Genomic DNA, 57,671 nt, shown 5'->3' on the forward strand with positions numbered 1-57,671 from the left:
TCCGGAGAACAATGACGCTTGTAACCCGGTAGAGAAGCCGACGCCTACACCGGAGTCGGAACCGTCTGATACTCCGTCGGTTCCCGGTGACAATGGCTCGAGCACCGCTCCGCTGCCTCGCACCGGTGTCGAGATCGCTGGTGCACTGGCTGCAGCAGCTGGTCTGCTGGCCGCAGGTGTTCTGGTGGTTACTCGTTCGCGCCGCAAGAACAACTGACGCTGATCTGCTGACGCACCCGGTTGGTGAGCACCGGGCGCGCAGGCGGACAGACGGTTAGGCTACTGTGGGCGGTTCCGCTTGAGCGGAACCGCCCACAGTCGTTTCCCCACCATTCCGCTGCCGGAAAATGTGGGAATTCCCACCGGGCGTAATGCAGGTGTGCCGCTGGTCGAGGACGAGTTCCTGTTCTTCTCGACGACGATGCTTGGCTGCCGGATGAGGGCACGCTGTGGCGGATGACACAGGAAATGCGTGAAAATTCTAATGTGAGCCTTGTCCAACCCCGGGTGGTCGCCCCCCCCGAGAGTCTCAATGCCCCAAGCGGTGGATTCCTCGCCTGCGTAAAAAGTCGGCAAGCCATTCATCAAACGTGTAGTGATCGTGGCGTTATCGATATTGGTTTGCCCGGTGATGTGTATGCGTTTGCCGTCAATCAAGATGGTTTCGGGTGAGATGTTGATCTGGGAGATGATCTCGCCTGGGCGCACACGCAGGTTCAGGTCGCTGGCCATCATTGAAAGTGACGAAGCAAGGCTGCTATCCGCATCCGTCAGCTCAGTGAACCAGGCTTCACTACTGGTTTGAACCTGCCGTGCAGTCTCGTATGCAGTATCGGCACGGTATTGCGCTTGGGAAACTGAGCTCTCGAGCCCGGCAACCTTCACACCGGTCTCTCCGGCTACCGCCTCAGCTTCCCGTGCATTGGCTTCGGCTTGGCTGGCCGCCTCGCGTGCCTGACTGATCTCGGCTTCGGCTTCGGTGAGACGAGCACCGACAGCGGCAGCGGCAACGCGGGCATTTTCAGCAGTGGTTTCGCGGCCTCCACCTCAGCACGAGCCTCAGCGAGCCAGCACTGACCTGGGCATGGTTGAGGTCCGTGGCGAGGACGACTCAGCCGGGCTCGCCGGTGTCGGTGAGCTGGTAGATCCAGATCTCAATATTCTCGCCATTGTCCTTAAACCACGTGTCCCCCACGCGGGCCGCAGCGGGCTGTTTCGGCCCGTAATGGTTGGTAGATTTCCCGTCCGCTGATGCCAGCGCCACGCCAGCGAGATCAGCGGCCATCTGGGCTGCCGTCTGCGCGGTGGTGATGGTGCGGGTGATCGAGGTGAACTTCCCTGCAACCGACCCCAACTCCACCGACACGTACGCACCTCGGAGCGGGTCGTACTCGTAGCCGACAACCCGCGCTGACAGGGACACGCCCAGGTCGGCATGCTGCACCGTCACCGTGTCTCCCAGCAGGACGGTCTCCAACTCGGCGAGATCGGCGTACTCGGTTGTGGAGGCAAGATCAGCGAACGAGACGGTGTAGCTCGCGGCAGGCGTATCTACGTGGTTGGTGGTGAACTCGGTCTTGGCGGCTTGACGAAGTAGGGCGTGTGCCTGCGGCAGGGGTACTTCGTCATCGCGGGGGTTCTCCGCGTCGGCAATCGCTTTGATGTCCGGGTAGCGTATCACCTTGATGTGCGGGATCGCGTAGTGATCCACGCGTGGTGAGTCGACGTAGAGCTCGGGCAGGGTGATCCCATCAAACCCTACCGGCACGATCTGGCTGACCACGCTCGTCAGATCAATGGTCGAGGTGTAGCCGGTGAGGTTCTTGCGATCCCGGATCACGACTCCACGATCCTGTCCACGTGTGGCGGCGTGGTGGATGTGCCAGTTATCGCGCGTGAGCTCTCCGGCCCACCTGGAGGCGAAGGTGTTGTCCGAGCCCTGGTCCATGATCGCTGCGGCCAGGTTCATCCGCACCACACGCGCAGACGCCCGGGTGGCCGCATCGGAGCTGGTCGCGGTGAACCGGTGCTTCGTGGTCGCGGCACCAAGGAGCTGATCGAGGGCTGCCTTGGGGTCTTGTTGACCACGAACGTGTCGGCGATGAAGTTGCCTGCCAGGTCGTAGAACAGGTGGAAGGCCGTGACCTCCAACAGCCCGTCCAGGCTCGTGGTGACCTCGTGGATACGAAACCCCTGTCGGATGGTGGTGCCGGGCACCGGTGCGGCGCTGATCGCCTCGACTGCGAGCTGTAATGCCGGTGGCCCGTCGGCTGGGTAGGTGAAGGTCAGCTGGTAGGCCCCGCCGAGCTCCTTAACGACGCCGGCGTCGATGAGTTCAGGGTCGAGGACACCCTCGCCGATGGCGGTGAACGTAGTGGCCGTCGGGGCATGCACGGTGAGCATTGGTGGGGTTCCTTTCACAGACGTGCGCCCGCAGCCGAGAGCAAAACGGCGACGGGCGCATTCGGGGCGAAGAAGTCGGCCGGGTTAGGGGTTTCGCCAGTTCCCGGTGATCTCGACTCTGGAGATGCCGCTACCGAGACTGACCCGGTTGACCCCTGGGGTGAGGATCGGGAACGTACCGGTCACCGCGTCGGTTTGCACCCGGACCGCGACGTGTGCGACAAGCCGTGCGGAGTCCAGGGTGATCTGCCCGGAGGCGGTGAGCGTGTAGGTGGTCAGCCCCGAGTCGAGGTAGCTAAACGGCTCGCACACCAGGTGTGCCTCGAAGAATTCCCACGACGACATGTCCGTGCGCAGCGGGCTGATGGAGGCGTGTTTGACCTTGTGGAACGCTCCGGGCTGGTGGGACAGGTGAATGGTCGTCGCCTGCCCCAGCGCCAGTGTGGCTTTGTGGTAGGCGGCCAGGCCGCCTGTGATCGCGAGCGGCAAGGTGATCGACGTGTCGTGCCAGCCGCCGAGGCGGGTCAGCGTCCCGGCCCTGCCCGCCACCTCAATATCGTCGGCGGCCCGCTCGGCGACAGTTAGGTCGACCGGGCCGGTGAGCCGCAGGCCCAGCGACGTTGAGGACACAGTCTTGTCGAGAGTGAAACCGCGCATCAGGCACCTCCTGTGGTGAGCACCGTGTGGTGGGAGTTGATACGGGCCAGCTGGCGGTTGATGCCGGGGGCGAGTTTGCCCACCAGCGTGCCGTCGTTGAGCACGACCTTGATGTCCATGGCCTCCAGCAGCGTCCGGGCGGTCTGATCGACGATGCCCGCCACCTCTCCTGCATGCCCTGCCTCCTGGCCGACAACGCTGCTCGTGGTGGTTGCTGGCGGTTTTTGCAGGTGGGTTGGGGTCAGATCGACCGGGTCCAGGCTGGTGGTGATGGGAACGTCGATACCGCTGGTGAGCTCACTCATGGCCGCCAGGGTTCGGCGGCGACATCTTGAGCTGCGTCGATGGCGCGGTCGCCGGTGTCTTCGATACCTCCGGCCAGGCCTCGGGTGAGCATGTCACCGACGCACGCCATTTCCTTGGACGGCGAGTTGATGCCGAAGAAGCCGGTGATGCCGTCCCAAATGTCGGAGCACCAGCTTGTGACCCGGTCCCAGAGCCAGTCTGCCAGCGACTGGATGCCGTTCCACAAGCCCCGCACCAGGTCGCTGCCTGCAGGGGCCATCTGGCCGACCCCTTGACCGACCGCGCCCACGATCCCGATGATGATCTGCGGCAGCGTCTCAATGAGCACCGGGATCGCTTCCAGCAGGCCCTGTGCGAGCCCGAGGATGAGCTGCAACGCCGCCTCAAGGGTCATCGGCAACGCATTTACCAGCCCCCTGGACCAGCGCAACGATCATCTCCACGGCCGCCGGGATGAGCTCCGGGAGTGCCTCACCGATCCCGGTGACCAAGGTTGTGATGATCTGAAGGGCAGCTTCCAACAGCGACGGCAACACCTCGATGATGCCTTCCAGCAGCGCGGTCAGGATCGACATGCCGGTCTCGACGACCATCGGCAGCTGCTCGGCGATGAACGCGAGTGCTTCTTGCAGGATCTCGCCGAGCTTGCCGATCAACGCCGGGGCTCCGCCATCTTCGAAGGCTGCCGTGAGCTCATCGATCCACCCGTTGACCATCGGCATGACCGTGCCAGCCAGCGCGTCGGTCAAACCTTGGGCGAGCAGGCCCTTGAGGTTGTCGATGCCGTCGCGCATGGTCGATAGCTGGCCGGTGAAGGTTTTCGACTGGGCTTCCATCGCCCCCGTGGAAACGGCCGCCTTCCTCGGTTGCCGAAGCGAACGCGTCAGCGACCATGTCCGCACTGATCGCGCCCTTGGCCATCTCCTCTTTCAGCTCGCCGATGGACTTGCCCGTCGTGCGGGAAATCTCCTCCAGCGGGTTGAAACCGGCGTTGATCATCTGGTTGAGGTCCTGGCCAGTCAGCTTGCCCGTCGAGGACATCTGGGCAAACGCCAACGTCAGTGACTCCATCTTCTGCGCGTCACCTTGGGAGATGTCACCGATTTGCATCAGGTGCTTCTTCGCATCCTCCAGGCTGATGCCGAAGGCTAGTAGGGTTTGCATACTGCCCGCGAGATCACCCATGCCGAACGGGGTCTTCGCAGCCTGGGTTTTCAGGTCGTTGACCAGCTGCTGGGCTTTGGCCTGGTCGCCGAGCATCGTGGTGAAGCTGGTGGTGTACTGCTCCATGCGGGCGTTGTACTCCACCCCGTCCTTCAACGCGTCGGCCATACCCCGGCCGATACTTGCGATCGCCTTGCCGATGCCCTTGACACCGGCGATGATCGCCTCGGCGGCCAAGTTCGCTTTGAGCACGTCCCCAAAGACGCGGGTCTTATCCCCGGTGTCGTCCATCTCGTCGCCGAGATCATCGACCGCGTCCTCTAAGCGTCCGGCGTCCTTGGCGGCATCTTTGGCGTCATCGCCTGCCCCGTCGGCCTCGTCACCGAACTCGCCCAGCGCATCGTTGTTGGCCTTGAGTTCTTTTTCTAGCTCGTTGAGCTCAGCTCCGGCGTTGTTGAGCTGGATCTGCCAGTTCTTCGTGCGCGAATCGTTCTCCCCGAACGACGCAGCCGAGTTCTCCAGCGCTGCCTTGAGTGTTTCGATCTTGGACTTTTGTGTCTCGATCTCTTTAGCCAGCACCTGGTTACGAGCCGTGAGCGCATCCGCACTGGTGGCGTTCTTCCCGAACTGGGAAACCACCAGTTTCATCTCCGAGCCCAGCACCCGCATTTCACGGTTGATGTCGGTGATGGCCCGCTTGAACTCGCGTTCACCTTCCAAGCCGATCTTGAGACCAAACGAGCTATCAGCCACGGTGAAGGTCACCTCCTCGAACTAGAATTAGGTAGTGGGAATCGTCCGCGATGCGAGGAAGCACAACGTGAGTGACACCGATATTGATGTGCGCCGGTTCGCGAAACTGCTCGCAAAGCTGGATGCGCATCTGCCGATTTCAGATGCTATGGAACAAGCCGATCCACAAAAGAATGGGCGCTGGTGGTCCTCGCAGCGTGAACACATGGCGGAGTGGTTCGCAACGCAAGCGACGACCGGCAGCGTAGCGTTCATGCGGCAAGAACCGAATGTGTCGGCGAAAACGACCTACAACCGGCTTCAACACCCCGAAGGGCTAGTCTGGATTGCTGAGGCGCTCGGAGCAGATACCGATCTGGTCCAGCGTGTGGCCGACGAAGCGTTGGCTATTCCCAGACGCTCCCGCAGTGCATTCGTCCGATCACACCTACCGTGGGAACTGATCGCGCAGCTGGCTAAATCCCGGCTGGGATGGTGTCGTCGATGAACCACACCCGTGCTGGTTTCGCTCGTCCTGTCTCGATCCGCCAGCAGTCAACAAGGTCGAGCAACTCACCAAAGACCATCAGGCCCACCTCGTCCTGTCTCAGGCCGAGGTGGGCTAAACCGATGTAGGTCAGGCGGGTGAACACTGCCTGGTCGGGTTCGACTATCCATCCGCTGCCGGGCTCACTTTTGGGGCTGGCTCGGTGAGGATGTCGCGGCGGGTGCCGCGCTGCAGTGCCTCAGCGATCGCACCCCGGGAGTCGGCGATATCGGCAGGAACCGTCAGCAGCTCCACCTCGCCCTCCGTCGACTGCGGGCGCAGGTGGCCGCGGTGGGGGAGGTTGTGGATCTGTACAGACTGGTTGGCCAGCAGCGTGATCAGCCAGATCACCTCGGTCAGCGTCTGGTCGAGATCCTCGGAGGTCTCCAACGCGGCTCCGAGGTTATCCAGCCCGCCGTAGCGCTGGGCGATCAGCCGGATGGCCTTGGTGGTGAGCACCAGCTCGTACTCACTCCCACCGATGGTCACGGTCGCACTGCGAGCGGCAATGTCACGCGATGTTGTGTCAGTCATGGGTGTGCTCCTTTACTTGCCGAGGCTGGTGGCAGCGGGCTCGTACACGGACTGGTACCAGCCGGTGATGATCTCGTCCTTGACCTTGGGGGCGCCTTCGGTGGCTTCGGCAGGCCAGGGGTCGCGTGCGATCCGCAGGGATGCCACGATGAGGACCCGGCGGGCCTGGAAGGAGTCCAGCAGCAGATTCCAGATCGCCGTCAAGGTGACCACCGTCTTGCCCAGGCCCATCCCGAGCAGGATCGCGGCCTGCGGGTGGTCTTCCACAAACCTGGTGGCATGCCGTTGGTAGTCACGCGGCTCGTTGCGCATCAGCCACCTCCTTTATGCCTTCGATGCTGTCGACGACGACCGCACCAACGCCGTGGTCTTGCAGTTGCCGGATGCGGCGGCGTTGGATGGGGCGTGGGAGGCGTCCGGGGGCTTTGAGTTCGACGAGGATGATGCGTCCGTGATGGATGCAGATGCGGTCTGGAACCCCTGCGGTACCGGGTGAGGTGAATTTCCAGCACAGGCCACCGATCGCCTCAACGGCTTGCTTCAAGTGTTGTTCGATTGCGTGCTCGTTCATGGTTCATTTCCTCTCGTGTGAGAGGCCCATGACGACCTATGACGATGCGATATGGGCTTTTCCTAAGGGCTAGATTTTCTGCCCTATAGCAAACTCACATATGGGTCGTCATACGTCGTCATAAGGCCCGTCTGACTTAGTTGTCGAACTCGTTCTTCAAGGCCAAACCGTGGACGAACATGCCGTGCATCGTCTTTTTTCGTGTGAAGCCGTAGTGTTCGACGGTGGCGTTGAAACCGACCATGGGACGCGCCCACCCAGAGGTCGACATCGCCCACGTCCGATAGGACTGATACAAATCCCCGGCCCGTTCCGACAGCCCCGGGTCGAGGTCGCAGTTGGCGTCAAGGAACTGGGCGAACCAGTTGTTCTCTTCCCGATACGCCGCTGATGCCTCCACCACTCACTCGGGCAGGGGCCTTCAGGTGGTAATCCTCGGCGTGGATGAGGCGCGCGCCCTCCATAATCCAGGTCAAGATCGCCCCGCCTGCCTGCGTGTAGAGGTAGTCGGCGTAGTTCTTGATATCGGAGGTGCCTTCGATCTTCGCTTCGAAGGGGATGACGATGAGCATGCGCCAGATGCCCGCTTCCATCGCACCCACCCTGGGCAGATGGTTCGTGTAGAGGGTGAGCGTGTGTGACGGGGTGAAGGCAAACGGTGCCTTGTACTTCTTCTCCGCGTAGATCTGATCGGTGGAAGCCAGCTGCTTGACCACGGAGGTGGACATGCGCACGCCTTCTTCGGCCTCGGCGGAGATGATGAGACGTTTGCCTTTGGCCTCTGCCAGCTCAGGTTTGACGTTGCGTATCCCACCGATCGTGAGCACATCAGCACTCATGTTGCCCGGGTAGATGCCCACCTTCCTGGCGATCGTGTTCCAGAACGTCGACTTGCCGTTGCGACCATCCCCGTAAGCGATGACGAAGGCTTCGACGAATACTTGCCCGATCGCAGCCAGCCCGACGATGCGTTGCACGTAGGCGATGAGCTCGGCATCGCCCTGGAAGAACACCTCGAGGGCTTCCTGCCACAGGTGCGCGCCGTCGGTGCCAGGGTCGGGGGTGGTCAGCTTGGTCACCAGATCCGTCGGGTCATGATCGCGGCGAGACATCGCTCCGTGGCGCAGGTCGTAGGAGCCTGATGGGGTGTTGAGCAGATACGGGTCGGCATCCAGCTGCTCAGGGGGTCAGCAGCATGGGGCGGGCTTCTTTCAAACAGTTGGTCATCCCGCGCGATTCCCCGCGCTTGAGCGCGTAGGCCGCATAGGTTTTCACGTCCTCAAACGCGGCGAACGCCTCCTGTTGGGCAGTGTTGAACATGGCCTGGTCTTTCGCCTTCGACATCGACGCCAACAACATGGCAGCACCCGTGGCTGCGAGCTGGTCTTTGGCGTCTTCAAGCAGCTCGTGAGCCTCGGCCAGTTGGCGTTCGGTGAGCTCCTGGGCGACGGATTGGGCAGCGGGCGCGGATTCGTACTAGACACCGTCATAATAGACGAGCCAGTCAGTGGCCTCCGAGTAGCGCAGCGAGCCCGGATAGGCCTCAGTCAAGGCGTGGGCTTGCCCGACGTCGCTGTAATCGGCGGGGCGCACACTGTCCAGACCAGCCTCGTAATCCTCTGGTGGTACATACCCGGACTGGTTCTCCACCGTCTTAGCGAGGAACTGGCCGTTCGTTTCCGAGGTCGCGAGCTTGCTGACCGTGTACTCATACAGGTCACCGTTCGCATCATGGAAAAAGGGCCAGGCTCCGAAAAGCCTGGCCCTTTCCTCACGTGAGGAATTAGTTATCCGTCAGCGTGACCTTCAAGCCGCCAAGCAGCGAGGCCACGATGTTGTACAGGAACGCAAACAACGTGCCGAGCGCGGTAATGAGGATGACGTTGAGGACGGCCACGATCACCGAGTACGAGAGCATCTTCGAGAACTCGAGGTACTCCATGAACGGCAGCGGCTTGCCGCTGTTGAGGTCGGAGGCAATCTGGTTGACCTGATCCCACAGGCCAATCGAGTTGACGACCTGCCACAGAAGAGCCACCGCGACCACGAGCGCAATACCGAACGCAATCGCCACGAGGAACGACAGCTTCATGACGCTCCAAGGATCAAGCTGCGAAAGCGTGAGCTTGACGCGGCGGCTGCCCTGGCGGGGGGCGTCCTGCACCGGCGCGGTGTCGTGGGAGCCCGGCATGGGGCGTGCGGCGGGCTGGTGGGTGGTGCGGCTACGCGGTGCCGGCTGGGCGCCCATCGGCGCACCGTTCGGTTGACCGGGGTGCACGCCACGGTTCTGGCCAGCGTATTTTCCGCCATAGCTCTGCCCGCCGCGTGGGCCGGCGGCATGGTCCGACGTTTGCCCGCCACCCACGTTTGCCTCCTGGGCACCGGGTGCCTGAGCATTCTTCTTGGTGCGGGAGGTCGACTTCGGCGCATCGCCTTCGCCGCTCTTGATCGCGCCAATGCGGCTCGTGACGCCCTCCGAGAGCGCAGTCGTGCGCGACTCGGCGCTCTGTTCGGGCCCGCCCTGCTTCGCGATCGGCTGGGTCTTATCGTCGCTAGTGGAACTCACGGTGTTCTCCTCGCTCATTCGATCAGTCCGAGACTACGGCATCGCCGGCATCATCACTGCCAGCTTCGTCGGCCTCGTCGTCATCCGGCTCACTTTCCTTGAACACGTTGACGAGGATGATCGAGTCTTTCTGGTCGGGCTTTGCGAAGACAACGCCCATGGTGTCACGGCCCTTGGAGGGCACGCCCGCGACGGAGGACCGCACGACCTTGCCCTTCTCCATGAGCACGAATACTTCATCGGTTTCTTCAACGATCGCGGCGCCCACGAGGTGACCGCGGTCGTTGGGAAGCTTCGCCACTTTAATACCCAGGCCACCGCGACCCTGCACGCGGTACTCGTCAATCGAGGATCGCTTCGCGAAACCGGAATCGGTCACGGTAAACACGAACGTGTCGGGGTGGGCGACATCCATCGCGAGAAGCTCATCATCGCCACGGAACTTCATGCCGGTCACGCCGCCCGTGACGCGGCCCATCGGGCGCAGAACGTCGTCGGAAGCGGGGAACCGCACACTCTGGCCGTTCTTCGAGACGAGCAACAGATGATCGTCACCGTTGACAGCGCGGGCCGCCACAAGCTCATCGGTGACGAGGGAACCGTCGGGCCCCTCAAACTCACGCAAGTTGATCGCGATCAGGCCGGCGCTGCGGTTCGAATCAAACGCGCTCATCGCGGTCTTCTTCACGATGCCGTGCTTCGTGGCGAGCACGAGATACTCGGCCTCGTCATACCCGCCGATCACGAGCACGGAGCGGATCGTCTCATCGGGCTGGAACTCGAGAAGATTCGCGATGTGCTGGCCCTTCGAGTCGCGCGGCGCCTCGGGAAGCTCGTAGCCCTTGATGCGGTACACGCGGCCGAAGTTCGTGAAGAACAACAACCACTTGTGGGTCGTGGTCGTGAAGAAGTGATCCACGACGTCGTTCTCGCGCAGGCTCGCACCGCGCACGCCCTTGCCGCCACGCTTTTGCGCACGGTATTCGTCGGTCTTGGTCCGCTTGACCCAGCCGCCGCGCGTGATAGTGACGACCATGTCCTCTTCGGGGATGAGATCCTCAACGGACACATCGCCATCGAACGGCACGATCTGGGTGCGGCGCTCATCGCCGTACTTCTCGACGATCGCCTCAAGCTCCTCGCTCACGATTTCGCGCTGGCGCTGCTCGCTGCCAAGGATCTCTTCGTACTCGAGGATGAGCGCGGCGAGACGATCGTGCTCCTCCGTGATCTTCTGACGCTCGAGGGCAGCCAGTCGACGAAGCTGAAGCGCAAGGATCGCATTCGCCTGGATCTCGTCGATGTCCAGAAGCGCGATAAGGGCCGTACGAGCCTCGTCCACGTCAGGCGAGCGGCGAATGGTCGCGATGACCTCGTCGAGGGCATCGAGCGCCTTGAGGTAACCGCGGTAGATGTGGATCTGCTCCTCGGCCTTGCGCAGGCGGAAGCGGGTGCGGCGCACGATGACGTCGATCTGGTGCTTCGTCCACTCGCGCACGAACGAGTCGATCGAGAGCGTGCGCGGCACGTCGTTGACGATCGCGAGCATGTTCGCGGAGAAGTTCTCCTGAAGCTGCGTCTGCTTATACAGGTTGTTGAGTACAACCTTCGCCACAGCATCGCGCTTGAGAGTGAGCACAAGGCGCTGACCGGTCTTACCCGACGTTTCGTCGGTGATGTCGGCGATGCCCTGGAGACGGCCGGCCTTGACGAGCTCGGCGATCTTCCGCGCGAGGTTGTCGGGGTTGACCTGGTAGGGAAGCTCGGTCACGACGAGCGCGAGGCGCCCGTTGATCTCTTCAGTCTTGACGACAGCGCGCTGCGTGATCGAGCCGCGACCCGTGCGGTACGCCTCCTCGATCCCCTTGCGGCCCGTGATGGTCGCACCGTTCGGGAAGTCGGGGCCCTGGATACGCTCGATGCACGCCTCGAGAAGCTCTTCCTTCGTGGCCTCAGGATTCGTGAGCAGCCACTGCACTGCAGAGGCCACCTCGCGCAGGTTGTGCGGCGGGATGTTCGTGGCCATACCCACGGCAATACCGGCCGAGCCATTCACGAGAAGGTTCGGGAAACGCGCCGGCAAAATCACGGGCTCATCGACGGTGTTGTCGTAGTTGCCCGTCATGTCGACGGTGTCTTCGTTAATGTCGCGCACCAGTTCAAGGGCGAGCGGCGACATCTTGCACTCGGTGTACCTCGAGGCGGCGGCACCGTCGTCACCCGCGGAGCCGAAGTTGCCCTGGCCAAGGATGAGCGGATAGCGCATGTTCCACGGCTGCACGAGGCGCACCATCGCGTCATAGATCGCGGAGTCGCCGTGCGGGTGGTAATTACCCATGACCTCACCCACGACCTTCGCGCACTTGCTGAAGGAACGCTCGGGGCGGTAGCCACCGTCGTACATGCCGTACACGATGCGGCGATGCACCGGCTTGAGACCGTCGCGCACATCGGGAAGTGCACGCCCCACGATCACGCTCATCGCGTAATCGAGGTAGCTCTTCTGCATCTCCTTGTTCAGATCAACCTGGAAGATCTGATCGCCCTCGTCCTCGTCGATCGCGTCGACCGTGGTGGTGAGGCCCTGCGGGATCGCGTGTTCGAGATCCTCGGCGCTCTTCGGGCCCTGGTCCTCGATGTTCTCGTCGCTCATGTCCTTCTCCCCTACTCTTCCTCGCGTGAATGCTCTCTCAATAACCGCTGCTTACCCCTCGGGGCACCGGTTTAGATATCGAGGAAGCGCACGTCCTTCGCGTTTTCCTGAATGAACCGGCGACGCGCATCGACGTCGTCGCCCATAAGCACGCTGAACACCGCGTCGGCGTCGGCGGCCTCAGCCATCGTCACCTGCTTGAGGGTGCGAAGGTCGCGGTCCATCGTCGTCGTTTGGAGCTCGCGCCAATCCATCTCGCCGAGACCCTTGTAGCGCTGGATGCCGTTGTCCTTCGGGATGCGCTTACCGGCCGCGCGGCCCTCTTCGAGTTTGCGGTCGCGCTCCGCATCGCTGAACACGTACTCGTGTGGCGCGTTCGTCCACTTGAGGCGGTACAGCGGCGGCATCGCGATGAAGACGTGGCCGAGCTCGATGAGCGGGCGCATGTACCGGAACAGCAGCGTCAGCAGAAGCGTGCAAATGTGCTGGCCGTCGACGTCGGCATCCGCCATGAGGATGATCTTGTGGTAGCGCAGCTTCGTGGGATCGAAATCCTCACCAATGCCCGTGCCGAACGCCGTAATGAGCGAGCGCACCTCCGCGTTGTCGAGCGCGCGATCAAGCCGGGCCTTTTCGACATTGAGGATCTTGCCGCGGATCGGGAGGATCGCCTGGGTCTTCGGGTCGCGGCCCGACACCGCCGAACCGCCTGCCGAGTCACCCTCGACGATAAAGATTTCGCTGATCGCGGGGTTACGGCTCGAGCAGTCGCGAAGCTTGCCGGGCATACCGCCCGTTTCCAGCGGCGACTTGCGGCGGGTCGCATCACGCGCCTTGCGGGCTGCCTCGCGGGCCGCGGCCGCCGACTGCGCCTTCGTGACGATCGTCTTCATCTCATTCGGGTGGGCCGACGCCCAGTCCGCGAGCTTGTCGGTCATCACCTTCGACACGAACGTGCGCGCGATCGTGTTGCCGAGCTTGGTCTTCGTCTGCCCCTCGAATTGAGGCTCGCCGAGCTTGACGGATACAACGGCCGTGAGGCCCTCGCGGATGTCTTCGCCCGTGAGGTTCGCGTCCTTTTCCTTCATGAGGTTGTTCGCTCGCGCGTAGCGGTTGATCACGCCGGTGAGCGCACTGCGGAAGCCCTCTTCGTGCGTGCCACCCTCGTGCGTATTGATCGTGTTCGCGTACGTGTGCACCGATTCCGAATACGCGGAGGTCCACTGCATCGCGATCTCCACGGAGATCATGTGGTCGGTGTCTTCGCTCTCGAAGCTGATGATCTCCGGGTGGATCACCTCGGCACGCTTCTGCTTGTTGATGTACTTGACGAAATCCTCAAGGCCCTGCTCGTACAGGAACGTCACGGACTTCGTCTTGGGCTTCTCCGCGGTGTCGGCGCCAGCCTCGGTGGGGCGCGCCGCATCGTTGATGCCATCGTTTTCGTCGACATCCTGGTCGAGATTGTCGAGATCGGGAAGATCATCGTCAACGGGATCCTCGACCGGGCGGTGATCGGTGAGCGTGATCTTGAGGCCCTTGTTGAGGAAGGCCATCTGCTGGAAACGCTTACGCAGCGTCTCGAACTCGTACTCGGTGGTCTCGAAAATGTCACCGTCGGCCCAGAACGTCACGCTCGTGCCGGTCTCGGTGGTTTCCTCACCCTTTTCGAGCGGGGCGTTCGGCACGCCGTGCGTGTACTGCTGGCGCCACACGTAACCGTCACGCTTAATTTCGACCTCGAGGCGCTTCGAAAGCGCGTTCACGACGGACGAGCCCACGCCGTGCAGACCGCCCGAGACCGCGTAGCCGCCGCCACCGAACTTGCCGCCCGCGTGGAGCACCGTCAGCACGAGCTCAACGGCGGGCTTCTTCTCGGTGGGGTGCATCGCCACGGGAATACCGCGACCATCGTCGATCACGCGCACGCCGCCGTCCTCGAGGACGTCCACGGTGATCTCACTCGCGTAGCCCGCGAGCGCCTCATCAACCGAGTTGTCGACGATTTCGTACACGAGGTGGTGCAGGCCGCGCTCGCCAGTCGAACCGATGTACATGCCTGGGCGTTTACGAACCGCCTCGAGGCCTTCGAGGACGGTGATGTCCGAGGCGTCGTAATGCGGTGCGTTTTCCTGGGCTTCGCTCACGAAGGAATCTCCTTGATGGTCAACGCCGGGTCGGTTGAGCCCGGGTGTGAGGATCGAGGGCCCGTAAACCACGACGACCCCTGTGTAGGGGACCAGGCCCACCGTGGGGGCCCGTGGCCTCTCAGGGCCGTTTGCGGGCCGCTGAGCGAGTCTCGACCACTCTCAACCCTCAAATTTTACCGCACAGCATCGGTGAAAGTGCGTTCATGCGTACAGATCGAGGTGGCGTGTGTCGGGCGGCACAACCCCTCCCCCCTTGAATTGCATAGGGGTTGTGGGGGTTTGGGCGACCGACAACTTCGAATTGCATAGGGCTAACGGGGGTTTGAACCACCCGGCGGTGCGGAGTGGGCCGGGGCGGACCGGAGCAGGACGGGGCGGAGCGGACCGGGCCAGACCGAAATAACCCCCACAACCCCTATGCAATCCAAAGGGGCGGGGCGGAATAACCCCCACAACCCCTATGCAATTCAAAGGGAAAAAGGTGGGGTGCGGAGTCCGACGCTTGCCGGCCTCCAGCACCCCACCATTTCTCGGCCCGTTTCCGAGCCACATCAGGGCCTTACACCATCACAGCCCTGTTCTCCATTCGCTGCTCCCTACTTGCCGCCTCTGCGGCGAGCAACAACGACGGCCACCACGCCACCGAGCACGATGAGCGCCGCAACACCCGCGGTAGCCGCGATCTCCGCACCCGTGCGCGGCATATGCGAACCGCGATGAGAGGAGGCATCCTTCGACGGAATCCTCGACGGACCTTCGGCCGAGGAACCGTCGGGCTTACCCGGGGCCTGAGAACCCTCGCTGCCACCCTTCACGGGCGGCTTACCGGGGTTCCTCCCGCCATCGGTATCCGGGTTCGCGGGGCGCTCGGGAGCGTCATCGCCCGGGTTCGCCGGGTTCTCCGGAGTGCTGGGCTCGGGCGCCTTCTGCTTCTCGGTAATGGTCACCGTCACGACTCGCACAACCGAGCGGCCGTCGGCATCCGTCGCGACGAGCGTGACCTTCTGCTCGCCTGGCACGAGAACCGTGCCGGGAGCGAGCGCGAGAGTCGTGTCGCCGTCCTTGAACGCCGAGCCGTCGTCGGTCACCGTGAAGTGGCTGAGCACCGTCTTCGCGGCGGCTGCCTGGTCAGCGAGCGCACCGTGCTCGACCTCGAAGGCCACCGTGTCGGGTCCTTCGATCACGGCATCGTCGTCGACGATAAACGTCGTGGTGTGCGTCGTGACGTTGCCGGCAAGATCCGTCGCCTTCACGCTTGCCGTGTAGAAACCAACCGGAAGATCGGCCGTCTTGATTCTCGTGCCGAGCCGGGTTTGCGCGGTGCTTGTCTCGGTGCCATCCACGACGGTCGTCGGCTCAGGCACGCTCCTATCGCCTGCATCGGAAGCCGCCTCTTCAGCATTCACGCTGTTCGGGGCGACCTCGCCAGCATTATCGCCGTCGGTCGTCTCGGGCGGCGCGAGCACGCCGTCGATCGTTGCGGCCTTGCTCGTCAGCTCGGTGTCCTCGTTGTAGATCTCCTTCCCGTTGAGGCTCACCGCGACGTTGGCGAGGTTTGGATCCTCGCCCCACGCTTCGAGCTCGCGCTGGTCGCGGATCACCTCCATGTCCTTGACGGTGTCGATGCCAACGGTGGGAGCCTCTTTGTCGACAACGACGGGAATGATCGCAACGAGTTCATTGCCCATCGAGTCGTTCGAGTACACGAGGAGCTTGTCGCCGTCGCGGACGGTGACGAGGTGCTCGAACTCCTGGCGATTAACCTCCTCACCGGGGTGGTTGTGCCGCACGAAGTCGGTCAGGTACTCGTTGTTGATCGCAAGGTAGTGACCCCAACCGTCATCGCTGATCGATCCCTTGAAGGTGACGTCATCGGTGTTCGTGTAGAGCGTGCCGCCCACGAGGCCAGGCTCCGTGAAGTGGAGGCTCGGCGGCTTGATATCCACCCATAGGCGGAACGAGCCACTGAACTGCTCCTCACCCTTGTCGTCCTTCACGATCTGGTGGAAATCGATGATTCCCACGTCGATCGGGAGGTCAACGCTGAACGTGTCGCCCTCGATCGTTGCGGCAATCGGCTCGTTCCTCGTGATCGTGCCGTCCTTCGCACGCGACGTCGGGATGAATTCGATCGAGCTCACGGGATCCTGGATCTTGCCGGTGAGGTGGAGAGTCTTTCCATCCTCACTTACGCCCTCGCTCTTCGAGCTGATATCGCACCAGTTCTCTTCCGCATTGCACGTCTCGATGTCGTAGGTCGGGCGAGCAAAGCCGTTGTCCTCGGGCTTCTCCTCGGGGGCGGGCGCCTCGCGGCCCTCGATCTCGACATCGAGGGTGCCCTCAGTGGCGCCATCGCTCGCCACCACGGTCACGACGGGAACACTCGGATCGACCTTCTCGGTGTACGTGAAGGTGCCATCCGGCTTGACCTCGACAGGTTCGTTGAAGATCCACGCCTTCAGGTTGGCATTCTCGCGCTCATCGGTAATCGTGCCGGAGAGCGTGAAGCTGCCGTCCTCGCCCACAACGAGCTTGCCATTGTCGTTGAGCGCGCTCTTGTCGATCGTGATGGTGGGCGCTTGCGCGTCCTGCTCGACCGTGATCGTGCGCCGTGCGACCTCCTTGCCGGAAGCGTCGTAGGCGATGACCTCGAGCGTGTACGGGTTCGGGCCCTTGTAGGCCTTATCGACGTACTCGAACGTGCCATCGGTAATCTTCGCGTCCTCACCATTCACGGTGACGCGGGAAACCTCGCCCTGGACAACGCCCGACACTTCGAGGGCACCGTCGGAATCCTTACCCACGTACGCGCTCTCCCCCTCGGGGATGCTGTGCCCGTTCACGTTGACGAACAAAGGCGCATCGCTGAACGTGACGATAGTGGAGGCCTCGTTGAAGCCGCGATCGACGGCGCCCACCGTGACGTACGGGGTTGCCGGATCGAACGTGGCGACGAAGCTGCCGTCGGCCTGCTTTTCGACCGTAAGCTGCTCCCCGCTCGCGTCGAGCACGATCGGATCGTCGAGGATGCCCGTGCCGCCCTGATTATCGACGGCCGTGAAATGCACGCGGCCCGGCTCCTTGTCGAGAATGTCGATCGTGGGTGCCGCGGTGTCCACCGTGAACGGCAGGTCCGTGATCTGCGGCTCGTAACCCTCGGCGATGCGTGCCTTGAGGCGGAACGTATAGGAGCCGTCGGCAAAGGGCGTTTGCTTACCCGTCGACTTATCCCACAGCGTGCCGTCGAACGAACGGCCCATGAACGTGAGGTCGCCGTCGAACGCGGTCGGCACCTTCGAGCCGATCATGCGTCGCAGCATCTCATCCTTGCCGAGGCTCGCGATAACCTTGCCGTTCGCGTCGAGAATCTCGTATTCGACCTCATCCGCGTTACGCATGAGCAGCATGCCCGGGGTCACCGTGTCGAGAACGCCGTCGCCGTTCGGGGAGAGCGCGAGCGGCTTCTCATCGGGGTTGTTGAGCTGGGTTGTGGCCTCACCGAGGGAACCCACGAGGTTCGTGTTGTCGGCGGGGCCATCCTCGATCCACGGCTTGCCCGGCTCCTGGATGATGTTCTCCTCATTCCAGTCACCCACGAAACCGAGGTAGGGAACGGCAATGTCAAGCGCGCCATTCTCGCCCTTGAACTGGGCCCAGCCCTCGATGAAGTGATTACCCGCAGCGGTGTGCGGGGTGAGGGTGAACTGCACCGTGGCGGTTCCGCCCGCGGGCACGGTCACGTTCGAGGCCGACGCCGCCAGGCTCTCATTCGAGACCGTGGCAAGAGTGGGCTTTCCCGCCTCATTCGTTTCCCCGAGCACCTTTTGTGCGGGGATGCTGAACGTGCGGTCCTGATCGCCGCGGTTCGTGAGCGTGACCGTGAAGGTCGTCGGCCCGTTGATCTGCTTCAGTGCGACGGCTGCCTCGCCGTCGACGGTAGCGGTGACGTCAGTTGCGAGCGCGCGATCGACCTCCGCGAGACCCGCACCGATCTGGCGAGGGAGGTACGGGGTGCCGTCCTCGTTTTCGAGGATCTTCGCGGTGTTCATGAGTGACGTTTCGATGAGCTCAACGCGTTCCTTGCCCGTGATGTCCGGGAAGCGCTCCTCGAACTTCTGCGTGAGAAGCGCGCTGAGGCCCGCGACATTCGGGGTCGCCATCGACGTGCCGCTCATGTTCTCGTACTCGTTTTCGCCGACGGTCGAGTACACGTTGCCGCCGATACCCGCGAGCTGCGGCTTGAATGACAGGTCGTTCGGGGTTCCCCACGAGGTAAACGAACTCGGCTCGAGACCGTCGGGAGCCGGATCCTGCTTGATCTGGTCCGTGAAGGTGACCGTCGCGTTCGGGTCTGCTTTAAGGGCGTCGATCAGCTGGTGGCCCTGCTCGTTCGTGAGGGCCGCACCGAAGGTCTTGAACTTGTCGATGCCCGCCATGCCGCGGTACCCCTCTTCGCCATCGCTGTTGAACACCATGACGCCTTCCGCGCCGTGGTCAAGGGCGTACTGGAACTTTTCCGCGAACGAAATCTCGCCGCGCGAAATGAGCGCGTACTTGCCCTTGAGGTCGATGCCGTCCTTGTAGTCCTCCGGGCGGCCGAGACCCACGTACTGATACGGGTGAGGCTTCGCGTCAGGCTCACCCACGCCCTCGAGGTAGCCGATATCGGTGCGCTCGCCGTTCGCCTCGAAATAAACAAGCGGAACACTCAGCGTCGAGTTATTCACCGAGGCGATCGAGAACGCGGAATCATTCGTCGAGGGGCTGCCCGCCGTACCGTCATCGAGGCGACCAAGCACGTCGTCCGGCCCACCTTCGAGCGAGAAGTTCTGCCCCTCATTACCGGCGGCCACGAGCGTGATCACACCCTCTTCGCGGGCCTTCTTCATGGCCTCATAGGCGCCGTCGGAAAGATCCGGGACACCGTTCGGGCTGCCAAGAGACATATTGATGACATCGGCCTTGAGCTTCACCGAGTCCTCGATCGCGGCGATGATGTCGCCATCATTCGCCCCCGAGGACTTCTTCGGGTCGTTCGAAAAGACCTTCATCGCAAGCAACTGCGCATTGGGTGCTGCGCCATCGATACGGCCCGTCGAGGCAAAGTCAGGGGTGTCCCCCTCGGAGCCATTCGCCGCGGTAATACCCGCGACGTGCTGGCCGTGCTGCGAATCGGTGAGGTCCATGACCTCGAAGTTGTCGTCCGCGTAGTTGTAGCCCGTCGGCACCTTCTCATTGAACTTGCCGGCCGCTTCGGGGTTGATGCTCGTGATCTTTGCGTTCTTGAAGACACCGTCGTCAAGGCGCATATCCGGGTGCTGGGCGTACACACCCGAGTCGATGATCGAGATCACCGTGCCCTCGCCGTCAACGCCGAAGTCCTTGTACGCCTGGGCAACACCCTGGAGCTCACGCGCCGAGTACTCGCTCTGGTAGTACACGCGCTCGCGGCGCACCGAGGCGACCTGCTTCTCGGTCGCGAGGTTTTGGATCTTGCCCTCGGGCATTTCGGCGCTGAAGCCATTGACGAGATACCCGAACTGTCGATCCACCTTCAGGCCGTACTTCGCCTTCCACGACTCAAGCAACTTTGCCTGGTTCGAAAGGCGGCTCTTCTCGCCGGATTCGCTCGGGGCCGACGGCTGCTCCTTCAGCATGACGACGACGCGCACGCGTTCGTTAGACACGGGGCGGGTGCCCCGCTTCTCACGCTGTTTCTGAATCGCCGCGCGCTGAATCTGCGAGATCGCCGACGCTGATTCGTGGTCATCGGTAGGTGCAGCGAGCGCTGCCGGGACGGCAAAACCCGCGGCGACAGCACTCACCGACAACGCGGCAAGAACTTTGCGCATAAAGCCTGGGGACACAGTGTTCTCCTTTGAATAAAACTGCGAGGAATCAAACCGAGAACACCGGGATCTGCAACGCGCCGGGCCGGGGCCAAGGGAAGAACGAGAAGCGGCTCTGTGACTCAGTTATCACAGAAGCCTAGACACATTGCGGGACTTAAGTGGCCGGTTGCTCAAAAAATGACACGGAAAAAACGAAAGGCCTGGTCATCCGTCGGAACCCTCCGGCCCTGCCAAAACGACTCCATGCCGTGCTCCGCCATTCACCCACCCGTAACTTTCTGCGCTTAAATTCTGAAAAGCCCGTTATTGTCCCCCCACCCTCTCCAGGAGATCCCATGCGCAAAGCAACGGCAGCTGCGCTCACAGGCCTACTCCTTTTGACCGCGGGCGCCCCCGCGTTCGCGGCCGACGGCGACCGAACCGACATCAAAGACATCACGATTCTTGCGACGACCGACACCCACGGCACGGCGCTGAACTACAACTACTTCACGGGCAAGCCTTTCGGCACGCCAGAGGACCCGAAGAACCTTCGCGGCATGGACCACCTCGCAACCGCGATCACGGAGATCCGCAAGGACAAGGGCGAGAGCGCTGTTGCTCTCCTCGACAACGGCGACGCGAACCAGGGGTCCTCCCTCGAGACGGTCTACAAGCGCGACCACGCCAAGGGTGACGTTGACCCGATCGCGACGATCTACAACTACCTCGAGTACGACGCCGGCGTTGTGGGCAACCACGAGTTCAACTACGGCCTCGACGAACTCCAGGACTACAAGGGCGCTCTCGACTTCCCGCTCCTCGGCGCTAACGTCACCGATAAAAAGACCGGCAAGCCCTACCTCGAGCCCTACACCTTCGTGAACAAGAAGACTGCCGATGGCCACGACGTGAAGATCGCCGTGATCGGCGTCGTCACGCCCGGCATCCCCGGCTGGGACGGCAAGAAGGTTGAGTCCCTTAACTTCGGCGACCAGGTCGAGGCCGTCCAGAAGTACGTTCCCGAGGTCAAGGAGAAGGGCGCGGATGTCGTCGTCGTTCTCGCCCACACCGGCCTCGACCCGGAGGGCTACGAGTGGAAGGCCGCTGACCTCCAGGAGAATGCCGCGCGCTCGATCGCCGAGAACACCTCCGGCGTCGACGTCGTGATCGGCGGCCACTCGCACCAGACCGATCAGGTGCAGAACTACTACACCAACAAGGACGGTCACGAGGTTCTCTTCACGCAGCCTGGCTACCACGGGCGTTTCCTTTCGAACGTGACGATCCCACTGAGCCTCGACAATGACAAGGTTGTTGTCGACTGGAACGAGAAGGAGAAGCCGAGCGCCGAAGCCGTCAAGGCCGCGGATTACGCGGCCGATCCGGAGATTGAAAAGCTCATTTCCGATTGGCACGAGAAGACCAAGAAATGGGTCGAGACGGTCGTCGCCAAGGCCACCGAGGACATGCCCGCCGCCACTTCGGCCTGGGAAGACACCGCGATCCTCGACTTCATCAACTACGTGCAGACCGAAGAGATCAAGCGCGCGATGAAGGGCACAAAGAACGAAGGCCTGCCGATCGTTGCTGAAGCCTCGCCGTTCTCACGCGAGGCCGTGTTCAAGAAGGGCGATGTCACGATCGCCGATATGGCTTCGCTCTACATCTACGACAACACCCTCTTGGGCGTGAAGATGAATGGCACTCAGCTCAAGGAATATCTCGAGCACTCGGCTCGCTACTACAAGCAGCAGGAGGAGGGCGCGAAGATCGACGATTGGTCGACCGTCACGAACGCCCAGTACGACGGCATGACCCGCGGCATTCCCGACTACTCCTACGACGTGCTCTCGGGCGTGAGCTACCACATCAACATCTCCAAGCCCGTTGGAGAGCGCATCGAGAACCTCACGTGGCCCGACGGCACCCCCGTGAAAGATAACGACGAGTTCATCCTCGCGCTCAACAACTATCGACAGTCGGGCGGCTCGGGTTACCCGGCCGTCAAGGAGGCCGAGGTTGTCTATGACGAGCAGGTGGCGATCCGCGATCTCATGATCGAATGGGCGACCAAGAACAAGACGATCGACCCGGCGAACTTCTTTGCGAAGAACTGGGACGTGAGCACCTCGGCTGCTCCCGCGGTTGATCTTCCCGCCGACGATGAGGTGGCGCAGCCTTCCGGTGACTCGGGCACTCTCGTGGACGAGCCGAACGACGGGGCTTCCGCTGATGGGGATGCTGACGGAGAAACTGATGATTCCGCTGATGATTCCGATGGCGGCGAGACGATTCCGATCAACGATTCGGACGACGATGCCGATCACTCGAAGCCCTCTGCTCCCTCGCGGGCGCGCGGCCCGCTCCCGCGCACGGGCGCGGAAAGCCTCGCCGTTGCAGGTGTGGCATTCTCGCTCCTTGCGGCGGGTGGCGCGATGATCGCTCGCAGGCGTCGGGCCTGATCTCATAGGTGCCCCGTAAAAAGGAGGGCCGGAGCCGGGTGGCTTCGGCCCTTCTTTGCGCCTCACACACCCCAGCACCGCCAGCACCACCCCTGACTCCTCCCTCCTCACCAGCCTTCACCCCCTCCCTTACCACTCCCCTACACCCCCTAACCCTTCCCTAATTTCCCCCGCTCCGCCTCACTTGCCCCTCACCCACTTCACACATCACCACCCCGATCACGAAAGTGGTGAAAAAGAGCCAAAAAGCGCCATCTACCTACGTGAGGGGGCGATTTTTCACCACTTTCACCGCGGCTGCACTACCCGTAGGTATCGCGCGGACCGCGCCACGTCACCGTGCGGCGCCCCTTTTTCCACGATTGCGTACTCGGTCCAGCAACCTTGATTTCGCTCACGACCTGCGCACCCACCCGTTCGTGGATTCGCGTAATGATCTGCGGGCCGAGCATTCGAAGCTGCGCCGCCCACGCGGAGGAATCCGTGCTCACGACGAGCACGCCCTCCTCGAAACTTTCGATGTGGCAATGCTGCGCGATAGCGGGCCCCACGATGTCGTCCCATTCGGCTAGCACACGCCCCGCACTCAGGCCCCGATCCCACCCGAGGTTCACGAGCATCTTTTCGAGCACGGTGTTCAGGCGCTGAGGATCGCGCGGATCGGGCCGCGCCCCCGAATACCCCGCTCCCTGCGATCTCTCGCCGCGCGGATCGCCCTTGGGGCGCGTCAGCCTACTCGCACGCGGCCGGTATCCGTGCTTTTTGGCGGCGGCGCGAGCCTGGTTGAGGGCGCGCCGGCCGAGCTCTTCGGGGCGCGCGAAGTCTCGGGGCCTCGCATCGGGGTCGGGCGCGAGTTCCTCGCTCAGCTCCGTTCCGACGCTTTCCTCGCCCTCCGGGATCCCACGTTTCTCATGGTGCGGCCGCGCTTCACTGCCGTTGCTCGCCGCGACGCCTAACGGAACTGGGCGACCGGTCTGCTCGTCAGGGTGTCCCGGCTCCGGGCGACCCTGCTCGGGGTAGCCCTGCTCGGGGCGGCGTTGCCACGTCCCGAGCGCGTAGGGGTTGAGGGATGCACGGTTATCGCCGTTCACCACGTGGCCCCCTGACTACTCGCCCCTCGAGGTCCGTCGTCACGCGCGGTGGCGGAACCCTTGACCACGTCAATGACGTGCACGTCGTCGCCGATGGAACGGGGGATGTCGGCGTCGTTGGCGGTTGTGATGAGCACTTGCGCGGCGCCTTTGATGATGCGCCCGAGGCGTTCGCGGCGGTGGGCATCGAGTTCACTGAAGACATCGTCAAGGATGAGGATCGGTTCGCCGTCGCCGAGGTCGCCTTCTTCGATCGTGAGGAGGTCGTAGGAGCCGAGTCGGAGAGCGAGGGCGAGCGACCATGATTCGCCGTGGCTCGCGTACCCCTTGGCGGGGAAGTCACTGAGGCGGATCTCGAGGTCGTCGCGGTGGGGGCCCACGAGGCTTACGCCTCGCTCGATTTCGTCGTCGCGGCGTTCGGCGATGTGGGCGAGGAGGGCGTCGTGGAGCTGCTGGAGGCTCGGCAGCGGAGGTTCGTCGCGCGTCGTTTCGGCGTCGCTCGCGGCGGCGAGGTCACCCTCGAGAATGGTCGAGGTGTAGCGGATGTTCGCGGGGCTCGTGACGGCGCCGCGGCCGTCGGGGCCGAGACCGAGGTTAGGGTCGGCGCCTTCATCGCTTGAAACCCGCAGGTAGGAGTATCCAACGTGGGGTCGCAAGCGATTCACGAGGTGGAGGCGCGCGCGCATGAGTTCAGCTCCGCGACGCGCGAGCTGCTCATCCCAAACGGCGAGGGTCGATTCGGCGGCTTCGCGCGGGTCCATGCCGCCAATGTCGGAGGGCCCGTGTGTGCCGCCTCGCCCCCTGTTCATCGCCCGCATCTGTTTCAGAAGGTGGTTGCGCTGGCGCAGAACCTTGTCGTAATCCGATTTGATGCTCGCAAAGCGCGGGGCGATTTCGAAGAGGATCTCGTCGAGGAAGCGCCGGCGACCTTCGGGCTCGCCCTTGACGAGGGCGAGATCTTCGGGAGAGAACATCACGGCGCGAACCTGCCCGAGGACCTCGCGGGCGCGTGCGAGTGGTTGCGAATGTAGGCGCACTTCGTTGGGGCGGCCGGGGGCGATCTGCATGTCGATGCGCACGTCGCGGCCGGAGCGTTCGCACATCGCGCGGATGATTGCGGTCTTCTCGCCTCGCCGCACGAGGGCCGCGTCATGGGCGACTCGGTGCGAAGAGAGGGTCGCGAGGTACCAGAGGGCCTCGACGATGTTCGTTTTGCCCTGGCCGTTCGCACCCACAAACACGGTGATCCCGGGCGTGAAGCGAAGGAGGGTGTGTGCGTAGGAGCGGTAGTTGAGGAGTTCGAGCGCCTTGAGGTGCATCGAGAATCAGGAACTCAGATGCGCATGGGCATGAGGAGGTAGCGGTAGTGCTCCTCCGGCGCCGCTTCGAGCGACTCCTGGCCACGCAGCACGGTTGGCTTGACCGAATCGGGAAGCGAGAAGTGCGTGAAATCGGTGCCGAGTGCGCCGAGGCCATCGAGGAGGAAGCCCGAGTTGTAGCCGACGACCAAGTCGCCGCCATCGACCTGTGCTTCGAGGACTTCGCTCGCCTGTGCGTCGTCGCCGTCGCCCGCTTCGAGGGCAACCTGCCCCTCGCTGAAGGTGAGGCGAACAGGGGTGTTGCGCTCGGCGACAAGGCTCACGCGCTTGACGGCCTCGATCAGGGGCGCTGTCGCGACACTCACGGTGTACGGCGTGACGTCCGGGAACAGGCGCAGCACGGGCGGGTAATCGCCGTCGACGAGGGTCGAGGTCGTGCGGCGGCCAGAGGATTCGAAACCGATAAGGTTTGCCGTCTCGCCTTCATTGAGCGCAATCTCGACGTTGCCGCCGCTGAGCGATCGCGCCACCTCGGTAAGGGTTCGTGATCGCACGAGGGCACTCAGTTCGCTCGAGGGGCTCGCGGGGTTCCACGTGAACTCGCGCACGGCGAGGCGGTAGCGGTCGGTCGCGGCCATCATGACTTTTTCGCCGTCGATCGTGACCTTAACGCCGGTGAGCAGGGGAACGACGTCGTCTTTGCTCGCGGCGATTGACACCTGCGAGATGGCCCGCGCGAACGTTCCCGAGTCGACGGTGCCCACTACGGGTGGCATCTCCGGAAGCACGGGGTATTCCGCAACGGGGAGCGTCGCGAGTGAGAACCGCGAGGAACCACACAGGATTTCGACCTTGGGGCCCTCGTGCGTGACGGACACGGTTTTGTGGGGCAGCGCCCGCACAATGTCGTTGAGCATCTTGCCCTGGACGAGTACCTCACCTGGTTCGTCGATGTCAGCTTCGACTGAAATATGGGCACTGACTTCGTAGTCGAAGGTCGAAAACTTCAGTTCACCTTCTTCGGCAACGATCCTCACGCCCTGAAGGATGGGCATTGCGGGGCGCTGCGGGAGTGTGCGGGTTGCCCACGAAACGGCATCGCTCAGCACGTCCCGATCAAGATGAAATTTCACGCCTCGGCTCCTTTACAAAAAAGCTTGCCGCGCCCTCGCGCGTACTTCCCAACTTTAGCCAAATTCTTGGCTTCGCGCCCGGGTCAAAATTACACGCTTGTCATTCTCATCCCCAAGGATTCCACATCGTCGAGGCTCGAGCGTGCGCTGTCACGCGACTTTTCCCCATTACCCGCATCTCAAGTTTAAACAACCCTCTTAATTACGTCTGTTGACGCTGTGGATAACCACTATTATTGCAGGTCAGAGCGAGAACTACACGTTTCGGATTCGGTGTGAGGATCGACGAGGAACTGTTGATGCATTGGGTATAACTGTCATTTTCGCAAGTGTTTGCGCGCCGTCAACTCACAAAAGGCAAGCCGTGCGTGCACATTCTCCACAAAGTTTTCCACAATTCTGGAAACTGTGGGCCTGACCAGGAGCGTTGCGCGGCCCGCAACCGTCGGACCTCAGCGCCTCCCCTGCTCCTGCGCGTTCGCCTTCACTCGCGCCGTAAGTTCCGTGACCTGGTTAAACAGGGCGCGACGCTCTTTCATGAGGGTCGAAACTTTCTTGTAGGCATGGATCACAGTCGTGTGATCGCGCCCGCCGAACGCGTCACCGATGGCCATGAGCGGCATCTCGGTGAGCTCACGGCACAGATACATCGCACATTGGCGGGCCGTGACCAGTGCGCGCGTGCGCGCGGTGCCCTTGATTTCATCGACACCGAAGCCAAAGTACGACGCCGTTTCCGCGATGATGAGGTTCGGCGTGATTTCAGCGCTGCCATCGTGCGTGAGCAGGTCTTTCAGCACGTTTTGCGCGAGCTCGACGTCCATGGGCTGCTTCGAGAGCGAGTGCAGGGCCTGGACGCGGATGAGCGCACCCTCGAGCTCCCGAATATTGGTGGAGATGTTCTCCGCGATGTATTCGAGCACCTCGCGCGGCACTTCTTCGGTGTTTTCGGCCGCGACTTTCTTGCGCAAAATCGCGATGCGGGTTTCGAGGTCCGGCGGTTGCACGTCCGTCATGAGGCCCATCTCGAATCGCGAGCGCATGCGATCTTCGAGGCCGCCGAGGAGCTTCGGTGGGAGATCCGAGGTGATGACGATCTGCTTGTTCGCGTTGTGCAGGGTGTTGAACGTGTGAAAGAACGCCTCGAGGGTTTCGGGCGCGCGCTGAAGGAACTGGATGTCGTCGATCAGGAGAATGTCGATGTCGCGGTAGCGCCGCTGAAACTCCTGGGCCTTACCGAACTGACCCGACTGCACCGAGTTGATGAAGTCGTTCGTGAATTCCTCGGAATTTACGTACCTGACCTGGATGTTTGGGTGCAGCTGCTTGGCGTAGTGACCTGTCGCGTGCAGGAGGTGGGTCTTGCCGAGGCCCGATCCGCCATAGATGAACAGGGGGTTGTAGGCGAGTGCGGGCTGTTCGGCGACCGCGTAGGCGGCAGCCTGAGCGAAGCGGTTTGAGGCGCCCACGACGAACGTGGCGAACGTGTACTTCGGGTTGAGCCGCGAATCGTTTCCGAGTGACGAGGAGGTGGGGAGGTCGCTGGAGCTGGCCGGTGCCTCGGCTCGGTCGGTTCCCTCGGCGGGCGTGTAGGGGGAATAGGGCGTGAGGTCCGACGGTTGCTGGGACCACGGCGATGCCACATTCACAGAGTTATCCCCATCGTGACGTGGGGTGACGGGGATTGATCCCGATGAATTCACAGAGTTATCCACAACGTTGTCCACCGGGGCGGTGCTCGATGGGGCGCTCGGTTCTGGCTCGTCGTCGAGGCCCAGCGTGGGGTCGATCGTCACCGCGAACGTCACGGGTTTGCCCATCGCCTGCGAGAGCGACGAACGAAGCTGATCGGGGATCCGCATCTCGAAAAGGTCCTTGACCGTTGCATTTGGCACCGCAATGAGGGCCGTGTCCTCGAGAAATCCTCGCAAACTGGAGAGGGTCACGTAGGCGAGGTGGCGATTCGACACCGAGTCATCGGCGCGCAGGATCTGCTGGCACTCGGCCCACAGCGCGTCGCGATCGAGTGCGGTCTCGTCCATTCGGGGGCTCCTCGTGGGAATCGGGGGTGCGGCGGACGTCCATAATTATCCACCATGTTTTCCACATTTATGCCCAATGACGTGGAAGAAGGCGCACACCCTGTTAAATCGTTGGGGATAACCATGAGATTCTAGGCACACTTCGCTGAATCGAGGCTCGTTCCATTGACCGGCTAGCCGCGCGATTCTAGACTCGATCAGTCTGTGTTCACGGAACCGACGCGTTCGGTTTCGCGCACACACCCGAAACCATTGGCCCCACGGGCCGTCTTTAACCGGGCCCTCCGGCCGCCACGCGGTTCCTTCCCGGAGACGAGGGCCCCGATTTATTTGGAGAGAAAAGATGACCAAGCGTACGTTCCAGCCGAACAACCGCCGCCGCGCCAAGAAGCACGGCTTCCGCGCACGCATGAGCACCCGCGCGGGCCGCGCCATCATCAACGCGCGCCGCTCGAAGGGCCGCGCGTCCCTCTCGGCCTGAGCCGCGGCGTGACGTGCGGGCAGCGAGCCGCCTACGTCACAACGACGACTTCCGCCTGACCACCCGCCAGGGAGTGTCAGCGGCCCGATCCCACGTGGTCGTGCACCTCGCGATCCTTTCCTCACCGGAGGTCAAAAGGATCCAGGAGGAGCCGCGCGTGGGATTTGTCGTGTCAAAAAAGGTCGGCAACTCTGTCGTCCGCAGCCGCACCAAGCGCAGGCTGCGGGAAATCATGAGAGCCCGCCTCGATCGCCTACCCGCGTACGCAACCGTCGTTGTGCGCACGCGCGCCGGCATCAACGACATCGGGCACGACACGCTCGTCAGCGAAGTCGATTCCGCACTCACCTCCGCCCTCGGCAAGCTCGCGAAGCGCAACGCCACGCATGAGGGAACACGGGGATGAAGGCAACCGTCGGAATCATTCGCGCGTACCAGCGAGGGATTTCCCCGTACCTGCCGGCCGCGTGCATGTTTACGCCCGTGTGCTCGCAATACGCACTCGACTCGATCCGCCGCCACGGAGCTCTCAAGGGGCTCCTTCTCACCGCGTGGCGGATCCTGCGGTGCAACCCCCTGAGCGGAGGCGGGATCGACCCAACCCCCGCACCCGGCATGTGGACGAACCCGAAACCCGCTCCCGAACGGGACACTGAAAGTACCGAGTTCGCCCACACCCACTAGGCTTGACCCGAACACCCGACCTCGCGCCGCTCATCGCATGACCGTCATGCGCATGCGAGCGGCAGGAAGAAAAGGCCGAAGTTGAACATTCTTTACCCCATCGAGTGGGTCGTCGTCTGGATCATGGTCCAGGCCCACAAACTGCTGTCCTTCGTCATGGACCCGGATTCGGGTTGGACCTGGCTGCTGTCGATCGTGCTTCTCACGGTCGTGGTCCGCATCATCATCTTCCCGCTTTTCGTCAAGCAGATTAAGAGCTCCCGCGGCATGCAAATGGCCGCCCCCGAGCTCAAGGCGATCCAGCAGAAGTACAAGGGCAAGACCGACCCCGAGTCCCGTCAGGCCATGGCCAACGAGACGATGCAGGTCTACAAGGAGCACGACGCCAACCCCGTGGGCTCGTGCCTTCCTGTCCTCATTCAGATGCCGATCTTCTTCGCGCTTTTCCGCGTGCTTTTCTACAAGCTGCCGGAGGCCGCAAAGAGCAACAAGAGCTTCGGCATCCTCACGCCCGAGCTAGCCGATAGCGCCCACAACGCGCGCATCTTCGGTGGTACGACGATCTCCGATTCGTTCCTCACTGGCGACATGTCCGCGAAGATCATCGCGGGCGTCATCATCGCACTCATGGTGCTCGTGACGTTCCTGACGCAGAAGGAACTGACGATGCGCAACATGCCGCCGTCGGCTCTCGAAGGCCCGATGGCGTCCACGCAGAAGATGATGCTCTATATGCTCCCGTTCATCTACGTGATCTCGGGTCCCGGTATGCCGATCGGTGTGCTCGGGTACTGGCTCACGACCAACGTGTGGACGTTCGGCCAGCAGTGGTGGATGATCTCGAAGAACCCGACCCCCGGTTCCGCCGCTGAAAAGGCTCGCCACGAGCGCATCAACAAGAAGCGTGAGAAGCAGGGTCTTGAGCCGCTTGACTTCACGCCGAAGAAGTCCAAGCGCGTGCAGGAGATGGAAGCGGCCAAAGCCGAGAGCATCCGCGTGCAGCCGAAGCGGTACGAAAACGGCCGGAAGCTGAGCGATGAAGAAATGCTCCAGCGTGCCCGCGAAAAGCGAGCGAAGGCCATCGAAGAGCGCCGCAAGAAGGCCGCTCAAAACGGTGCACAGAAGGCGGGCGGCTCGAAGCAGAGCAACGCCCTCGGCAAGAAGCGCAAGAAGAAGTAAGGATTCCCGATGAGCGAGAACGACACTTTTGACAACGAAGCGGTGGACACCCAGACGTCCGCCGACGAGCGCCTCGCGCGCCTCGAAGAGGAGGGCGACTTCGCCGCCGACTACCTCGAAGAACTCATGGACATCGCCGATCTCGATGGCGATATCGACATTGACGTCGACGGCGATCGCGCATCCGTGGAGATCCGCGGCGCCGCCGAGCTGAGCGCCCTCAACGAGCCGAAGGGTGAACTCCTCGAAGCCCTCCAGGAGCTCACGCGGCTCGCCGTTCAAACGAAGACGGGCGTGCGCTCGCGCCTCATGCTGGACATCGGTGGTTTCCGCGCAAGCCACAAGAGTGAGCTTGAGGAACTTGCCGAGAAGGCTGTCGAACAGGCCAAGAACGGCGAGGTTCCCGTTCCCCTTCGGCCCATGAACCCGTTCGAGCGCAAGGTCGTGCACGATGTTGCAAAGCGCCACGGCCTGCACTCGGAATCCGACGGTGAGGGCAAGACCCGCCACGTCGTGATCTACCCCGAAGACTGATGCTTCCCGCTCCCGCACACCTCGACTCTCTCGCTCGCGACCTCTTCGGTGAACGTCTTGCACTTGCCGAGCAGTACGCGGAGATTCTGCGTACCCGCGGAGCGGAAGAAGGCCTCATTGGGCCCCGCGAAGTCGATCGCATTTGGGAGCGGCACGTCATCAATTGCGCCCTCATGGTGCGTGCCCTCGGGCCCGCGGGCCTCGTCGAATCGCTCGCGGATGTAGGTTCGGGTGCCGGCCTTCCGGGGCTCGTCATCGCGATTGCCCGCGAGGATATTGACGTGACCCTCATCGAGACGATGCAGCGCCGTGTGGACTTCCTTGAGCGAGCGGTCGAGGAGCTGAATCTCGTCAATGTCGAGGTTGTGCGCGCTCGCGCTGAGGACCTTCATGGTGAGCGTGAGTTCGATGCGGTGACCGCGCGTGCCGTGGCGGCGCTCGATAAGCTCGCGAAGTGGACCGTTCCGCTTGTGCGCATCGGCGGCGAGCTCGTGGTGATGAAGGGCAGGAGCGCGCGTGACGAAGTCGTGAAGGCAGAAAAGACCCTCGCCCGTCTTGGCGCATGCGATGTTCGCGTTGAGGAATTCGGAGATCCATCCGTGGAGGTTCCTACTACAGTGGTACGAGCACACGTTCGTGAGGTATCGGGGCGAAAGGGGCCGCGTCGTGGCTGAGAAGAAGAAGAACTCTCTCGATGAAACACCGCTCATGCGGCAGCTTCGTAACGACATGGAGCTTCGCAAGCGCCTCGAGAAGGCGACCTTCGCCGCGCCAGAACACACCCGCATCATGGCCGTCGCGAATCAGAAGGGCGGCGTCGGTAAAACGTCGAGCGCCGTCAACGTTGCGGTCGCGCTCGCCAAGGGCGGTCTCAATGTTCTCGTTATCGATTCGGACCCTCAGGGCAACGCTTCGACGGCTCTCGGCATCCCGCACGATCCCGAAATCGCCTCGCTTTACGACGTGCTCATCGAGGATGAGCCGCTTTCGGCGATCGTGACCCCCTCTCCCGAAGCGGACACCCTCGAGTGCGCCCCCGCGACGATCGACCTTTCGGGTGCCGAGATCGAACTTGTTCCGATGGTGGCGCGCGAATCCAGGCTCAAGAACGCGCTTGCCGACTACTTCGAGGAACGCGAGCAAAAGGGCCTTCCTCGCCTCGACTACGTTCTCATCGATTGCCCGCCTTCGCTTGGGCTTTTGACGATTAATGCCCTTGTGGCCGCGCGCGAGGTGTTCATGCCGATCCAGGCCGAGTACTACGCGCTCGAGGGCATCGCGATGCTGTGGAAGAACATCGACCTCATCCGCAAGCACCTCAACCCTGACCTTGTGGTCTCGACGATCCTGCTCACGATGTATGACGCCCGCACCCGCCTCGCGGCCCAGGTGGCCGAGGATGTGCGTGCGCACTTCCCCACGCAAACCCTCGATACCGTCATCCCCCGGTCGGTGCGCATTTCGGAAGCCCCGAGCTACGCGCAAACCGTCTTGAATTACGATCCCAACAGCACGGGTGCTCTCGCGTACCGCGCCGCTGCGCACGAGATTTCCCGTCGCCCCGAGCCTAAGAACTGAAACGAGGAGATCATGGCGAAGAAACGTGGCCTTGGTCGGGGTATCGGTGCACTGATCCCCAGCTCCGAGCCTGCCGCAACCGAGAAGCCCGAGGCGAAGGACACGCCCACGCCCGAGCCTTCCGCGAAGTCGGCCGGCACGAAGGCGCCCACCTCGGCACAGCGCTCCGGCGCCTCCTCGAAGTCTGCTGCGCCCAAGCCTGCCGCGTCCTCCTCACCCTCGAAGAAGGCGTCCGACGCTACTCCCGCCCCTGCTGAGCCCAAGGCTTCCGCGTCGAAGCCAGCCGGCACACGCGGCGCCGACATGTTCTTTAGCTCCGAATCTGAATCCACTGATAAGTCGAGCGAGCGTCGGCGCGCAGCCGATCTTGAGCTCGCTGATTCGTGGGCACGCGATGCACGCTCGAAGCGCCGAAACGGCAAGAAGGCCGCAGCTAAGCCCGCAGCGGCAGCGCGTAAGACCGGTGACGAGGGCGCATCGAAAACCTCCGCGACCGCTCCGGTTGAGGTGCCCTCGGAAGGAGATGCGCAGGTTGCTGCTGCGACCGCACAGCCGTCCCACGACGGTCTCGTGCCCGTGCCGGGCGCCGAGTTTGTCGAGGTGCCGATCGCCGAGATCCGCGAAAATCCCCGCAACCCGCGAACTGTTTTTGACGAGGATGAACTCGACGAGCTCGCCTATTCGCTCCGTGAAGTCGGTGTTCTTCAGCCGATTGTTGTTCGTCCCGTTACCGACTCCGTCGATGGCGAATCCTTTGAGATCGTCATGGGTGAGCGCCGTTGGCGGGCCGCGAAACGCGCTGGTCTCAAGTCGATTCCCGCGATCGTGCGTTCGACCGCCGACGACGATCTTCTTCGTGATGCGCTTCTCGAAAACCTGCACCGCTCGCAGCTGAATCCCCTGGAAGAGGCAGCCGCCTATGGCCAGCTCCTCGAGGACTTCAACTGCACCCAGGATGAGCTCGCCGATCGCATTGGGCGCTCGCGCCCGCAGATCTCCAATACCCTGCGCTTGCTTCGCCTTCCTCCCCTCGTGCAGCGTCGACTCCAGTCCGGCGCGCTTTCTGCGGGACACGCCCGCGCGCTTCTGGGCCTCGATGATGTCCAGCTTCAGGAGGAGCTTGCCCAGCGCATCGTGAGCGAAGGCCTGAGCGTTCGCGCTGTTGAGCGCCTTATTGCGAATGGTGTTGAATCCTCGTCGGCAACCCGCACGGTGACTCGACGTAGTTCGTACAACCCGCGCGTTGTATCCCTGACCTCGCAGCTGTCGACGAAGCTTGAGGCACCGGTGCGCATCGATGTCGGTAAGCGCAAAGGTAAAGTCACGCTCGAGTTCACGAACCTCGACGATCTCGAACGGATCGTGGCGAAGCTCGGCCTCGAGGACGTCGAGCTCCCGCAGGACTGAGCCTGACGGGTCCCAGACGACTTCCCTTAGTCGTCGAATATTTGTGGAACTGTTTTCCGGGAACCTTCGCTAACGCTTGCTGCGGTCGCATATTGAAACGTGCACGCCTTTTTGCGGAAGCCTCTCGTGTTTGGCCCCTGGGTTCCAGGGCGGCCATCGTTGTAATTGCACGTCAACCCGCGCTGCTTTTGCAGAATAGCTGGTGCCGGGAGGCCAACCGCCCTTAACCACATCTCCGTTGTGGTCTTGAGCTCCCGGCAGGCTCCTGCGCTCTCCCATGCGTACCTATGGATCGTAGATAAGCCGTATTTGTATGCCCGAGTTCCCAGCCGTTTCGTCATACTCTTCCGTGTTTCACGTGGAACGCGGTTTCGCCGAAAAGACCTCGCCCTGCTTCGACTCAGTATCAGCGCGGATTCACGTTTCACGTGAAACCGCTACCACCTGCAGCCACTCGCGAGACCCTTACCAATCATGTGGAGTATTTGTCGGCTTGGCCACGGCACCTCGGTTCACGTGAAACTCTACTGATGGGCTGTTGGTTGGATTACGAGGCTCGGCCAAATTCCCAGTATTGCTCGAATGGTCAGCTATTCGAGAAGTAGCGTCAACCGTTTCACGTGAAACAGGTTGCTCTTTCTTCGATACGAAGTCACTCGCTATTTCGTCATCTTGAGAGTTCCCCGAGAGAACGCGTTGGACTAATGAAAGAAAAGACATCGTTTCACGTGAAACATACACAGCTAACTACCTCGTTGCGTTCTGCTACCGTCGTTGGCTGGTATGCGTTTCACGTGAAACAACACTTCGAGGAGAAGAGAACTTTGAGTCGCTTGGTTTCGGTAGTTCGGGCGCGCGTCGCTGCAACTCAAAAGAGTTTCACGTGAAACAAGCGCGCTGCTCACTTAGCCGCGGCGCTCTACCGCTGTATGTGTCCGTTAAGGAGGGTTTGGCGTATCGATCCTGAGGTGTTCCACGTGAAACTCCCTAGTTTGCTTTCCGCAACTTTGGCTCGACGAACTTTAAGGCCCACGGGTTGGTCATCCTCCGCTACGCCAACGTTTGATTTTGTTCTCTAGTTTTAAGGACTGCGTTTCACGTGAAACTTCGTGCGCTCCGCAGAGCACGGACTTAGATCGATGGGAGGTCTTCTGTATGCGTCGAGTGGGATCAAAGCGGTTCGGGTCTATTGGCACGTGGGGCGGCTGCGGGTGCTGATATAGCCCATCAGTGGTGTTTCACGTGAAATGTCGTGTATTGGCGTCAGGACGTGCTTACTAGGACGCTCGAGGCTATTCGCGAGTTCCCTCAGCTTAAGAACTGTTCTTGACGCAGGAGAGCTCGCTGATAATCGTTACTCGCACATTGCGGGGTTTCACGGGAAACAGCCCTACGGGTCCTACCGCGGGTTCTGGAATCTATCCACAACTGATGCGTGCGGCGGACAGTGTGGACCGAGGCAGCGGGGTAGCGACGGAGGTGTGTGGGATAGGCGCTGGGACGCGACAGAGGGGTTCCACGTGTAGCTAGGCAAGTTAGCTCACATATGTGAAGAGGTGTGTGGATAACGTGGGAGACGTAGCCCGCTAGCCAGGAATGCGCGTGCCAAGGCAGGCGTCGCAAGGCCCACCATGAACGGTAAAACTGCAGGTCAGGGCGTCATTCGTTACTTGTCCACAATGGGCTGCAGCACCCGTGAAAAGAGTGTGGATAAATATGGGGATAACCCTGTGATGCAGGCCACGGTGACGACGATCGGGTGAATGTCTCCGGTGGGACGTGCAGTGTTAGCAGACAGTGGCGCGCCGCAGATCCTCGAGCGCATCGCGCACGACAAACTTCGGGCTCGCACCTTCGAGCACTCGTTCGCCCACTACTTCGGAACCGCGAAGCGCAACGATGCGCCACGAGGGAAGTACGCGAGGCGAAAATTGCGGCGCTTGTTGCTCAGGATCGTCCGCAACCGAAACGTCATGAACAACAACGTTCACGGACGGTAGGTCAAGATCGCGTAATTCGCGGGCCGTGAGCGGCGCAGGAAGAGACGGCGCCGCCCACGAGGCCCAATAGAGATGAATGTGAAACGTGACGACTTCACTCGAAAGTGAACCGTCGGAACCGGGCTCGCTCACTCGAGCGTGGCGAGGTATTTCTCTGCGTCGAGAGCGGCCGAGCAACCCGAACCGGCCGCAGTGATGGCCTGGCGGTAGCGGTGGTCAACGACATCGCCACACGCGAAAACACCCTCGAGCGAGGTGTGGGTCGTGCGACCCTCGCAGAGGATGTACCCCTCGTCGTCAATATCGATCTGGCCCTTGAAAAGATCGGAGCGGGGCAGGTGCCCGATCGCCTCGAAAAGACCATCGGCAGGAACCGTTTCACGCTCACCGGTGACGGTATTTTCAAGCACGAGGTGCGAGAGCTCGTTATCGCCCTCGATGCCAACGACCTGGGTATTCCAACGGATTTGAAGCTTGGGATCATCTTCCGCGCGCTTCGCCATGATCTTCGAGGCACGCAGGGCGTCACGGCGGTGAAGCAGGGTAACGGACTTGCCGAAACGGGTGAGGAAGGTTGCCTCTTCAACAGCGGAATCGCCGCCGCCAACGACGAAGATGTCCTTGTCCTTGAAGAAGAAGCCGTCGCACGTTGCACACCAGCTCACGCCCTTGCCGGAAAGACGCTCTTCGCCGTCGACGCCGAGCTTGCGGTAGGCGGAACCGGTCGCGATGATGACGGCCTTTGCGCGGAACACGTCACCGCTTTCGGTGCGGATAGTCTTGATCTCGCCTGCGAGCTCAACGTCGGTAGCGTCCTCGAACAGGATCTCGGCGCCGAAACGCTCCGCTTGTTCCTGCATGTTGCCCATGAGGTCCGGGCCCATGATGCCCTCCGGAAAACCGGGGAAGTTCTCGACCTCGGTGGTCGTCATGAGGGCGCCGCCAGCATCAAGCGAGCCAGCGATGACCACGGGCTTCAGCCCAGCGCGCGCCGCGTAAACGGCGGCGGTGTAGCCCGCCGGGCCCGAACCGACGATCACAATGTCACGCACGGGGGCGTCCGAAGCGTCGGCAGGCGAAGCAGTTTCAGCCGCCTCGGTCTGCGCTCCCGCAAGGCTGATGCCGAAGCCACCGCCGAGGGTGTTGAGGATCGGGGTCTGAGGCTCAGAGGTGGTCATGATGTCCTTTCACAGCGAAAGCTCGCAACGGTCAAACAGAACAAGGGGAGGTGGGAAGGCTGAGATCCGCGGTCAGCTCTTCGGATCCACGAGTACCCGTGCGGAAAACAGGAGATCGGAGGCGCCGTCGGCATTTCTTCCGCATGTGGAACGCACGACGGACGCGGAAACTTCCCCACCCTCGCGGCGAACTTGCGTGAGGTTATGCTCATCGAGCACAAGGAGCCACGCGTTTTCGTCGGCGCCCCACGACACCTGCTCGAGCATAAGCACCGACTCTTTCGACGACAGGGACTTCAGGCACTGCGTGACGTCGAACGTCGCGGGCGTTTGCAGGCTTCCGGTATCGAGAAGGTTTTGGACCTCGGCGCCGAGCGTGTACTCGGTGAGTACCGGAAGGCCGGCATTATCGGTTCCAGGGGCCGAGTTCGAATCGGCGATGCTTTGCGAGGCAGGTGCGTCCATCGTCACGCTGAGGTTGAGCGCCCACGACAGCATGACGCCAAGGAGAATCGTCACGACGAGAAAAGCGGCGAACACCCCGGGTGGGAAGCCCGTCCAGCTTTTCAATTCGCCTCGCGCGCGTGAGCGGCGACGCGAGCCGCGACGAAAGAACATCATTCCTGATTGACCTTCACTTCGGCGATTTCGAGGCGGAACCCACCGTCGACAGCGCCGAGGTTCGGGGCCCACAGCACAAGCGCCCGCGCGTCGACGGGCTTCTCGGGCGTGAGGGTGAGGTCTTGGCCGGCGGCGACCTCGCCCGAGGCGAGCACGTCGCCGAGCTGGCCGTCCTCAGTCAGGGTGCGCAGCTCGATCGTGCCGCCCTGCTGCGCGCCGGGCGTGACGCGGACGTTCTTGACTTCACCTTCGCCGAGGTCGAGCTTGACGCCCATCCCGTCGCGAAGCTTGCCGAAATCGGCGCCGTTGTACCGCTGGGTCTTCCACACGGTACCCGGATCGCCGTCAAGCATGTTCCCCGCCCTCTCGGGCTTATCAGCCTTCGTGGGGTCCGGCGGGTACACGATGCTCACCTGGTTGAGCGGCGCGAGGGGCTTGGGCGTCTCGGTTGGTTTTTCGCTCGGCTTTTCAGCCGGGGCCTCGGTTTCTTTCGGGGCTTTTTCTTCCGACGCCTGCGTGGTCGGGCTCGTGGCGACATCTCGATTGTGGCGGCCCACCGACGTCACGGACGTTACCGCCCAGACGAGGCCGAGGATGACGGCGAGGAGGGCAGCAACGAGAATGACGCGCGCCGTTGTCGAGCGAGACACTGTGCTGGCGCCGGAAGCCGGGGTGCTCCCCGATGCGTCGGAGGCGAGTGCGATGTCCATGACGTCGCGGAATGCTGAAGCGTGCTGTGGGCTTTGCGGGGCGGGAGCGTTCGCGTCGAAGGCGCTCGCGTCGCGGCCCTGCACGGGGATGACGACACCCGCTCCGGGAGCGTTTTGGCGCACGCGAGGGGCAGCGTGCTGCACTGCCGAGGGAGGCGCCACGGCCGGGCGGCCGGGAGCTGAGTGGGGTTCATCGTTCGTGTTTGGTGTGCGCGGAGATTCGGCGAGGGACTCCTCGCGACCCGCGACCGGAATAGGGGCGGGTGCGGCAGGGGCGACGGGCGCCACCGGCGCCGTGGGTTCCTCCGCAGGCGCAGCCGGGGCGTAGTGCGTACTCGGGTCGATGTGGCCGGGGAAGGTGCTTGCCGCGCTTGGGTTCTGAGGGGCGTCGATGACCTCGGACCACGGCTTTTCAGAATCCGTAAGGGGCCTGTCGACCGTCTCGGCCGTGCCCGTCAGTGTGGCTTCAGGGGCCTCGGAGCCCTCGGTGATTTCGGGGCCTTCGCTGTTTGCGGGAGTTTCTGTGTGCTCAGCGTTCTCTTCGGCCTCGACATTCTCATTGGCCTCGGGGTTCTCGGCGGGAGCAGGCGATTCGGAATCGCTTACCGCAGCTATGCTCTGTGCTTCCGCCTGGCGCTCAAACGGCCCCGCGACAATGGGTCCCGCGGCCTTGCGCACCGCGAGTGGGACAGGCGCCCCCGCGTGTTGCTCGGGATCGTACGCCTCGAGAGTGACCGGAAGCGATTGCCACGGTGAAAGCTCCTCGCGTACGTCCTCAATCGACAACGGACGCGGTCCATCCGCGGGCGCATTCGGCGTGAGCGGCGTCAGAAGAGCCGCAGTGAGCGCACCCAGCTCGGCGGGAACCGTGCGCGGAGACGTTGTCGACGGATCGAAGGAGGCGTCGGAACCGAAAAACTCCGGCCCGCGCCCCGCGAGCCCGACATACAAAACCCGGCCCACGGCTCGCACGTCCGGGCTGAGAGTGAAGGGTTCGGTGAGGTGCAAAAGACCCTCGTCGCCCGCATCTTCGACACCTGCGCCGAGGATCGTCACCTGATCGTGCTCAAGATCCACGAACACGCGATCCTCGTCAAGGTGGTGGTGGCGAATGCCCTTGCTACGGGCCTCCTGGAGCGTCGTCGTCACGCGACCCGCGATCGTGCGGGCCGTTTCTGCGCGAAGCGCGCCGTCGCGGGTGAGGTCAGCGAGGGTGGGAAGGCCCGGATCCGTATACACCACCGCGGTCGCCTTCGACTCGCCGTCGCTCGGCTCAAGCACGTCATGGACGGCCTCGAGGCCGGGAACGCTCACGAGAGACACGCGGCGGGCCGCATCGAGAACATCGGCGGCAAACTCCCCGCGCACGAGGAAGACGAGAATCGGCTCGCCGCTCTCCTTCACACCGCGATGCCACGACGCCCCTTCGGTGGTGGACGATGGCACGCGGCCAGATTCTCCGCGCCCCGAACCGTCCAGGGCAGGGCTCAGCGAGAGGGAGGAAAAAAGCTCCTCGAGGCTGCGAATATCGGTCACGGTCATCCTTTGGTTCGCTTGAACAGTTCGATCCGATGTTTGACCATCGTAGCGGGGTGCCTCTGGCACGCTCGAGGTTTCCTCCACGGCGGCGGGAGTCTCCTCCTGCGGCTTTTCTGCTGGTTTCCCGCGGCCACGCTTGCGCATGACTCGGGAGGCGATCATCGTTGCCGCGTCGCGGATCTCAGACACGCGAAGCGCCCACGCGACAAGAGCAAACACCCCTGTCATGACCGCCGCAACGATGACGCCCACGACGATCGCGATGAGGCGCCCCTTCCACGTGAGATCGCCGAGAAGTGCGAGGAGACCCCAGCCCGCGGCCATTGAGACCAGGCCGGCAACGAGAAGACGGGCAACCATCGACACGGCACCGAGCGAGTTCACCTGACTCATGTCGACGCCCTTGCGGGCGAGATTGCGCCGCATGTGCCACACGCCCTCGAGCCACCCGATCAGAATCCCGACCGAGCTTACGAAAGCGCCCGCCGCAGCGGCATAGCGAGGATCGACCCAGAAGAGGATCACGGGGATCGCGATGAGCGAGAGCACCGTTGGGGGAACGCGCATCAGGAAGGCCGTGCGGGTGTCCTCATAGGCGTAGAAGTAGCGAGTCACGAGGTAGGTTGCCGCGAACGCGGGAAGTCCCAGCGTGTAGCCGATAAGCACGAGCCCATTTGCACCCGCGCCCGTGGGACTCGTGCCGCCCACAACGACCCACATGATCGGCGCCGCGAGAACAACGAGCACGGCGGTCGCGAGGATCATCGGCACGAACAGAATCCTGTTCATCGACGAATACGTGCGGTAGGCCCCGAGGTGGTCGTGTTCGGTCACGCGCTTCGACATCCGCGGGAAGATACTCGTCACGAGCGATACGGCGATGATGCCCTGCGGGAGCATAAAAACCGTGTAGGACCAGTCGAGGGCCGCGAGAGCGGGGTAAAGCTCGCGGGAAGCGCCGACCCCGCTCGCTTGCGCTTTTTCCACCGCCGAGACCGCACCGCCCGTTGACCAGCGACGTGCGAACACCGCGATCTGGCCGATAACCATCATGGCGAACGTCCACAGGCCCATCGTGCCGAGCTTGCGTAGGCCCAGACCGCGAAAACCCCACTTAAACCTGATCTTGAGGCCGATCTTCCTCGTCCAGGCCCACACGAGCAGGGCCTGCGCGGCGCTGCCCCCCACTTGGGAAAACGCGAGCACGAGCACCATGCCCCACGTCCACTGCGTGCCATCAGGCTGCGTGCCCCACAAAACGAGGAACAGGATCGAGCCTGCAATGTTCATGATGTTGTTGAGCGCAGGTGCCCACGTGAACGGGCCGAAACTCTCGTGAGCGTTGAGGATCTGCCCGAACATGATGTAGATGCACGAGAAAATCATCTGCGGCATCATGAAATAGCCGAGAACCGTCGCGGCCTGCGCCGTTCCCGGGTCGAGCTTTGAGTTCGCCACGACCGTCAGGAGCGGAACGGCAAGCGTGCACAGGGTCGTGATGGCCGCCGCGACAACGAAGAACAGGGTGAACAGGCGCGAACAGAAATCCTCGCCCCGATCCGGGAGCTTCGCTGCGCGCACGACCGCCGGTACGAGGATCGCGTTGAGCGTGCCGCCGCCGATGAGGATCCACAGCGAGTTCGGCAGAATTTGCGCTGCCGAATAGGCGTTCGCCGCGATCGATGCCGAGCCGCCGAGCACCATGCCGAGCAAAAAGGTGCGCACGAAACCCAGGAGTCGGGTCGACGCGGAGGCAACAGCCATAACGGCGCTCGCTCGCATAGCTTTGCCCCGCGCGGAGGAGGTGCTCGGTTTGTTCATAGTTCGGTTCGGGTCCTTAATTCCTGTGTCACGAATGGTGCGGGGAGGCGTCGGGGTCGTCGACGCTCTCAAGATCCTCGGGCGCCGTGATGGCTGGGCTGCGGGCATCCGACTTCGTGCGGCCCGCGCGGATCACGCCCGTGGCGACGAGCGCGGCAAGAAGCACCATCGCGACGAGGGTCGTCCAGTTCTCCCACTCCGGATTGACGCTCAGTTGGCTCTCGCGAGAATCGAGGATGACCCCGTTTTCGCTCGCGATCATCACCGTGAACGTGCCGTTCCCGCTTTTCACTGCTTGCACGGGAACGGAGTGATCGCTCGTCGTGAGGGCGGGGAGAGTGATCGGTGAGAGCTTCCCGCCCGTCTTTGCGATGCGGTCAGAAAACGACACCGTGGGCTGGAGCGTTGCCGGGGTGGGGAATCCGTTGTGGACGGTAAATGGGATCGATGCTTCGTTGGAGACGAGGTTGTAGGTTCCCGCGAGCGTGAGCGAGATTCGCCGGGTGTTCGCTTCCGTCACCGTCGCGATGCTAGAAAGCCGTCGAACGTGCGCGTTCGCGTCCGCGAAAAACGGGCTGCTCACCCCCGAGGCCGCCAGAAGAACCGCTCCGGAAAGGTAGCTCGGGTCCTTGAGCGTCGCGCGCACGTCGGTGAGCGACGTGAGGCTCTTCTCGACCCGTTCGCTTGCGCCCGCCGGCACCTTTTCGGGCGAGGCGTCGATGTGGGCGGGGCTGGCGTCGGAACCCTCACCGATCGCGCGCACGGACTTCACCGAGCCAACCCAGTAGTTCCCACCCTCGCCGATGATCGAGGTCGTGCCCTTTCCTGCCGTCGCCGCGTCGAGAAGCGTGGTGGCAGGGGCGTGGGCGACCCACGGCGCGGCGCTCAAGGCATCGAGCAGGTGCGACGTGCGCTCGGGGTTCAGTGAAGAGGTCGCGGACGGCGCAAGCAGGAGGGTGCGCGGGGCCGACGCCGGCTGGCCCGCGATGAGTGCCGTGTCCGCGAGAGCCCGCTGGTAGGACAGTTCGGGGTCGTGTGCGTCAGCGAGATGCTCTGAAAGCTCGGTCAGACGCGTGTCGTAGCCGACGAGCGCGACCGTGGATTCACCCTTGCGTGCAAGCTGCGCGTAGCCGCTCGGTGTGACGTTGGGGTTCGTGGAGGAGAAGAAGGATTCGGCGGGGACAAGGGCGACTTTCGCGCCCGATGCGCGTATCGCTTTCGCGGAGACCGCCTCGGGTTCCATGCGGACGACTGTCGGCGCCGTGCTGAGGCCCGCGCTTGTCGCAGCGGCGGAGGCCTCTTTTTCGAGGAGCTTCGCGGTCGCGCGGGCAGTTGCCGGGCTCGCGAGGGCGAAAGGCGCGAGCGTAACGTCGTGGCTCGAAGCCGCGTCGATGAGCGCCGAGCGGCGCTCGTCCCAGGTGTGATCCTGTCCCCACGTGGTTCCGGGGGCAGGTGCGCTCGCGGGTTCATCGGCGCCGCCCGCGTCGGAGGCAGCGGGGGTCGTGGGCGGGGAAGGGCTCGGGCTCGGCGTGGAGTCGGAAGGGGCGGGATCGAGCTTAGACAGCGCTTCGTCGAGCGTACTCATCCCTTTGGGGGCCTTAAGCTCAGTGAGCATGGAGGGGTCGAGCCACCAGCTCACGTCAGTACGCTGGGCAATGTCCCACTGCGCAGCGAAGGCACCCTCGCGAACGTCCTTGGCGAAGGCATCGGGGTCGGTCGCCGCGAGCGCGGGATCGGTACTTGCGAGAGGCGCGAGGTAGGCGAGGGAAATCCGGGGCGTTTCGGCGGTGGGCTGCCACACGAGAAATGTGCGGAGAGTTGCGGCGGCGGTGCTTCCGGTGGAGGGCTGGGTGCCGTCGGCTGACGACTGCGCCCCCGTGACTGCCGTGAGGGCGATGCGGCGCGGCCCCCACAGTGATTCGTCACGTGTATAGCCGAGAGAGTCCGCCGGGACGCGCACCGTGAATTCGGCGGCCTCGCCCGGCCCGAGCGTGCGCGTGGCCGAAGTTCCGCGCACCGTTCCTCGGTGCGATGTATCCGCCGTATCCATCGCCGCCCATTCGTCGGCAACCGTGCGATCCGTGACTCGCGACGTGAGCCCCGAGAGTTGCAGGGCCACGCCCTCGAGCGGGGTGCTTCCCGTGTTGGTAATGTTCACGCGGGCTTCGACAGTACCGCCCGGCTTCACCGCCGAGGGGGTGAGCGCGCGAAGATCGAGCGTGAGGGGCGCGCGGGCGTCAGGTTCCGGTGACGGGGTGGGTTCCGACGGCAGGGCGGGTGCGGTCAGTGCCACATTCGTGGGCGGTTGCTGGCCGGTAGACTGGTACGCTGCGGTGTCCCGCTGGGCGAGCGCGCCGGCGGGCACGAGAGCCGCACACAGGATCGAATACAGTGCGACCATGACGAAGAGGGCGCGACAAACGCGCCGCGTCACGGATCGAAGCATGGAACCACTGTAGAGGGCGCAGCTTCGTGCCACGTGCCAAACACGGATGGCGCGCGCGGAGCGATCCGCACATCACAGATCAAGGTGAGGAATGAACGACGTGACTAACGGCGACAAGCGTGAAGCACACCGGATGGGGATCGAGACGGTTCGCATCCGCGCGCGGAGCATGTTCCAGGCGCTTCCAGCCTCCGTTCACGAGCTCGGTCAAATGTTCGAGAGTGCAGGCGAGGAACTGGCACTCGTGGGCGGGCCCGTGCGCGACGCGCTTCTTGGACGTAGCAGCGATGACCTTGATTTCACGACGTCGGCGCGGCCCGAGTCGACGGAGCAGATTCTTCGGCAGTGGGTCGGCAAACGGGGCGCGATCTGGGACATGGGGCGCGAGTTTGGCACGCTCGGCGCGCAGCTCGACGGCGTCAAGGTCGAGATCACGACGTACCGCACGGAGGAATACGATCCGCAGTCTCGAAAGCCGCAGGTCGCGTACGGTGACACGATCGATGGTGATCTCTCGCGACGCGACTTCACCGTGAACGCGATGGCCGTTCGTCTTCCCTCCCTCGAGTTCATCGATCCGTTCGGCGGCCTCGAAGATCTTGCCGCGGGGCTTCTTCGTACACCGGTCGCCCCCGAACAGTCCTTCAGCGACGACCCGCTTCGGATGATGCGCGCCGTACGTTTCGCCTCGACCCTTGGATTCGACATCGAGGAGGGAACCGCGCGCGCGATCGCCGCCCTCGCCGGCCGCCTCGAGATCGTGAGCGCCGAGCGTGTGCGCGAAGAACTCGTCAAGCTCATGCTCGGCGATCACCCAAGGCGTGCCCTCGAGCAGATGGTCGATTTTGGCCTCGCCGAGATCATCCTTCCCGAGCTTCCCGCGATGCGGCTCGAGATCGACGAGCACCACAGACACAAGGATGTCTACACGCATTCGCTCACGGTGCTTGAGCAGGCGATTGACCTTGAAACAGGCCCCGAAGGACCGGTTCCCGGCCCCGACTTCATTTTGCGATTCGCGGCGCTCATGCACGATTGCGCGAAGCCCAATACGCGCCGCTACGAAGAAGGCGGAGTCGTGACCTTCCGGTTCCACGAAGTCGTGGGGGCGCGCATGGCGAAGGCCCGAATGAAGGCACTCAAGTTCGATAAGGAGACGACCAAGGCGGTCGCACACCTCATCGAACTGCATCTTCGCTTTCACGGCTACGCGGATAGCGAATGGACAGACTCGGCCGTGCGCCGCTACGTGACGGACGCGGGCGATCAGCTCGAACGCCTTCACCGCCTCACGCGCGCCGATTGCACGACGCGTAACAAGCGCAAGGCCCAGCGCCTTCGCGAAGCCTACGATGACCTCGAAAAACGCATCGCCGAGCTCGCGGAACAAGAAGAGATCTCCAAAATCCGGCCCGATCTGGATGGCCGCGCGATCATGCAGATTCTTGACCTCAAGCCCGGCCCGGCAGTCGGCAAGGCATATGCCTACCTTCTTGAGCTGCGCATGGAGGAGGGACCTCTCGGCGAGGAGGAAGCCTCGAGGCGCCTTCAGGAATGGTGGGCGCATAATGGGGCGCACGAAAGCGCGCCGGCGACGAGAGGAACCTCGAAGTGAGCGACAAGAGCCCAAAGGGGACGAGCCGTACCCGCTCGAGCGGAAAGCGTGCAGCGCGCCCTGCGACCACTCCCGCGGCAGCGAGCATTGGTCGCAGCCGCACGAAACCGCGCCCCGAAAGCGCCGCGCCCACGAAAGGCCGGCACGCTGTAGCGGCAGCAGGCACGGCTGCGTCTAAGCCCAAACCCAAGCCCACGAACTTTCTCAACTACCCGCGCGCCGGAAAAGAAGGGTTTTCGCGGTGGCTTCCCTCGTGGCGCCTCCTTTCCGCGGCCGTCCTCGTTCTCTTCTGTGCTGGCGTGGGCTTCGGTGCGTGGCTGTATGCGACTACCGAAGTACCCGAGCCGACCGATATCGCCGTTGCTCAAACGACCCGCGTGTACTACTCGGACGGAAAGACTCTCCTCGGCGAGTTCAGCGACCTCAATCGCACGATCCTGCCCGCCGACGAGATCCCGGACAACGTCAAGGAGGCTGTCGTCGCCTCCGAGGACTCCACGTTCTACGAGAACCGCGGCATTTCGCCGAAGGGTATCGTGCGCGCTCTCGTGAACAACCTTTCTGGCGGCTCCCGCCAGGGGGCTTCGACGATCACCCAGCAGTACGTCGAGAACTACTACACGGGCAAGGTCACCTCGTATACCGGCAAGGTGCGCGAAATGATCATGGCCGTCAAAATCGATGAGGAGCTCGACAAGAACGAGATCCTTTCGCGCTACCTCAACACGATCTACTTTGGCCGTTCCGCCTACGGAATCGAAGAGGCGGCGCAGGCCTACTTCGGCAAGAGTGCGAGCGAGCTCGATGACGCCGAGGCCGCACTTCTCGTCGCCGTCATTCCCGCACCGAGCGCCTACGACCCGGCGAAGAATCCCGATAAAGCGAAAGCGCTCTGGCAGCGGGTCATCGACCGAGAGGTCAACGAGACGGGAAGCCTCACGAAGGAGGAGGCTGACAAGCTCAGCTTCCCCGAGACGATCGAATACAAACGTCAAAACTCCTTGCGCGGCACAAATGGCTACCTCATGACGACGGTGCGCAAGGAACTCGAGGCGCGAGGCTTCGACGAGGACGACATCGACACGGGCGGCTACACGATCGTCTCGACGATCGACAAGCACACGCAAGAATCGACCGTCGAAGCGATCGCGAATCTCCCCGAGGACCGCCCCGAGAATAACCGCGTGGGAACTGTGAGCATCGACCCGTCAACCGGTGCGATCCGGGCGCTCTACGGCGGCGAGGACTACCTCAAGCAGCAGCGGAACGACGCTACCCAGTCGCGCATGCAGGCCGGTTCAACGTTCAAGGCGTTCACGCTTGTTGCCGCGCTCGAGGAGGGCTATAGCCTCCACTCCAACTGGGACGCCTCTTCGCCTAGGACCTTCAAGGGGTGGACAGTCAAGAACTTCGGCAATGTCTCGCGTGGCAGCGTCGATCTCCTGACCGCGACGCGGCACTCCTACAACACGCCCTATGCGGCACTCAACGTTGACATGGGCGCCGAGAAGACGCGCGAAGCGGCCGTCAAGATGGGGCTTTCCGAGAAGACACCCGGTCTCGACGACAGTCCGAGCAACGTCCTTGGCTCTTCATCGCTCACGGTTCTCGAGCTCGCGGGGTCGTATTCCGTGATCGCCTCGGGCGGGATTAAGCGCACGCCGCACATCGTCGAAAAAGTGACGAATGCTGACGGTTCGAGCAAGTACGCCTATAAGGATGACGGCGAGCGAGTTCTCAAGGAGTCCACGGCGATCAACGCGACCGTAGCCCTCCAGGAACCCACGAGCTCTCGCGGCTCGGCACGAATCGTCAACAAAAAAATGGATGGCCGCCCGGTCGCGGGCAAGACGGGTACTTCAAGCTCGTTCCGCTCGGCGCTTTTCGTGGGTTACACCCCCCAGCTGGTCACAGCGGTGGGCATGTTCCAACCAAGCTCCGACGGCCGCACTGAAGAGCCACTCACCCCGTTCGGCCCGTGGGAGGACATGACCGGTGGCGGCGCGCCCGCGAGTATCTTCGCCGACATCATGACGAGCGCCCTCGACGGGCAGGATGAACTCGACTTCCCGGACGAAGTCGATACCGATGGCAAGAAGAAGCGGAAGAGGACAAAACGGACGCAGGCGCCTGCGCCGCGCGTGACCAAGGAACCCGAGGTGACCGAGGCACCATCGGAAGAGCCGAGTGAGGAGCCGCCCGCAACCGAGGAGCCGTCGCAGGAGGCGCCCGAGCCGTCTCCTTCTCCGTCCGAGGAGAAGCCGGCATCGCCAGCGCCGAAGCCGAAGCCCGAACCGAAGCCTGAACCGAGCGAAAAGCCGGAGACGCCGAAGGTACAGCCGACGCGCGGCAACGACAAACCCGTTGAGCCGACCGCGACGCCGAAAGAACCTCGGTAGCGGTGAGGTCCAGGCCACCGTTGGACCCCCTTCCCCGAACCCGGGCGAGCCGCTAGACTTGGGAAGTCTGTGGAAAACCGCAGGCGCATGCATGACCCTCCTGCCACGGAAGGACCGTGGCCGCGATAGACCACAGGAGGTGGGGATTTACACATGCGTAAGTACGAAATGGTTGTGATCCTGGACCCGTCGATCGACGAGCGTACCGTGGACACCACTTTTGAGAAGCTCATCAAGGTTGTTCCTGCTGAGGGCGGCACCGTCGACAACACCGACGTGTGGGGCAAGCGCAAGTTCGCCTACGAGATCGACAAGAAGCAGGAAGGCATCTACGTCGTCCTGAGCTTCACCTCGAAGCCCGAGACCGCCAAGGAGCTCGACCGCCAGCTCGGCCTCAACGAGTCCGTTCTGCGCACGAAGCTCATGCGCGTCGACGAGAAGTAAAAATCTCGTTTATAAGCCACACCGCACCATCAGCTGAAGGAGAGTCATGGCGAACGATACCGTCATCACCGTCGTCGGAAACCTGACCGCCGATCCCGAGCTGCGCTTTACGAACTCGGGGATTCCCGTCGCGTCGTTCACCGTCGCGTCGACCCCCCGCACGTTCGACCGTCAGTCGGGCGAATGGAAGGACGGCGAAGCTCTCTTCCTGCGCTGCTCCATCTGGCGCGATGCAGCCGAGAATGTCGCCGAGTCCCTTACGAAAGGCACCCGCGTGATCGTTCAGGGCCGCCTCCAGCAGCGCTCCTACACCGACCGCGAAGGCAATAACCGCACCTCGATCGAACTCCAGGTCGACGAGATCGGTCCTTCGCTTCGCTACGCGACCGCGAAGCCGACCCGCACTCAGCGCGGCGGCAGCGGAAACTTCGGTGGCGGTTTCAACGGTGGTAACAGCGGTGGCGGCAACTACGGTGGCGGCCAAGGCGGCTACTCCAACCAGGGAGGCTACGGCGGTAACCGCGGTGGCGCCCAGGGTGGACCGCAGGGCGGCCAGAACCCCGCCGATATCGATCCCTGGAGCAACGGCGGCGCTGAAGAGCCACCGCCCTTCTAAATCGCGCCGTGCCACTCGGCACACATCCTCAATTTATCCATTCCATCCCGGGTAGAAAGCCCGGGCTCCCCTCACTCAAAGGAGCACCACGATGGCGAAGCCAGAGCTTCGTAAGCCCAAGAAGAAGCAGAACCCGCTCAAGAGCGCCGGTATCGAGAACATCGACTACAAGGACCCCGCGGTTCTGCGTAAGTTCATTTCGGATCGCGGAAAGATCCGTGCACGCCGCGTGACCGGCGTCAGTGTCCAGGAGCAGCGCAAGATCGCGAAGGCCGTCAAGAACGCCCGCGAGATCGCCCTCCTTCCCTACTCGACCTCCGGTCGCTGAGCCAAGGAAGGATAGAGAAAAATGGCTACTACCAAGCTCATCCTCACCAACGAGGTTTCCAAGCTCGGCGGCCCCGGCGATGTCGTCGAGGTCAAGGCCGGCTACGCGCGCAACTACCTTCTGCCGCGCGGCCTTGCCACGCCGTGGACCAAGGGCGCTGAGCGTCAGCTCGAGCAGATGGCTGCCGCAAACTCGAAGCGCGCCGTGGCGTCGCTCGAGGATGCGCAGGCACTGCGTGACCTCCTCCAGACCAAGCCGGTCGTCGTGGCCGAGCGCGCGGGCCAGAACGGCCGCCTCTTTGGCGCCGTGACCGCCGCCGAGGTTGCCGAGGCCGTTAAGGCTGGCTTCGATCGCGAGATCGATCGCCGCAAGGTCGAGTTCACCGCGCCGATCAAGTCGCTCGGCGAGTACACCGTGACGGTGCGCCTGCACGAAGAGGTTTACGCAAACCTCGTTGTCCAGGTCGTTGCCGCGAAGGGTGCGCGCGCCTGAACGGCATAGCGTAAACGCTCGAATGAGAGCGAACGAGGAAGCGGCGGGTCCACCCCCGCCGCTTTTTCGTGTCATCTGGTGGTCTTTCGCGCGCCCTGCCAAAAAATTGAATACATTTATGCAATGACCTCCCAATCCTCACACCCGCCTACGGCCGGCGATCCCCACGAACACGGCCACCTTTCCCGATCACTTACGCATCGGCAGATGGCCATGATCGCGATGGGCTCCGCACTCGGTACCGGCTTGTTCCTCGGTTCCGGAGATGCGATCGCCGTGGCCGGTCCCGCCGTGATCATCAGCTTTGCGATCGGCTCCGCCATTGCCATGACGATCGCCCTCGCGATGGGCGAGATGGCCTCGCGTCACCCCGTCCAGGGTGGATTTGGCACACTCGCCGCGCGCTACCTCTCGCCTTTTTGGGGGTATCTCGTGCGGTGGCTCTACTGGATCGTGACGGTCGGGGTGACCGCCGCAGAACTGTATGCGTGCAGCCTGTATCTCCAGTTCTGGGCTCCGGATCTTCCTCAGTGGGCGGGGGTCGCGATCCTCGGCGCGATCGTCGTTGCGATCAACGTGGTGAGCGTCAAGAGCTTCGGCACGATCGAGTTTTGGCTTTCGAGCATCAAGGTCATCGCGGTCGTCGTCTTCATTCTCGTGGGGCTGTGTCTCGTGTTCTTCGGGCTCCCGGGAACACCTGCTGCCGGGGTCTCGAACTGGACGAACGACGGTGGCTTCATGCCCTTTGGTTTCAAAGGCGTGTGGGTCTCGATGGCGCTCGTGATGTTTTCCTTCGGCGGCATCGAGATGCTGTCGATCTCGGCCGCAGAGGCGAAGGATCCCGCGCGGTCGATCCGCACGGCCGCGCAGTCGACCGTGGTTCGATTGAGCTTCTTTTACGTCGTGGCGATCGGGATTATCGTCGCGCTCGTGCCGTGGAAAGAGGCCTCGGGTGCCGCTGGTGACGTGCGCCTGTCGCCGTTCGTCATGGTGTTCCACGAGCTCGGGATTCCCGCCGCGGCGGGCCTCACGAACCTCATCGTGGTGATCACCGCGCTTTCCGCCGCGAACGCCAACGTGTATGCGGGCTCGCGCTTTCTTCACTCGCTCGCCGCGGATTCGCTCGCCCCGCAAATGCTCGAGCGCACGACCAGGCGCGGCATTCCGCTGCCCGGCATCATCGTGCACGCATGCGGGATCCTCGTCGTCGTGGTGCTTGCGATGACGGGCATCGGCGGCCTGTTCCCCCTCATCATGTCGACCGTGATCTTCTCGGCGGTCATCGTGTGGGTTTTGATCCTGGTGACCTACGTGGTCTATCACCGCACGCGCGACGGCCGCGAATTATTCCGCATGCCCGGTGGCGTGGTGACGGCGATCGCGGGCATTGCCGGCCTCCTTTTCGTGATCTCGACGGTGATCGCCGTTGAGCGCATGCAGCTCGCGGCCATGGTGGGCATCCCGTTCGTGCTGCTCGTGACCCTCGCGTACGTGCTCGTGTTCCGCCACCGCATTAGCGTTGAGGCCATCGACGCGAGCTTTGCCGAGGCTGAAAAGGCGCGCGCCGACTTCTCGTAACCTTGATCCCATGCCTTCGACACCTCAGCGGCGCTATGTGCCAATGCTCGATGTTGTGCGTATTTCGGCGATCGTCGCTGTCGTAGGCATCCACTGTCTCGCGCCCGCCGCCACTGCCGAAGGTGCCCCCTGGGCTCTCGTTGTGTTCCGCTCGATGCTGAACGCTGCAGTGCCCGTGTTCATCATGATCTCCGGCGCCCTGAACCTCGCTCCGGTGGCGATGCGCAATGGAGCATGGCCGTTTCTACGTTCGCGTTTCGCGCGGCTCATTCCCGCGACCATCGTGTGGACGCTCGTGTATGGCGTTGTGATCAATGGCGTGGTTCTGGGTCGCGACCTGACCGCGGAGCGGCTAGGCAAGGAAGCGCTCATGGGGGATCAGTCCCCGCAGCTGTACTTTCTGTGGCTCATCATGGGACTGTCCATCATTACCCCCGTGCTCGGCTCGTTCGTTGCGCATTCGAAAGCGCGTGCGTGGGCTGCCACCGGTGTGAGCCTCGCGTGGGGTTTGTCTGTGTATCTTGCTCCGAACGCGTTTGAGGCGGTCGGGCAACCCACGGGTGTGATTTCCGGGGCGGTGCTCACCTACTGGATTTTCTACGTAGGGCACTACCTTGCCGGTCACGTCGCGTTCGCCCACCCGGTCCGACGGCGCCTTGCGCCCGCCGTGCTCGCCCTCGGTATCGCGCTGCTCGTGGCTCTTGGCGTGTGTGGCGGTCTCGGTATTGAGAACGAGGGATGGGGCAAGATCGTCAGCGGCAACTACCGCTCACCCTTGAATGTCGGTGCCTCGTTTGCGCTTGTGGCGGGCCTTCTTGCCGTGAGCCGCGAGTGGGAGGTTTCCGATCGTGTGCAGGGTGTGTTGCGGCGCCTCGGCGATGCGTCGTTCGGCGTGTTCCTGTGCCATTTCGTTGTGCTCATCGGTGTGCGCCTCCTAGTGCCCGGGCTCGACTCGAGCGGAACGCTCGCGTGCGTGGGCGCATGGGTGCTCGTGCTCGGGCTTTCGTGGGCACTGTCGCTTGTCGCGGCGCGAATCCCTTGTGTGCGAGCGGTGTTTTAGCGGCGCGGCCTCGTAAGGCGCCTGGTAGCCGTCGGACCCTGCCTGCCGCTCGAGCGTGCGGCCTTTCCTTCACAACCTCCACACTTTGCAAAGTCTTTACTTTTTGCGTGGGGCGCGGGAAGATATGTCAGCACGCACTTCCCTCGTGCCCATGTCTAGAGGAGATTTCCATGTCGATGAGGTCTACGTTCCGCGGCGCATCCGCCGCGTTCGCCGCCGCGCTTGTGCTCGCTTCGTGCGGGGCTACGGGTGGTGAGGTGTCCACGCCAACCGAGACCCCCACCCACGCACCCGAAACGGCGAAGCCGAGCCCCACCCAGATTCCCTCGGCCGAAGAAAGCGACAAGCCGAGTGCGGAGCCGAGCGCGAGCGAGGATGCGAGCGCAACGCCGAGCGAGAGCTCGAGCCCAACCGCTTCTTCCGAACCTGAAGCGAAGGTGGGCGCGGCTCCCGCGATAATCGCTCACTTCACTGAGGACACCAATCCGGATATCGGCGACTTCCCCTTCAGCCGTGACGTGATCGCTACGTCCATCTCGAGCGTCTTCGATGATGGCGGTGAGGCAACCGTGGAGTGCGATGGCGATATTGACATCACCGCGGGCAAGCCGAAGACCCACTGCACGGTGACGACAGGGGACAGGACCCGCGAGGCCTACGCCTACGGCACCTTCTCGAATGTGCAGGGCCCGGGCCTTCTCGTCGCCTTTGACAACGACTTTGATGCCTCGCTCAGCGGGAAGTTCACCGAACCCGGAACCGAGGTTCTTGCCTACGGCATCGGTGACATGTGGGCCGTCGATTCTCCCGTGGACGGCGCGACGGTGTCCGAAAAGGCGCTCAAGGCGATGCAGTCCCTCGAAATGCCCATCTCGAAGTTCGAGTGTGCGGGTGAGATGTCGATCGCTGACGGCCGCAACTCCCAGGTGTGCCCGATCGAGGCGGAATGGGGCAAGGCAGAGGCCACGGTCATCGCAGCGACGATCCTCAATTCTCAGGATTCGGGCGTGCTCGTCGTGACACAGGTGCCTACCGACGACTAGTTCACCCCGTGGCGTTGCCCACCTGGCCCGTGCGCGGATTCGCGCGCGCGAGGCGGTGGGGCTATATTAGGGAGCGCTTCGATCTCGGTGTGCCGTGAAACCCGGTGTCGAAGTTCCCGCGCAAGTGGCGGAATTGGTAGACGCGCACGGTTCAGGTCCGTGTGCCTTTGCGGGCGTGGGGGTTCAAGTCCCCCCTTGCGCACCCCATGCGGGCCCCTCCTACGGGAGGGGCTTTCGCGTATCTGCACGCGTGTACTCGGGTGAGGGGTTGAGCAGCATGAGTGAGGAGACACCCTCGGGCTCCCACACAAACGCATGGCTCGGTGCCATGGGGGAGGGCGCGGGGTTCATTCCGACGGCTGCCGATCGGGCCGCCGCTGCCGGCGTTTTTGACAACCTTCCCCTCGCGGGTGCGCAGCTCGAGCTTCCGGACGTGCACGATCCCGACTGGTGGATTAAATCGCGCATTTCCTCCGGCGAATTCGATCGCGAGGCGCTACTGCCCGCCACTGTGGTGCTGCGCAAGGAACACGATATGCTCGCGCACACTCTTCGCTCGCTCCCATCGCAAGACGCGGTGCGCGAATACCTCGAGGACTACAACGCTCGGGCGCGCCGCGAAAACAGCGCGGCGGTCCGTGACGCTTCGCTGCGGCCCGCCTCAAGCGAGGAACCTCCGCTTCTCGTGCCTCTCGTCGATGTCGAAAACTGGGTCTCTCGCTGGCACCGCCTCCGCCAGTTGTGAGGGCCTGCCGCCCCGCTGTGCACGCCCTCAGGGCAGAGGGAGCGCGGCGGCGAAGGGATCCGAATCGCTATCGGTGGTGGCCGTGTATTCGGCCTTCGCAAGGGCCCGATCACGTGCCTCGGCTCCGCAAAGCGAGGCGATGAGCGCGGCCGTCATGTCCATGCCCGCGGCAACGCCCGAGGACGTCCACCGATCGCGATCCTCAACCCAGCGAGCCTCCCTCTGCCAGGCAACCGTCTGACCGAAGGTGCGCGCCCACTCGAACGCGGCTTTATTGCTCGTTGCGCGGTAGCCTTCGAGCAGCCCGGCCGCAGCGAGGAGCGCCGAGCCAGTGCACACGGACGCGAGGAGCCGGGCACGCGCGCCGGCCTCGGTCAGCCACGCGAGAAACGGCGCATCGTCGACGAGCGTTCGCGTGCCGGGCCCTCCCGGGACGAGAAGGATGTCGATCGGCTCCTTGGAGAGCTCCCGAAACGAACGGCCACACTCCACGCGAAGGCCCTGCGCGCTCGAGACGAGACCCGCCTCGGGCCCCACAAAGTCGAGCGTGATGCCCTCGACGTGGCTCAAAAGCTCAACCGGCCCGCAGACGTCAAGAAGCTCGAAGCCGTCAAAAAGTACGACGCTGATGCGCCTCGTCATCTTTTAATCTCCTCTGAGATGCGCTGGCCGAATTACGTCAATATCGACCTTCGTGGAAATTCCGTCGACTGTGCCGTCAAACCGCAGCTGCCATACCGCCCAGCGATCCTCCTCGGGTCGCGACGACCCGGAAAAAAGCCAGGTTGGGCGGCCTTCGGCGTGCGGGAGATCGTAGTGGCGCCGCCACTCGGCACTCGAGTAGATCACGAGCTTTCGCCCCCACGCCTTTTCGACAATGCTCACGAAGTCAGCGACCTCCGCGTTTGCGTGCTGCGCCTCGGGGCGTTCGTCGCACGCGCCATCAAACTCGAGGTCGAGGGCGGGTGGAAGCGCAACCGAATCCGGCGGGGCTGCCTTCAAGAAATCGCGTGCCTGGTCCGCGCCGGGGGAGCACAGCGTGAAGTAGTGGTAGGCGCCCGGGGTGATGCCGTTTTTCGTGGCGCCCTCCCAGTTCGCGGCAAACTTCGGGTCGGTATAGCCGGTGCCCTCGGTCGCCTTGATGTACGCAAAGCTCACGCCCGCATCGGCGACATCGCCCCAGTCAATCGTCTTTTGGTGCGAGGACACATCGATGCCGAGGCTTTCGCCCTCGCGCAGATCCACCCCGCGCGGCAGATTTGTGAGAGCGGAGGGATCCGCGGGGGTGTCCGGGATGGTCATCACGCGCGCCTTCACGGGTGCGGGGGCGGCGGGGACCGCCCGTTGGTCCGACGGTTGCCCGGCCGCAATGGTGCTCACGAGCGTGCCAATCGAGACGAGCATGCAGGACGCGGCGAAGATGGCGACGATCGCTTTGTATTGGCGCCGATAGACGTCGGCGCGAGAAAAGCGCGGCATACCGAAAGTGTAGTGGTCAAGCGCTCACGGACGTGGGTCCGACGCTAGATGAGCAAGCGTCGGAACGGACCCTGTAGCGTGGTGGTGTGCCTTCCCAGTTTCCGCCACTGACCACCCAGTTCGCGCGCGAGTTTCCCGATCTCGTGCGCGAGTGCGCGCCCAGCATCCCCACCGATACGCGCGTGGGGGCCGCGAATGCGCCGCTCGCGAGGGAGCTCGGGATTGATTCCGGGGCGGAAATCGAGGCGGTCGAGAGCCTCGTACGCAGCTTTGCGAATGCGCACAGCGCGCACGCCATGGCGTATTCGGGTCACCAGTTTGGCACCTTCTCGCCCGTCCTCGGCGACGGCCGCGCCCACCTCATGGGCGAGCTGACCTGTGGCGATGCGATCGTGGACGTGCACCTTAAGGGCAGCGGGCTCACGCCGTTCTCGCGCCCTGGATCGGACGGCAAGGCGCCGCTCAGCGCGATGTATCGCGAATACCTCATCTCGGAGGCGCTTGACGCCCTCGGCATTCCCACGAGCCGCGCGCTCGCGGTTCTCGAGACGGGGGAGCGGATCAGGCGCCGCGCACCCGAGCCGGAACCCGCGGGGATCCTCGTGCGCACGGCTGCAAGCCACGTTCGCGTGGGCACCTTTCAGTTCGTGAAGATCGCGGGCGATCAGGGAGCAATCGCGGCTGATACGCGCGACACGCTCGTGCGATTCGTCCTCGATCGGCACTACCCCGGATGGGAAGAGAGTGCCGACGCTCGCCGGAGGCCTGCCCTTGCTCTCCTTCGCGGCGTTGCCGCACGCCAGGCTCGGCTCGTGGCCCAGTGGATGGGGGTGGGGGTCGTGCACGGCGTTCTCAATACCGACAACGTCAGCGTTGCGGGCGAATCGATCGACTTTGGGCCGTGTGCCTTCCTCGATCGGTACGAGGCCGGGGCGTGCTTCAGCTCGATCGACACCGGCGGCCGCTACGCCTACGACCAGCAGCCGGCCATTACGCAGTGGAACCTCGCGCGCTTCGCCGAAGCCCTGCTCGACCTCATCGACCCGGATCCGCAGCGCGCGATCAACGACGCGAGTGCGGTACTAGCGGAGTTTGAGGAGGAGTACCGCGCTGCCTTCACGCGAGTGTTCGCGCGAAAGCTCGGAATCGAGGCGGAACCGGACGTCGCGTTGGCGCAGTTCGTTGCGAACACCCTCGAGTCCCTCGAGCGCGAGCACATGGACTTCACCCTGTTTTTCAGGGCCCTCGCCGAAGGAAAAAGCATCGACGGAGAGTTTGCCGCGGGCAGCGCGTGGCGAGCTGAACTCGAGGAGCTTCGCTCGCGCGGGGGAACGAGCCTCGAGCGCGCGGAGGCGCTCATGCGCGAGACGAACCCGATCTACATTCCCCGCAACCACCACGTCGAGGCAGCACTGCGCGACGTCGAGCGCGGCGAGCGGGGAAAATTCGAGCGCCTCCTTGCCGCGATTCGCGACCCGTGGACGCGCCGCGACGGATTCGAGGACCTCGAGGCGCCACCGGCTCACGCTC

At 63.2% G+C, this 57,671-nt stretch carries 50 protein-coding genes and 1 tRNA gene (1 of these 51 running past the window's edge); 23 read left to right on the top strand and 28 right to left on the bottom strand.

Annotation, left to right across the window (positions count from 1 at the left end; genetic code table 11):
* Window positions 1-217, top strand: a 217-nt coding sequence (locus tag HMPREF3157_RS10240; protein WP_141740621.1) for an LPXTG cell wall anchor domain-containing protein, incomplete at its 5' end; no start/stop codon positions are given.
* Window positions 218-279: 62 nt separating this feature from the next.
* Here HMPREF3157_RS10240 and HMPREF3157_RS10640 read toward each other — a convergent pair.
* The 7 genes from HMPREF3157_RS10640 to HMPREF3157_RS10765 form a co-directional block, all read right to left on the bottom strand.
* Window positions 280-885 (bottom strand): hypothetical protein, encoded by a 606-nt coding sequence (locus HMPREF3157_RS10640; protein WP_210386274.1) that lies wholly within the window; start codon window positions 883-885, stop codon window positions 280-282.
* A gap of 226 nt (window positions 886-1,111) precedes the next feature.
* Window positions 1,112-2,254, bottom strand: a complete 1,143-nt coding sequence (locus HMPREF3157_RS04560; RefSeq protein WP_246816528.1) for a phage tail spike protein — start codon at window positions 2,252-2,254, stop codon at window positions 1,112-1,114.
* 233 nt (window positions 2,255-2,487) lie between these two features.
* Entirely contained in the window at window positions 2,488-3,060 is a 573-nt protein-coding gene (locus HMPREF3157_RS04565; protein ID WP_070435660.1) for a hypothetical protein, read from the bottom strand.
* The gene (locus HMPREF3157_RS10750; protein ID WP_246816514.1) at window positions 3,060-3,365 is read right to left on the bottom strand and encodes a hypothetical protein; all 306 of its coding nucleotides are present in this window, start codon (window positions 3,363-3,365) and stop codon (window positions 3,060-3,062) included. Before HMPREF3157_RS10750 ends, HMPREF3157_RS04565 begins: the two co-directional genes overlap by 1 nt.
* Window positions 3,362-3,760, bottom strand: a complete 399-nt coding sequence (locus tag HMPREF3157_RS10755) for a phage tail protein (RefSeq protein ID WP_246816515.1) — start codon at window positions 3,758-3,760, stop codon at window positions 3,362-3,364. Before HMPREF3157_RS10755 ends, HMPREF3157_RS10750 begins: the two co-directional genes overlap by 4 nt.
* Window positions 3,750-4,160: a hypothetical protein gene (locus HMPREF3157_RS10760; protein WP_246816516.1), complete on the bottom strand. Its 411-nt coding sequence runs from the start codon at window positions 4,158-4,160 to the stop codon at window positions 3,750-3,752. The genes HMPREF3157_RS10755 and HMPREF3157_RS10760 overlap by 11 nt, the downstream gene beginning before the upstream one ends.
* On the bottom strand, window positions 4,060-5,295 hold the full coding sequence (locus HMPREF3157_RS10765; RefSeq protein WP_246816517.1) for a tape measure protein: 1,236 nt from the start codon (window positions 5,293-5,295) through the stop codon (window positions 4,060-4,062). The genes HMPREF3157_RS10760 and HMPREF3157_RS10765 overlap by 101 nt, the downstream gene beginning before the upstream one ends.
* Window positions 5,296-5,317: 22 nt before the next feature.
* Here HMPREF3157_RS10765 and HMPREF3157_RS10420 point away from each other — a divergent pair, with 22 nt between their 5' ends.
* Window positions 5,318-5,770 (top strand): hypothetical protein, encoded by a 453-nt coding sequence (locus HMPREF3157_RS10420; protein ID WP_210386270.1) that lies wholly within the window; start codon window positions 5,318-5,320, stop codon window positions 5,768-5,770.
* Window positions 5,771-5,932: 162 nt separating this feature from the next.
* Here HMPREF3157_RS10420 and HMPREF3157_RS04575 read toward each other — a convergent pair whose 3' ends face one another.
* From HMPREF3157_RS04575 to HMPREF3157_RS04610, 10 genes are all read right to left on the bottom strand, one after another.
* Window positions 5,933-6,343, bottom strand: a complete 411-nt coding sequence (locus tag HMPREF3157_RS04575) for a hypothetical protein (RefSeq protein ID WP_070435661.1) — start codon at window positions 6,341-6,343, stop codon at window positions 5,933-5,935.
* Between the two features lie 12 nt (window positions 6,344-6,355).
* Entirely contained in the window at window positions 6,356-6,655 is a 300-nt protein-coding gene (locus HMPREF3157_RS04580) for a DEAD/DEAH box helicase family protein (RefSeq protein ID WP_070435662.1), read from the bottom strand.
* Entirely contained in the window at window positions 6,636-6,914 is a 279-nt protein-coding gene (locus HMPREF3157_RS04585) for a PDDEXK family nuclease (RefSeq protein WP_070435663.1), read from the bottom strand. Before HMPREF3157_RS04585 ends, HMPREF3157_RS04580 begins: the two co-directional genes overlap by 20 nt.
* A gap of 136 nt (window positions 6,915-7,050) precedes the next feature.
* Complete coding sequence (locus HMPREF3157_RS10865) at window positions 7,051-7,185, bottom strand: hypothetical protein (protein WP_256365832.1); 135 nt, start codon at window positions 7,183-7,185, stop codon at window positions 7,051-7,053.
* A gap of 73 nt (window positions 7,186-7,258) precedes the next feature.
* A complete protein-coding gene (locus HMPREF3157_RS10770; protein WP_371440680.1) occupies window positions 7,259-8,089 on the bottom strand; it encodes a DNA primase family protein in 831 nt (276 codons plus the stop codon).
* Between the two features lie 4 nt (window positions 8,090-8,093).
* The gene (locus HMPREF3157_RS10775) at window positions 8,094-8,258 is read right to left on the bottom strand and encodes a hypothetical protein (protein ID WP_246816519.1); all 165 of its coding nucleotides are present in this window, start codon (window positions 8,256-8,258) and stop codon (window positions 8,094-8,096) included.
* A 439-nt stretch (window positions 8,259-8,697) separates the two neighbouring features.
* Window positions 8,698-9,480: a DUF3566 domain-containing protein gene (locus HMPREF3157_RS10780; RefSeq protein WP_246816521.1), complete on the bottom strand. Its 783-nt coding sequence runs from the start codon at window positions 9,478-9,480 to the stop codon at window positions 8,698-8,700.
* 22 nt (window positions 9,481-9,502) lie between these two features.
* Window positions 9,503-12,133 (bottom strand): DNA gyrase subunit A, encoded by a 2,631-nt coding sequence (gene gyrA / locus HMPREF3157_RS04600; RefSeq protein ID WP_101687198.1) that lies wholly within the window; start codon window positions 12,131-12,133, stop codon window positions 9,503-9,505.
* A gap of 71 nt (window positions 12,134-12,204) precedes the next feature.
* Complete coding sequence (gene gyrB / locus HMPREF3157_RS04605; RefSeq protein ID WP_070435664.1) at window positions 12,205-14,280, bottom strand: DNA topoisomerase (ATP-hydrolyzing) subunit B; 2,076 nt, start codon at window positions 14,278-14,280, stop codon at window positions 12,205-12,207.
* A 599-nt stretch (window positions 14,281-14,879) separates the two neighbouring features.
* Window positions 14,880-20,150, bottom strand: a complete 5,271-nt coding sequence (locus tag HMPREF3157_RS04610; protein WP_016663532.1) for a S8 family serine peptidase — start codon at window positions 20,148-20,150, stop codon at window positions 14,880-14,882.
* 320 nt (window positions 20,151-20,470) lie between these two features.
* Here HMPREF3157_RS04610 and HMPREF3157_RS04615 point away from each other — a divergent pair, with 320 nt between their 5' ends.
* Window positions 20,471-22,579, top strand: coding sequence for a bifunctional metallophosphatase/5'-nucleotidase (locus HMPREF3157_RS04615; protein ID WP_016663530.1), 2,109 nt, complete (start codon window positions 20,471-20,473; stop codon window positions 22,577-22,579).
* Window positions 22,580-22,881: 302 nt separating this feature from the next.
* Here HMPREF3157_RS04615 and HMPREF3157_RS04620 read toward each other — a convergent pair whose 3' ends face one another.
* The 4 genes from HMPREF3157_RS04620 to dnaA form a co-directional block, all read right to left on the bottom strand.
* Window positions 22,882-23,670 carry a DciA family protein gene (locus tag HMPREF3157_RS04620; protein WP_232049683.1) on the bottom strand — a complete coding sequence of 263 codons (789 nt, stop codon included), beginning with the start codon at window positions 23,668-23,670 and terminating at the stop codon, window positions 22,882-22,884.
* The gene (gene recF, locus HMPREF3157_RS04625; RefSeq protein ID WP_016663528.1) at window positions 23,667-24,989 is read right to left on the bottom strand and encodes a DNA replication/repair protein RecF; all 1,323 of its coding nucleotides are present in this window, start codon (window positions 24,987-24,989) and stop codon (window positions 23,667-23,669) included. The genes HMPREF3157_RS04620 and recF overlap by 4 nt, the downstream gene beginning before the upstream one ends.
* A gap of 14 nt (window positions 24,990-25,003) precedes the next feature.
* Window positions 25,004-26,122, bottom strand: a complete 1,119-nt coding sequence (gene dnaN, locus HMPREF3157_RS04630; protein ID WP_016663527.1) for a DNA polymerase III subunit beta — start codon at window positions 26,120-26,122, stop codon at window positions 25,004-25,006.
* A gap of 452 nt (window positions 26,123-26,574) precedes the next feature.
* Entirely contained in the window at window positions 26,575-28,164 is a 1,590-nt protein-coding gene (gene dnaA / locus HMPREF3157_RS04635) for a chromosomal replication initiator protein DnaA (RefSeq protein ID WP_016663526.1), read from the bottom strand.
* A 343-nt stretch (window positions 28,165-28,507) separates the two neighbouring features.
* Between dnaA and rpmH the strand changes: the two genes are divergently transcribed.
* The 8 genes from rpmH to HMPREF3157_RS04675 all read left to right on the top strand — a co-directional run bounded on the left by rpmH (window position 28,508) and on the right by HMPREF3157_RS04675 (window position 34,027).
* On the top strand, window positions 28,508-28,645 hold the full coding sequence (gene rpmH, locus HMPREF3157_RS04640) for a 50S ribosomal protein L34 (protein ID WP_016663525.1): 138 nt from the start codon (window positions 28,508-28,510) through the stop codon (window positions 28,643-28,645).
* Between the two features lie 13 nt (window positions 28,646-28,658).
* The gene (gene rnpA, locus HMPREF3157_RS04645) at window positions 28,659-29,051 is read left to right on the top strand and encodes a ribonuclease P protein component (RefSeq protein WP_016663524.1); all 393 of its coding nucleotides are present in this window, start codon (window positions 28,659-28,661) and stop codon (window positions 29,049-29,051) included.
* The gene (gene yidD, locus HMPREF3157_RS04650) at window positions 29,048-29,329 is read left to right on the top strand and encodes a membrane protein insertion efficiency factor YidD (protein WP_016663523.1); all 282 of its coding nucleotides are present in this window, start codon (window positions 29,048-29,050) and stop codon (window positions 29,327-29,329) included. The genes rnpA and yidD overlap by 4 nt, the downstream gene beginning before the upstream one ends.
* Before the next feature lie 81 nt (window positions 29,330-29,410).
* Window positions 29,411-30,508 carry a membrane protein insertase YidC gene (gene yidC / locus HMPREF3157_RS04655; RefSeq protein ID WP_016663522.1) on the top strand — a complete coding sequence of 366 codons (1,098 nt, stop codon included), beginning with the start codon at window positions 29,411-29,413 and terminating at the stop codon, window positions 30,506-30,508.
* Window positions 30,509-30,517: 9 nt separating this feature from the next.
* Window positions 30,518-31,042, top strand: coding sequence for a Jag family protein (locus tag HMPREF3157_RS04660; protein ID WP_016663521.1), 525 nt, complete (start codon window positions 30,518-30,520; stop codon window positions 31,040-31,042).
* Entirely contained in the window at window positions 31,042-31,716 is a 675-nt protein-coding gene (gene rsmG / locus HMPREF3157_RS04665) for a 16S rRNA (guanine(527)-N(7))-methyltransferase RsmG (protein ID WP_016663520.1), read from the top strand. Before HMPREF3157_RS04660 ends, rsmG begins: the two co-directional genes overlap by 1 nt.
* A 34-nt stretch (window positions 31,717-31,750) precedes the next feature.
* Entirely contained in the window at window positions 31,751-32,620 is an 870-nt protein-coding gene (locus tag HMPREF3157_RS04670) for a ParA family protein (protein WP_051120681.1), read from the top strand.
* A 12-nt stretch (window positions 32,621-32,632) separates the two neighbouring features.
* Window positions 32,633-34,027: a ParB/RepB/Spo0J family partition protein gene (locus tag HMPREF3157_RS04675; RefSeq protein WP_016663518.1), complete on the top strand. Its 1,395-nt coding sequence runs from the start codon at window positions 32,633-32,635 to the stop codon at window positions 34,025-34,027.
* 1,787 nt (window positions 34,028-35,814) lie between these two features.
* Here HMPREF3157_RS04675 and HMPREF3157_RS04680 read toward each other — a convergent pair.
* The 5 genes from HMPREF3157_RS04680 to HMPREF3157_RS04700 all read right to left on the bottom strand — a co-directional run bounded on the left by HMPREF3157_RS04680 (window position 35,815) and on the right by HMPREF3157_RS04700 (window position 44,342).
* Entirely contained in the window at window positions 35,815-36,159 is a 345-nt protein-coding gene (locus tag HMPREF3157_RS04680) for a hypothetical protein (protein WP_016663516.1), read from the bottom strand.
* Window positions 36,156-37,205, bottom strand: a complete 1,050-nt coding sequence (gene trxB, locus HMPREF3157_RS04685) for a thioredoxin-disulfide reductase (RefSeq protein ID WP_016663515.1) — start codon at window positions 37,203-37,205, stop codon at window positions 36,156-36,158. Before trxB ends, HMPREF3157_RS04680 begins: the two co-directional genes overlap by 4 nt.
* 72 nt (window positions 37,206-37,277) lie before the next feature.
* Entirely contained in the window at window positions 37,278-37,826 is a 549-nt protein-coding gene (locus tag HMPREF3157_RS04690) for a hypothetical protein (RefSeq protein WP_016663514.1), read from the bottom strand.
* Complete coding sequence (locus HMPREF3157_RS04695; RefSeq protein ID WP_016663513.1) at window positions 37,823-41,896, bottom strand: murein biosynthesis integral membrane protein MurJ; 4,074 nt, start codon at window positions 41,894-41,896, stop codon at window positions 37,823-37,825. Before HMPREF3157_RS04695 ends, HMPREF3157_RS04690 begins: the two co-directional genes overlap by 4 nt.
* 28 nt (window positions 41,897-41,924) lie before the next feature.
* Entirely contained in the window at window positions 41,925-44,342 is a 2,418-nt protein-coding gene (locus tag HMPREF3157_RS04700) for a DUF6049 family protein (RefSeq protein ID WP_016663512.1), read from the bottom strand.
* Between the two features lie 91 nt (window positions 44,343-44,433).
* Here HMPREF3157_RS04700 and HMPREF3157_RS04705 point away from each other — a divergent pair, with 91 nt between their 5' ends.
* The 11 genes from HMPREF3157_RS04705 to HMPREF3157_RS04755 all read left to right on the top strand — a co-directional run bounded on the left by HMPREF3157_RS04705 (window position 44,434) and on the right by HMPREF3157_RS04755 (window position 54,662).
* Window positions 44,434-45,957 carry a CCA tRNA nucleotidyltransferase gene (locus HMPREF3157_RS04705; protein WP_016663511.1) on the top strand — a complete coding sequence of 508 codons (1,524 nt, stop codon included), beginning with the start codon at window positions 44,434-44,436 and terminating at the stop codon, window positions 45,955-45,957.
* Window positions 45,954-48,356, top strand: coding sequence for a transglycosylase domain-containing protein (locus tag HMPREF3157_RS04710; protein ID WP_016663510.1), 2,403 nt, complete (start codon window positions 45,954-45,956; stop codon window positions 48,354-48,356). Before HMPREF3157_RS04705 ends, HMPREF3157_RS04710 begins: the two co-directional genes overlap by 4 nt.
* Window positions 48,357-48,509: 153 nt before the next feature.
* Complete coding sequence (gene rpsF / locus HMPREF3157_RS04715; RefSeq protein ID WP_061212179.1) at window positions 48,510-48,800, top strand: 30S ribosomal protein S6; 291 nt, start codon at window positions 48,510-48,512, stop codon at window positions 48,798-48,800.
* 46 nt (window positions 48,801-48,846) lie between these two features.
* Window positions 48,847-49,416 carry a single-stranded DNA-binding protein gene (locus tag HMPREF3157_RS04720; RefSeq protein ID WP_070435665.1) on the top strand — a complete coding sequence of 190 codons (570 nt, stop codon included), beginning with the start codon at window positions 48,847-48,849 and terminating at the stop codon, window positions 49,414-49,416.
* A gap of 91 nt (window positions 49,417-49,507) precedes the next feature.
* Window positions 49,508-49,744, top strand: coding sequence for a 30S ribosomal protein S18 (rpsR, locus tag HMPREF3157_RS04725; protein WP_016663507.1), 237 nt, complete (start codon window positions 49,508-49,510; stop codon window positions 49,742-49,744).
* A gap of 21 nt (window positions 49,745-49,765) precedes the next feature.
* Window positions 49,766-50,236, top strand: a complete 471-nt coding sequence (rplI, locus tag HMPREF3157_RS04730; protein ID WP_016663506.1) for a 50S ribosomal protein L9 — start codon at window positions 49,766-49,768, stop codon at window positions 50,234-50,236.
* 123 nt (window positions 50,237-50,359) lie between these two features.
* Complete coding sequence (locus HMPREF3157_RS04735; protein WP_070435666.1) at window positions 50,360-51,814, top strand: amino acid permease; 1,455 nt, start codon at window positions 50,360-50,362, stop codon at window positions 51,812-51,814.
* 10 nt (window positions 51,815-51,824) lie between these two features.
* Window positions 51,825-52,874 carry an acyltransferase gene (locus HMPREF3157_RS04740; RefSeq protein ID WP_083288058.1) on the top strand — a complete coding sequence of 350 codons (1,050 nt, stop codon included), beginning with the start codon at window positions 51,825-51,827 and terminating at the stop codon, window positions 52,872-52,874.
* A gap of 170 nt (window positions 52,875-53,044) precedes the next feature.
* A complete protein-coding gene (locus HMPREF3157_RS04745; protein ID WP_070435668.1) occupies window positions 53,045-53,917 on the top strand; it encodes a hypothetical protein in 873 nt (290 codons plus the stop codon).
* Window positions 53,918-54,035: 118 nt separating this feature from the next.
* Window positions 54,036-54,119, top strand: a tRNA-Leu gene (locus tag HMPREF3157_RS04750).
* A 75-nt stretch (window positions 54,120-54,194) separates the two neighbouring features.
* Window positions 54,195-54,662, top strand: a complete 468-nt coding sequence (locus tag HMPREF3157_RS04755; RefSeq protein ID WP_016663502.1) for a DnaJ family domain-containing protein — start codon at window positions 54,195-54,197, stop codon at window positions 54,660-54,662.
* 27 nt (window positions 54,663-54,689) lie between these two features.
* Here the strand turns inward: HMPREF3157_RS04755 and HMPREF3157_RS04760 are convergent, their stop codons facing one another.
* Together HMPREF3157_RS04760 and HMPREF3157_RS04765 are read right to left on the bottom strand one after the other, a co-directional pair.
* Window positions 54,690-55,304, bottom strand: a complete 615-nt coding sequence (locus HMPREF3157_RS04760) for a DJ-1/PfpI family protein (RefSeq protein WP_016663501.1) — start codon at window positions 55,302-55,304, stop codon at window positions 54,690-54,692.
* 3 nt (window positions 55,305-55,307) lie between these two features.
* Window positions 55,308-56,141 (bottom strand): glycoside hydrolase family 25 protein, encoded by an 834-nt coding sequence (locus HMPREF3157_RS04765; RefSeq protein ID WP_070435670.1) that lies wholly within the window; start codon window positions 56,139-56,141, stop codon window positions 55,308-55,310.
* An 86-nt stretch (window positions 56,142-56,227) separates the two neighbouring features.
* Between HMPREF3157_RS04765 and HMPREF3157_RS04770 the strand changes: the two genes are divergently transcribed.
* Window positions 56,228-57,671, top strand: the 5' portion of a protein-coding gene (locus HMPREF3157_RS04770) for a protein adenylyltransferase SelO (protein ID WP_070435671.1). Its footprint extends 29 nt past the window's final position; only the first 1,444 of its 1,473 coding nucleotides appear in the window; the start codon lies at window positions 56,228-56,230; its stop codon lies beyond the right edge, outside the window.

Source organism: Dermabacter sp. HMSC06F07 (genome assembly GCF_001807345.1).
GTDB lineage: Bacteria > Actinomycetota > Actinomycetes > Actinomycetales > Dermabacteraceae > Dermabacter > Dermabacter hominis.

Excerpts from the sequence above, each read along its gene's own strand:
- HMPREF3157_RS04745 (WP_070435668.1), top strand. The coding sequence starts at position 53,045 with ATGTCGATGAGGTCTACGTTCCGCGGCGCATCCGCCGCGTTCGCCGCC.
- HMPREF3157_RS04575 (WP_070435661.1), bottom strand. The coding sequence starts at position 6,343 with ATGACTGACACAACATCGCGTGACATTGCCGCTCGCAGTGCGACCGTG.
- HMPREF3157_RS04735 (WP_070435666.1), top strand. The coding sequence starts at position 50,360 with ATGACCTCCCAATCCTCACACCCGCCTACGGCCGGCGATCCCCACGAA.
- rsmG (WP_016663520.1), top strand. The coding sequence starts at position 31,042 with ATGCTTCCCGCTCCCGCACACCTCGACTCTCTCGCTCGCGACCTCTTC.
- HMPREF3157_RS04580 (WP_070435662.1), bottom strand. The coding sequence starts at position 6,655 with ATGCGCAACGAGCCGCGTGACTACCAACGGCATGCCACCAGGTTTGTG.
- HMPREF3157_RS04615 (WP_016663530.1), top strand. The coding sequence starts at position 20,471 with ATGCGCAAAGCAACGGCAGCTGCGCTCACAGGCCTACTCCTTTTGACC.
- HMPREF3157_RS04695 (WP_016663513.1), bottom strand. The coding sequence starts at position 41,896 with ATGAACAAACCGAGCACCTCCTCCGCGCGGGGCAAAGCTATGCGAGCG.
- HMPREF3157_RS04720 (WP_070435665.1), top strand. The coding sequence starts at position 48,847 with ATGGCGAACGATACCGTCATCACCGTCGTCGGAAACCTGACCGCCGAT.
- HMPREF3157_RS04740 (WP_083288058.1), top strand. The coding sequence starts at position 51,825 with ATGCCTTCGACACCTCAGCGGCGCTATGTGCCAATGCTCGATGTTGTG.
- HMPREF3157_RS04705 (WP_016663511.1), top strand. The coding sequence starts at position 44,434 with ATGAACGACGTGACTAACGGCGACAAGCGTGAAGCACACCGGATGGGG.
- HMPREF3157_RS04760 (WP_016663501.1), bottom strand. The coding sequence starts at position 55,304 with ATGACGAGGCGCATCAGCGTCGTACTTTTTGACGGCTTCGAGCTTCTT.
- rpmH (WP_016663525.1), top strand. The coding sequence starts at position 28,508 with ATGACCAAGCGTACGTTCCAGCCGAACAACCGCCGCCGCGCCAAGAAG.
- HMPREF3157_RS04690 (WP_016663514.1), bottom strand. The coding sequence starts at position 37,826 with ATGATGTTCTTTCGTCGCGGCTCGCGTCGCCGCTCACGCGCGCGAGGC.
- HMPREF3157_RS04585 (WP_070435663.1), bottom strand. The coding sequence starts at position 6,914 with ATGAACGAGCACGCAATCGAACAACACTTGAAGCAAGCCGTTGAGGCG.
- HMPREF3157_RS10865 (WP_256365832.1), bottom strand. The coding sequence starts at position 7,185 with ATGTCGACCTCTGGGTGGGCGCGTCCCATGGTCGGTTTCAACGCCACC.
- rplI (WP_016663506.1), top strand. The coding sequence starts at position 49,766 with ATGGCTACTACCAAGCTCATCCTCACCAACGAGGTTTCCAAGCTCGGC.
- recF (WP_016663528.1), bottom strand. The coding sequence starts at position 24,989 with ATGCACCTCAAGGCGCTCGAACTCCTCAACTACCGCTCCTACGCACAC.
- HMPREF3157_RS10750 (WP_246816514.1), bottom strand. The coding sequence starts at position 3,365 with ATGAGTGAGCTCACCAGCGGTATCGACGTTCCCATCACCACCAGCCTG.
- rpsR (WP_016663507.1), top strand. The coding sequence starts at position 49,508 with ATGGCGAAGCCAGAGCTTCGTAAGCCCAAGAAGAAGCAGAACCCGCTC.
- HMPREF3157_RS04755 (WP_016663502.1), top strand. The coding sequence starts at position 54,195 with ATGAGTGAGGAGACACCCTCGGGCTCCCACACAAACGCATGGCTCGGT.
- HMPREF3157_RS04765 (WP_070435670.1), bottom strand. The coding sequence starts at position 56,141 with ATGCCGCGCTTTTCTCGCGCCGACGTCTATCGGCGCCAATACAAAGCG.
- yidD (WP_016663523.1), top strand. The coding sequence starts at position 29,048 with ATGAAGGCAACCGTCGGAATCATTCGCGCGTACCAGCGAGGGATTTCC.
- HMPREF3157_RS04675 (WP_016663518.1), top strand. The coding sequence starts at position 32,633 with ATGGCGAAGAAACGTGGCCTTGGTCGGGGTATCGGTGCACTGATCCCC.
- dnaA (WP_016663526.1), bottom strand. The coding sequence starts at position 28,164 with ATGGACGAGACCGCACTCGATCGCGACGCGCTGTGGGCCGAGTGCCAG.
- HMPREF3157_RS10760 (WP_246816516.1), bottom strand. The coding sequence starts at position 4,160 with ATGCGCGACGGCATCGACAACCTCAAGGGCCTGCTCGCCCAAGGTTTG.
- HMPREF3157_RS10755 (WP_246816515.1), bottom strand. The coding sequence starts at position 3,760 with ATGACCCTTGAGGCGGCGTTGCAGCTCATCCTCGGGCTCGCACAGGGC.
- HMPREF3157_RS04660 (WP_016663521.1), top strand. The coding sequence starts at position 30,518 with ATGAGCGAGAACGACACTTTTGACAACGAAGCGGTGGACACCCAGACG.
- HMPREF3157_RS10775 (WP_246816519.1), bottom strand. The coding sequence starts at position 8,258 with ATGTCGAAGGCGAAAGACCAGGCCATGTTCAACACTGCCCAACAGGAG.
- HMPREF3157_RS04700 (WP_016663512.1), bottom strand. The coding sequence starts at position 44,342 with ATGCTTCGATCCGTGACGCGGCGCGTTTGTCGCGCCCTCTTCGTCATG.
- trxB (WP_016663515.1), bottom strand. The coding sequence starts at position 37,205 with ATGACCACCTCTGAGCCTCAGACCCCGATCCTCAACACCCTCGGCGGT.
- HMPREF3157_RS04565 (WP_070435660.1), bottom strand. The coding sequence starts at position 3,060 with ATGCGCGGTTTCACTCTCGACAAGACTGTGTCCTCAACGTCGCTGGGC.
- gyrA (WP_101687198.1), bottom strand. The coding sequence starts at position 12,133 with ATGAGCGACGAGAACATCGAGGACCAGGGCCCGAAGAGCGCCGAGGAT.
- HMPREF3157_RS04670 (WP_051120681.1), top strand. The coding sequence starts at position 31,751 with ATGCGGCAGCTTCGTAACGACATGGAGCTTCGCAAGCGCCTCGAGAAG.
- rpsF (WP_061212179.1), top strand. The coding sequence starts at position 48,510 with ATGCGTAAGTACGAAATGGTTGTGATCCTGGACCCGTCGATCGACGAG.